The organism is Streptomyces sp. PA03-5A, from assembly GCF_033792725.1.
Classification (GTDB): Bacteria; Actinomycetota; Actinomycetes; order Streptomycetales; family Streptomycetaceae; genus Actinacidiphila.
The window spans coordinates 92,410-149,867 of sequence record NZ_JARAVL010000012.1 but is presented as its reverse complement, the minus strand read 5'-3'; the positions used below and the strand labels follow the sequence as shown (position 1 = coordinate 149,867).

At 70.4% G+C, this 57,458-nt stretch carries 52 protein-coding genes and 2 pseudogenes (2 of these 54 only partly in view); 37 read left to right on the top strand and 17 right to left on the bottom strand.

Going from position 1 to position 57,458, the window contains the following annotated elements:
• The 19 genes from PV410_RS17285 to PV410_RS17195 form a co-directional block, all read left to right on the top strand.
• A protein-coding gene (locus PV410_RS17285; protein WP_500325460.1) for an ATP-grasp domain-containing protein crosses the window boundary here: on the top strand, positions 1-1,149 show its 3' portion. 105 nt of this gene lie to the left of the window's left edge; the window shows 1,149 of its 1,254 coding nt (coding positions 106-1,254); its start codon lies beyond the left edge, outside the window; it ends in the stop codon at positions 1,147-1,149.
• Positions 1,146-2,495 (top strand): amidohydrolase family protein, encoded by a 1,350-nt coding sequence (locus PV410_RS17280; RefSeq protein WP_500325458.1) that lies wholly within the window; start codon positions 1,146-1,148, stop codon positions 2,493-2,495. The genes PV410_RS17285 and PV410_RS17280 overlap by 4 nt, the downstream gene beginning before the upstream one ends.
• Entirely contained in the window at positions 2,492-3,721 is a 1,230-nt protein-coding gene (locus tag PV410_RS17275) for an MFS transporter (RefSeq protein ID WP_500325456.1), read from the top strand. The genes PV410_RS17280 and PV410_RS17275 overlap by 4 nt, the downstream gene beginning before the upstream one ends.
• A 224-nt stretch (positions 3,722-3,945) precedes the next feature.
• Positions 3,946-4,635, top strand: coding sequence for an RNA polymerase sigma factor (locus PV410_RS17270; protein WP_500325454.1), 690 nt, complete (start codon positions 3,946-3,948; stop codon positions 4,633-4,635).
• Positions 4,635-5,051, top strand: coding sequence for an acyl carrier protein (locus PV410_RS17265; protein WP_500325452.1), 417 nt, complete (start codon positions 4,635-4,637; stop codon positions 5,049-5,051). The genes PV410_RS17270 and PV410_RS17265 overlap by 1 nt, the downstream gene beginning before the upstream one ends.
• Positions 5,044-5,466, top strand: coding sequence for a hypothetical protein (locus PV410_RS17260; protein ID WP_500325450.1), 423 nt, complete (start codon positions 5,044-5,046; stop codon positions 5,464-5,466). Before PV410_RS17265 ends, PV410_RS17260 begins: the two co-directional genes overlap by 8 nt.
• On the top strand, positions 5,463-6,875 hold the full coding sequence (locus PV410_RS17255) for an aldehyde dehydrogenase family protein (protein ID WP_500325448.1): 1,413 nt from the start codon (positions 5,463-5,465) through the stop codon (positions 6,873-6,875). Before PV410_RS17260 ends, PV410_RS17255 begins: the two co-directional genes overlap by 4 nt.
• 48 nt (positions 6,876-6,923) lie before the next feature.
• Positions 6,924-7,388 (top strand): DUF4188 domain-containing protein, encoded by a 465-nt coding sequence (locus tag PV410_RS17250; RefSeq protein WP_500325446.1) that lies wholly within the window; start codon positions 6,924-6,926, stop codon positions 7,386-7,388.
• A gap of 17 nt (positions 7,389-7,405) precedes the next feature.
• Positions 7,406-9,118 carry an acetyl-CoA carboxylase carboxyltransferase subunit alpha gene (locus PV410_RS17245; RefSeq protein ID WP_500325444.1) on the top strand — a complete coding sequence of 571 codons (1,713 nt, stop codon included), beginning with the start codon at positions 7,406-7,408 and terminating at the stop codon, positions 9,116-9,118.
• Complete coding sequence (locus tag PV410_RS17240; RefSeq protein ID WP_500325442.1) at positions 9,102-9,650, top strand: acetyl-CoA carboxylase biotin carboxyl carrier protein; 549 nt, start codon at positions 9,102-9,104, stop codon at positions 9,648-9,650. The genes PV410_RS17245 and PV410_RS17240 overlap by 17 nt, the downstream gene beginning before the upstream one ends.
• Positions 9,651-9,662: 12 nt before the next feature.
• On the top strand, positions 9,663-11,048 hold the full coding sequence (locus tag PV410_RS17235; protein WP_500325440.1) for an acetyl-CoA carboxylase biotin carboxylase subunit: 1,386 nt from the start codon (positions 9,663-9,665) through the stop codon (positions 11,046-11,048).
• 28 nt (positions 11,049-11,076) lie between these two features.
• A complete protein-coding gene (locus PV410_RS17230; RefSeq protein ID WP_500325438.1) occupies positions 11,077-12,063 on the top strand; it encodes a helix-turn-helix transcriptional regulator in 987 nt (328 codons plus the stop codon).
• A gap of 119 nt (positions 12,064-12,182) precedes the next feature.
• On the top strand, positions 12,183-12,641 hold the full coding sequence (locus tag PV410_RS17225; protein WP_500325436.1) for a cobalamin B12-binding domain-containing protein: 459 nt from the start codon (positions 12,183-12,185) through the stop codon (positions 12,639-12,641).
• Positions 12,641-13,942: a methylaspartate mutase gene (locus PV410_RS17220; protein ID WP_500325435.1), complete on the top strand. Its 1,302-nt coding sequence runs from the start codon at positions 12,641-12,643 to the stop codon at positions 13,940-13,942. Before PV410_RS17225 ends, PV410_RS17220 begins: the two co-directional genes overlap by 1 nt.
• The gene (locus PV410_RS17215) at positions 13,939-14,865 is read left to right on the top strand and encodes an amino acid ABC transporter substrate-binding protein (protein ID WP_500325433.1); all 927 of its coding nucleotides are present in this window, start codon (positions 13,939-13,941) and stop codon (positions 14,863-14,865) included. Before PV410_RS17220 ends, PV410_RS17215 begins: the two co-directional genes overlap by 4 nt.
• A 32-nt stretch (positions 14,866-14,897) precedes the next feature.
• The gene (locus PV410_RS17210; protein WP_500325431.1) at positions 14,898-15,878 is read left to right on the top strand and encodes a DMT family transporter; all 981 of its coding nucleotides are present in this window, start codon (positions 14,898-14,900) and stop codon (positions 15,876-15,878) included.
• Positions 15,875-16,933 (top strand): aspartate-semialdehyde dehydrogenase, encoded by a 1,059-nt coding sequence (locus tag PV410_RS17205; protein ID WP_500325430.1) that lies wholly within the window; start codon positions 15,875-15,877, stop codon positions 16,931-16,933. Before PV410_RS17210 ends, PV410_RS17205 begins: the two co-directional genes overlap by 4 nt.
• Positions 16,930-18,033 carry an amino acid kinase family protein gene (locus PV410_RS17200; RefSeq protein WP_500325428.1) on the top strand — a complete coding sequence of 368 codons (1,104 nt, stop codon included), beginning with the start codon at positions 16,930-16,932 and terminating at the stop codon, positions 18,031-18,033. Before PV410_RS17205 ends, PV410_RS17200 begins: the two co-directional genes overlap by 4 nt.
• Before the next feature lie 3 nt (positions 18,034-18,036).
• A complete protein-coding gene (locus PV410_RS17195; protein ID WP_500325426.1) occupies positions 18,037-19,032 on the top strand; it encodes a TauD/TfdA family dioxygenase in 996 nt (331 codons plus the stop codon).
• 161 nt (positions 19,033-19,193) lie between these two features.
• On the opposite strand, the gene PV410_RS17190 is transcribed toward PV410_RS17195, so the two are convergent.
• Complete coding sequence (locus PV410_RS17190) at positions 19,194-19,397, bottom strand: hypothetical protein (protein WP_500325425.1); 204 nt, start codon at positions 19,395-19,397, stop codon at positions 19,194-19,196.
• Between the two features lie 153 nt (positions 19,398-19,550).
• On the opposite strand from PV410_RS17190, the gene PV410_RS17185 reads away from it, so the two are divergent.
• Together PV410_RS17185 and PV410_RS17180 are read left to right on the top strand one after the other, a co-directional pair.
• On the top strand, positions 19,551-20,594 hold the full coding sequence (locus PV410_RS17185; RefSeq protein ID WP_500325423.1) for a helix-turn-helix transcriptional regulator: 1,044 nt from the start codon (positions 19,551-19,553) through the stop codon (positions 20,592-20,594).
• A gap of 111 nt (positions 20,595-20,705) precedes the next feature.
• Positions 20,706-21,602 carry a LysR family transcriptional regulator gene (locus tag PV410_RS17180; protein WP_500325421.1) on the top strand — a complete coding sequence of 299 codons (897 nt, stop codon included), beginning with the start codon at positions 20,706-20,708 and terminating at the stop codon, positions 21,600-21,602.
• A gap of 158 nt (positions 21,603-21,760) precedes the next feature.
• On the opposite strand, the gene PV410_RS17175 is transcribed toward PV410_RS17180, so the two are convergent.
• Positions 21,761-22,483 carry a 4'-phosphopantetheinyl transferase family protein gene (locus tag PV410_RS17175; protein ID WP_500325419.1) on the bottom strand — a complete coding sequence of 241 codons (723 nt, stop codon included), beginning with the start codon at positions 22,481-22,483 and terminating at the stop codon, positions 21,761-21,763.
• Positions 22,480-22,905, bottom strand: a complete 426-nt coding sequence (locus PV410_RS17170) for a RidA family protein (RefSeq protein WP_500325572.1) — start codon at positions 22,903-22,905, stop codon at positions 22,480-22,482. Before PV410_RS17170 ends, PV410_RS17175 begins: the two co-directional genes overlap by 4 nt.
• A gap of 143 nt (positions 22,906-23,048) precedes the next feature.
• Here PV410_RS17170 and PV410_RS17165 point away from each other — a divergent pair, with 143 nt between their 5' ends.
• On the top strand, positions 23,049-23,264 hold the full coding sequence (locus tag PV410_RS17165) for a DUF6296 family protein (protein WP_499514004.1): 216 nt from the start codon (positions 23,049-23,051) through the stop codon (positions 23,262-23,264).
• A gap of 162 nt (positions 23,265-23,426) precedes the next feature.
• Positions 23,427-24,110, top strand: coding sequence for an acyl-CoA thioesterase (locus tag PV410_RS17160; protein ID WP_500325417.1), 684 nt, complete (start codon positions 23,427-23,429; stop codon positions 24,108-24,110).
• A gap of 116 nt (positions 24,111-24,226) precedes the next feature.
• Here PV410_RS17160 and PV410_RS17155 read toward each other — a convergent pair whose 3' ends face one another.
• The 7 genes from PV410_RS17155 to PV410_RS17125 form a co-directional block, all read right to left on the bottom strand.
• Complete coding sequence (locus PV410_RS17155) at positions 24,227-25,315, bottom strand: S1 family peptidase (protein WP_500325415.1); 1,089 nt, start codon at positions 25,313-25,315, stop codon at positions 24,227-24,229.
• A 355-nt stretch (positions 25,316-25,670) separates the two neighbouring features.
• The gene (locus PV410_RS17150; protein WP_500325413.1) at positions 25,671-26,609 is read right to left on the bottom strand and encodes a serine hydrolase; all 939 of its coding nucleotides are present in this window, start codon (positions 26,607-26,609) and stop codon (positions 25,671-25,673) included.
• Between the two features lie 108 nt (positions 26,610-26,717).
• Entirely contained in the window at positions 26,718-27,347 is a 630-nt protein-coding gene (locus PV410_RS17145) for an alpha-ketoglutarate-dependent dioxygenase AlkB (RefSeq protein ID WP_500325411.1), read from the bottom strand.
• Between the two features lie 34 nt (positions 27,348-27,381).
• On the bottom strand, positions 27,382-28,272 hold the full coding sequence (locus PV410_RS17140) for a sigma-70 family RNA polymerase sigma factor (RefSeq protein ID WP_500325409.1): 891 nt from the start codon (positions 28,270-28,272) through the stop codon (positions 27,382-27,384).
• A 127-nt stretch (positions 28,273-28,399) separates the two neighbouring features.
• Positions 28,400-29,110, bottom strand: a complete 711-nt coding sequence (locus tag PV410_RS17135; protein ID WP_500325407.1) for a DUF2470 domain-containing protein — start codon at positions 29,108-29,110, stop codon at positions 28,400-28,402.
• Positions 29,111-29,471: 361 nt separating this feature from the next.
• Positions 29,472-31,652 carry a phosphate ABC transporter substrate-binding protein PstS gene (gene pstS, locus PV410_RS17130; protein WP_500325405.1) on the bottom strand — a complete coding sequence of 727 codons (2,181 nt, stop codon included), beginning with the start codon at positions 31,650-31,652 and terminating at the stop codon, positions 29,472-29,474.
• Positions 31,653-31,738: 86 nt separating this feature from the next.
• Positions 31,739-31,882 (bottom strand): hypothetical protein, encoded by a 144-nt coding sequence (locus PV410_RS17125; RefSeq protein ID WP_500325403.1) that lies wholly within the window; start codon positions 31,880-31,882, stop codon positions 31,739-31,741.
• Between the two features lie 97 nt (positions 31,883-31,979).
• On the opposite strand from PV410_RS17125, the gene PV410_RS17120 reads away from it, so the two are divergent.
• Entirely contained in the window at positions 31,980-33,926 is a 1,947-nt protein-coding gene (locus PV410_RS17120) for an alpha/beta hydrolase family protein (protein ID WP_500325401.1), read from the top strand.
• 13 nt (positions 33,927-33,939) lie between these two features.
• Here the strand turns inward: PV410_RS17120 and PV410_RS17115 are convergent, their stop codons facing one another.
• Entirely contained in the window at positions 33,940-34,590 is a 651-nt protein-coding gene (locus tag PV410_RS17115; RefSeq protein WP_500325399.1) for a cysteine hydrolase family protein, read from the bottom strand.
• A 447-nt stretch (positions 34,591-35,037) separates the two neighbouring features.
• On the opposite strand from PV410_RS17115, the gene PV410_RS17110 reads away from it, so the two are divergent.
• The 4 genes from PV410_RS17110 (at position 35,038) to PV410_RS17095 (ending at position 40,405) form a co-directional block, all read left to right on the top strand.
• On the top strand, positions 35,038-36,234 hold the full coding sequence (locus tag PV410_RS17110; RefSeq protein ID WP_500325397.1) for a DUF6777 domain-containing protein: 1,197 nt from the start codon (positions 35,038-35,040) through the stop codon (positions 36,232-36,234).
• A 248-nt stretch (positions 36,235-36,482) separates the two neighbouring features.
• Positions 36,483-38,519, top strand: a complete 2,037-nt coding sequence (locus tag PV410_RS17105) for a TPM domain-containing protein (RefSeq protein ID WP_500325570.1) — start codon at positions 36,483-36,485, stop codon at positions 38,517-38,519.
• A 44-nt stretch (positions 38,520-38,563) separates the two neighbouring features.
• Positions 38,564-39,277 (top strand): PspA/IM30 family protein, encoded by a 714-nt coding sequence (locus PV410_RS17100; protein WP_500325395.1) that lies wholly within the window; start codon positions 38,564-38,566, stop codon positions 39,275-39,277.
• A gap of 399 nt (positions 39,278-39,676) precedes the next feature.
• Entirely contained in the window at positions 39,677-40,405 is a 729-nt protein-coding gene (locus PV410_RS17095; protein WP_500325394.1) for an LAVTG motif-containing sortase-dependent surface protein, read from the top strand.
• A 155-nt stretch (positions 40,406-40,560) separates the two neighbouring features.
• Here the strand turns inward: PV410_RS17095 and PV410_RS17090 are convergent, their stop codons facing one another.
• On the bottom strand, positions 40,561-40,791 hold the full coding sequence (locus tag PV410_RS17090) for a DUF397 domain-containing protein (protein ID WP_500325393.1): 231 nt from the start codon (positions 40,789-40,791) through the stop codon (positions 40,561-40,563).
• 223 nt (positions 40,792-41,014) lie between these two features.
• Between PV410_RS17090 and PV410_RS17085 the strand changes: the two genes are divergently transcribed.
• Positions 41,015-41,806, top strand: a complete 792-nt coding sequence (locus PV410_RS17085) for a bestrophin-like domain (protein ID WP_500325391.1) — start codon at positions 41,015-41,017, stop codon at positions 41,804-41,806.
• A gap of 175 nt (positions 41,807-41,981) precedes the next feature.
• On the opposite strand, the gene PV410_RS17080 is transcribed toward PV410_RS17085, so the two are convergent.
• A complete protein-coding gene (locus tag PV410_RS17080; protein WP_500325389.1) occupies positions 41,982-42,728 on the bottom strand; it encodes a hypothetical protein in 747 nt (248 codons plus the stop codon).
• A gap of 694 nt (positions 42,729-43,422) precedes the next feature.
• On the opposite strand from PV410_RS17080, the gene PV410_RS17075 reads away from it, so the two are divergent.
• The 4 genes from PV410_RS17075 to PV410_RS17060 all read left to right on the top strand — a co-directional run bounded on the left by PV410_RS17075 (position 43,423) and on the right by PV410_RS17060 (position 51,194).
• On the top strand, positions 43,423-44,937 hold the full coding sequence (locus PV410_RS17075) for a type I restriction-modification system subunit M (RefSeq protein ID WP_500325387.1): 1,515 nt from the start codon (positions 43,423-43,425) through the stop codon (positions 44,935-44,937).
• A complete protein-coding gene (locus PV410_RS17070) occupies positions 44,930-46,141 on the top strand; it encodes a restriction endonuclease subunit S (RefSeq protein ID WP_500325385.1) in 1,212 nt (403 codons plus the stop codon). Before PV410_RS17075 ends, PV410_RS17070 begins: the two co-directional genes overlap by 8 nt.
• 1 nt (position 46,142) lies before the next feature.
• Positions 46,143-49,217: a type I restriction endonuclease subunit R gene (locus tag PV410_RS17065; RefSeq protein ID WP_500325383.1), complete on the top strand. Its 3,075-nt coding sequence runs from the start codon at positions 46,143-46,145 to the stop codon at positions 49,215-49,217.
• Between the two features lie 765 nt (positions 49,218-49,982).
• The gene (locus PV410_RS17060; RefSeq protein WP_500325381.1) at positions 49,983-51,194 is read left to right on the top strand and encodes an IS110 family RNA-guided transposase; all 1,212 of its coding nucleotides are present in this window, start codon (positions 49,983-49,985) and stop codon (positions 51,192-51,194) included.
• 100 nt (positions 51,195-51,294) lie between these two features.
• On the opposite strand, the pseudogene PV410_RS17055 reads toward PV410_RS17060, so the two are convergent.
• Positions 51,295-51,510: pseudogene (locus PV410_RS17055) on the bottom strand (IS1380 family transposase); the annotation flags it as partial.
• A 281-nt stretch (positions 51,511-51,791) separates the two neighbouring features.
• Here PV410_RS17055 and PV410_RS17050 point away from each other — a divergent pair.
• Positions 51,792-52,319, top strand: coding sequence for a hypothetical protein (locus PV410_RS17050; RefSeq protein WP_500325379.1), 528 nt, complete (start codon positions 51,792-51,794; stop codon positions 52,317-52,319).
• A 77-nt stretch (positions 52,320-52,396) separates the two neighbouring features.
• On the opposite strand, the gene PV410_RS17045 is transcribed toward PV410_RS17050, so the two are convergent.
• Positions 52,397-52,669 carry a hypothetical protein gene (locus PV410_RS17045; protein WP_500325377.1) on the bottom strand — a complete coding sequence of 91 codons (273 nt, stop codon included), beginning with the start codon at positions 52,667-52,669 and terminating at the stop codon, positions 52,397-52,399.
• Positions 52,670-52,764: 95 nt separating this feature from the next.
• Between PV410_RS17045 and PV410_RS17040 the strand changes: the two genes are divergently transcribed.
• Both PV410_RS17040 and PV410_RS17035 read left to right on the top strand, forming a co-directional pair.
• On the top strand, positions 52,765-53,421 hold the full coding sequence (locus tag PV410_RS17040) for a hypothetical protein (RefSeq protein ID WP_500325375.1): 657 nt from the start codon (positions 52,765-52,767) through the stop codon (positions 53,419-53,421).
• A 666-nt stretch (positions 53,422-54,087) separates the two neighbouring features.
• Positions 54,088-54,936: a hypothetical protein gene (locus tag PV410_RS17035; protein ID WP_500325374.1), complete on the top strand. Its 849-nt coding sequence runs from the start codon at positions 54,088-54,090 to the stop codon at positions 54,934-54,936.
• A gap of 189 nt (positions 54,937-55,125) precedes the next feature.
• Here the strand turns inward: PV410_RS17035 and PV410_RS17030 are convergent, their stop codons facing one another.
• Positions 55,126-55,686, bottom strand: a complete 561-nt coding sequence (locus PV410_RS17030) for a DUF2326 domain-containing protein (RefSeq protein ID WP_500325372.1) — start codon at positions 55,684-55,686, stop codon at positions 55,126-55,128.
• 118 nt (positions 55,687-55,804) lie between these two features.
• On the opposite strand from PV410_RS17030, the pseudogene PV410_RS17025 reads away from it, so the two are divergent.
• A pseudogene (locus PV410_RS17025) lies at positions 55,805-56,104 on the top strand (tyrosine-type recombinase/integrase); the annotation flags it as partial.
• Between the two features lie 128 nt (positions 56,105-56,232).
• Here the strand turns inward: PV410_RS17025 and PV410_RS17020 are convergent.
• Positions 56,233-57,458: the 3' portion of a DUF8426 domain-containing protein gene (locus tag PV410_RS17020; RefSeq protein ID WP_500325569.1), read on the bottom strand. 343 nt of this gene lie beyond the right edge of the window; 1,226 of the gene's 1,569 nt are visible here — the last part of the coding sequence; the start codon falls outside the window, past its right edge — the gene reads right to left on this strand; the stop codon is at positions 56,233-56,235.

Here is a 57,458-nt window from a genome sequence, read left to right as displayed (position 1 = left end):
TACGTCGCCGCGTCACCGCTCGCCGAGCCGGCCTTCGCCCACCCCCGCTGCCGGGTGATCACCAGCGAGTCCGCGTTCTCCATCGACGCGCTGGAGCAGCTGGCGAAGGAGGTGCACGCGAGCAGCCCGGTCCACGGCGTGACGACCTACAGCGAGTACCACACCGTCCACACCGCCTCCGTCGCCCGCGCCCTCGGCCTGCCCGGGATGAGCGTGGAGGGCGCCCTCAACGCCCGCCACAAGCACCGCACCCGGCTCACCCTCGCCGGCACCGACGTGCGCCAGCCGCGCTTCGCGCACGCCCGCGCCCTGGACGAGGTGGAGGCCGCGATCCGCGAGGTGGGCTTCCCGTGCGTGGTCAAGCCCTCCGACGGCACGGCGAGCCTGCACGTCCTGCACCTCACCGGCGAGGAGGACCTGGCGGCCTACCTCGCCGACCTGGCGGAGGTCGCCGACTACGGGCGCGGCGTCACCCGCATCCCGGACGTCGTCGTCGAGGAGTTCGTCGAGGGCGAGCTGGTCTCCGTCGAGGCCGTGGTGCTGGACGGCGGGGAGATCGTCAACCTCGGCATCACCGACCGCTGCCTGAGCGGCTTCCCGTACTTCATCGAGATGGGCGCGACGTACTTCCGCGGCCACCCGCTGCAGGACGAGCTGTTCGAGATGAACGAGAAGGCGCTGCGCGCCCTCGGCATCGACTTCGGCTTCATCCACGCCGAGTACCTGCTGTCCGCCGACGGCCCGGTGCTGTGCGAGGTCAACGGCCGGCTCATCGGCGGCATCGTGCCGCAGCTGATGAAGATCTCCAGCGGGGTGGACCCCTACCTGGAGGTCATCCGCCAGGCGCTCGGTCAGACGCCGGACCTGCCCTTCCCCGGCACGGTCACCGCGAGCGGCCGCTGGTTCGGCTCGCCGGTCGAGGGCACCCTGCGCGCGGTGGACTTCACCGCGCTCAACGAGCAGCCGGGCTTCGTCGAGGCCCTCAGCTACCGCGCCCCCGGCACCGGTGTCGCGCGGCTGTCGAAGAGCAACTTCGACTGGCTCGGCCACGTGATCTTCACCGGCAACGGCCGCGCGGAGGCCGGGGGCCGCTGCGAGGCGGCGCTGGACCGGATCGCCGTCGACCTGTCCGTCCAGGTCGCCCGGTGAGCGCGCTCCGGCGCGTCGCCGTCCCCCTCCTCGACCCGCAGACGCTGTACGACGTGGAGGTCGGCGAGGGGGTCTTCACCCGGATCGAGGCGGTCGCCGACCGGGACGTCCGGGCCGGCGGCGAGCCGGAGCTGTGGCCGGGCTTCGTCGAGGCGCACGCCCACCTCGCGCTGCCCGCCAACTTCGACGACTCCCTCGACGACGCGCGGATCTCCGCCCTGTCGTACCTCTTCCACGGCGTCACGCACGTCGTCGACATGTTCGGCTTCCCGCTGGTCGCCGACGCCTGGGAGGCCGGCCGCGCCACGTCCCCGGTGCCGTACCCGCGGCTGGCGCACTGCGGCTACGCGGCCACCTCCATGCGCGACGGCGAGGGACTGACCGGGCACGGCGTGGAGTTCCCCGCTCCGGTCTTCATGCTCGGGGTCGGCGACGACCTGGAGCCGCTGATCACCGCCAACCGCGCGCGCGGCGCGACCTTCCTCAAGGTCATGTTCACCGACGGCACCGAGCAGCCCGGCACGGCCCGGCGCTTCTCGCGGCTGCCCGCGCCCGTGCTGGAGCACGTCGCGCGGGTGGTCCACGCGCACGGGCTGCCCGCGATCCTCGACTGCAACACCCGCGAGGAGGTCCTGCAGGCGTACGCGTACGGCTTCCGGCTCTTCGCCCACCCCGTCCGCGACCTGGAGCTGACGGCGCAGGACTGGCACGCCCTGGAGGGGGCGCGCTTCGTCTCCACCCTCGGCGGGCTGTACCCGATGGTCATGGAGCGGGAGGACTTCCGGCGCGAGTACGGCAGGCCCGGCTTCCGCGAGACCCAGGACCCGGCCAACCTCGACTTCGTCGCGGGCGTCGAGGAGCCCTTCGGCATCCGCTTCGGCTGCCAGGACACCCGCACCGCCGCGCTCGCCACCATGCGGGCCAACAGCCTCCGGGCCCTGTCCCGCCGCGGCATGCTGGTCGGCACCGACTGCGGCAACACCGGCGCCTTCCACGGCTACAGCCTGCTCGGGGAGCTCGACCGGCTCGCCGGCGACGACCCGCGCGAGCGCGCCGCCCTGCGGCACGGCCTGCTGCGCGCCGCCACCTTGGACAACCGGCTCTTCTTCGACGAGGTGTCCGGGTCGGCACCCTCGCCGGATCTTCTTCACGAAGGCGCCCCCGCGACCTTCAACCTGCTCCCGGCGGCCGCCAAGGAAGAACCGCTGTCCACCCTGCCCGAACTCACCGTCGCGGCAGGCGTGGTGGTCGACCGCCAGGCCGTCGCGCAGGAGATCAGGTCCCTGCGGGCGACCCCCTCGGGAGGGAAGGTCGGCCTGCACCACGACGAGAGGTCGGACTCGTGAACGCAACGGCGAAAAGGACGCTCGCCGGTGTCTGCGTCGGCATCGCGCTGGCGCACGTCGGCAACTACATCTACTTCCCGCACCTCGTCTCCACCCTGGGCGTCGAGTACAGCGGTTTCTGGGCCGGGTTCGTGATGTTCCTGACCTACGTGGGCCGGCTGTCCTCCACCTTCTTCTACGAGGGGCTGGGCGCCCGCCTCGGCACCCGCGGCAGCGTCATCGCCGGCATCGCCCTGGAGGCCGTCGCCCTCGGCCTGATGGGCTTCGCGGACGGGCTCGTTGCGTACGGTCTGTGCGCCTTCTTCGTCGGTTTCGGGTCGGGCATGTCCTTCCCGGGGCTGAAGAACATCCTGGGCGCGCTGCCGGAGGAGCACCGCGCGAAGGCCTTCTCGTACTTCCAGATGGCCTGCCAGACCGGCGTCATCGCCGGTGCGGTCGTCGGCGGGCTCTTCCTGTGGGCCGACATGCGCGTGCTGTTCGGGGTGGTCTTCGCGCTCTTCGCGGGCTACTGCCTGGCCGCGGTCTTCGTCATCCCGCGCGACGAGGAGCAGGACCGGGCGGCCGCCGCAGCGACCCCGCTGGTCAACTTCGCGGTCCTGAAGGGCCTGAAGGCGGGTGCGGGCACGCGCTACTTCTTCCTGTCCAGCCTGTTCTGGATCATGTCGATCAGCTTCCTGGTCGGCATGCCGCTGTTCATGGAGGAGTACGTCAAGGGGCTGCCGGTCTCGGCGCCCTTCTGGATCAGCGGCATCACTCTGATGGCGCTGCAGTACCCGGCCTTCCGGTTCATGATCAAGCACTTCCGTCCCGGGCAGGTCATGGCGGTCGCGTTCGGTGCGATGGCGCTGGCGTTCGTCCTGTTCGGCGCGGGGCGGAACGTGCTGTGGGTGGTGGTCGGCTGCTTCGTGGTGGTCTTCGGGGACATCCTCTTCACGCCCTCGTTCGACCTGTGGGTCACCCGGCGGATCCCGGCGGACCGGCTGGCGCGCGCGATGGGCGCCATGCACTTCTTCCGCAGCTTCGGCAACATGGCCGGCACGCTGGTCGCGGGCGCCCTGTTCGACCTGGCCCACAACACCGGGATCCCGGGGCTCAACTGGTACCTCACCGCCGCCCTCGCGGCCGCCTGCGCCCTGGTCAGCCTCGGCGTCTCCGCCCGCGAGCGCACGGCCGAACCCGGCCCCGACCCCGAGACGACCCCCGCCCCCGCGCCTTCGGCGGCCTAGGGAGGGTCGGGTGCACCCGCGGCACCGCACCCGTGCGGTGCCGCCGTGGGGCGCGCCCAGGCGTGCGCCACCGTGACCCGGTCCGCGCACCGGACGCACCGCTGTCCAGGTGCGGCCAGGCCGCTTGCTGACAGCGGGCACCGCTTGCCCGCAAACCCCCGCGCCGGGTTGCATGGAATACGCACCCGTCGAAAGTCCGGTAATTTCCAGACGGAGGAATCCCAATGACCCGGAAGGGGAATGCGGAGCTTCTGGCGGGGTGTGCGCGAGGGGAACAAACGGCCTGGGACGAGATGGTCGAGCGATTCGGCCGGCTCGTCTGGTCCGTCATCCGGAGCCACCGGATGAACGACGTGGACGCCGAGGACGTACGGCAGTTGACCTGGTTCCGGCTGGTGCAGAATGTGGACCGCATTCGCGACCCGGACCGGATCGGTGACTGGCTCGCCACCGTGGCGAGGCGTGAATCCCTCAAAGTGGTGACACGGGGAAAGCGACTCGTCATGGTGGGGGACAGCCAGACCCTCGAGGTCCTGTCCGGCCACCACGAGAGCCCCGAGCAGATCACCCTGCGGGCGCACCGCAAGGAAGAGGTCCTGCGGGCCATCCACGGCCTGTCGGACCAGTGCCGCGGCGTGCTGCGGATGGCGCTGGAGGACCCGCCGGCCTCGTACGAGGAGATCTCTTCGGCGCTGTCGATGTCGCTGGGCTCGGTCGGCCCCATCCGCACCCGCTGCCTGCGCAGACTGCGCCGCGCGCTGGCGGCCGCGGAGGAGGGCGAGCCCGTGCCGCCGTCCGGGCCGGCGCCCTGCGGGCGGTGCCCGGGGGGCGAGGTGTCCGGTCCGGGGCGGTCGGCGGATCTGGTGGGGGAAGGCCCCGAAGCCGCGGCCGGCCGAGCTGCCGGATGGGAGTGATGCGCATGCCTCGCTATGACGTCGAGGAATTGGTGCGGTCCGTCGTCGTGGAGGCGATGGGAATCGACCCGGAGAAATACCATCCCGATCTCGCCTTCGCCTCCGACCTCGGCCTGGAATCGCTCGACCTGCTCGACGTGTTCTTCCGGATCGAATGCTGCGTCCCGGTGGTCCTCTCCGTCGAACGGTGCGGCCGCTATCTCCAGGGCGAGGTCCCGGACGAGGAATTCTGCGACGCGAACGGAATCATCAGCCGGCGCGGTCTGGAAAGGCTGGCGGTCGTCATGCCGCAACTCGACCCCGAAGTCTGGGCGGGGAGACTCACCCTCGACCGGATGCTGGAGCGGCTGACCGTCGGGAACCTCGTCGCGATGGTCGAGCACATGCTGGCCGAAGGGCGGCCGGTCCATGCCTGAGGAATCGGCGCGGGCGTCCGCGGAGGGCAGGACCGTGGTGCGGGTGGGCAGTTGCGACGTCCACGTGGACTCCTTCCGGAGGCTGGTGGCCTGGCACGGCCCCGAGGCGCTGCGGCTGCCGGCCGGCGGCGCCTCGGCGGTCGGCTGGTCGCTGCGGCAGGCCGCGCTGCGAGCCCTGGCCGCGCCGCCCCGGGTGGGCGGCCGCTGGGGCGACATCGACGTACGGGGCCCCGAAGGAGGGCCCTGGACCCTGCTGTTCAAGGGAGAGCTGGCGCGCTTCGCCGACACGGTGCTCAGCGGTGACGTCAACGTGACCGTCACCGCCGACGCCGGCCGGGTCACCGCCTTCGCCGTGCTGACCCGCCGCGAGCGCCCCGCCACCCCCACCGACGACGAGACCGAGGTACGCAGGTGAGCACAGCGACCGAGACCGGGCTGCTGGTCAGCCGCGAGATCATCACCGGCGAGGAGCTGGGTGGCGTCCCGCTCGCCGGACCCGGTGCCGTGGCCTCGGCCGCCCGCCGGGCGGCCGCCGCCGCGCCGGGCTGGGCGGCGCTGCCGGCCACCGACCGGGCCGAGGTGCTGGAGCGCGCCGCCGGGCTGCTCCTGGAACGCGCCCAGGAGGTCCAGGACCTGCTGGTCCGCGAGGGCGGGTCGATCCCCGGCAAGGCCTTCTACGAGGTCCACGCCGGCGCCGGGGAGTTACGGCACGCCGCCGAACTGGTGCGGGAGCCCGAGGCCCCGCACGGCCCCGGCTCCGACCCCGGCAGGCAGACCGAGGTGCGGCGGGTGCCGCTGGGCGTCGTCGGGGTGATCGTCCCCTGGAACTTCCCGCTGCTGCTGGCCCTGCGCTCGGTCGCCCCGGCCCTCGCGCTGGGCAACACCGTGCTGCTGAAGCCCGATCCGCACACCCCGCTGTCCGGCGGCCGCGTCCTGGCCGGGATCCTCGCCGACGCCGGGCTGCCGGGGGGCGTGCTGGAGGTGGTGCACGGCGGCGCCGACACCGGCCGGGCCCTGGTGCAGGCACCGGACGTGGCCATGGTGTCGTTCACCGGCTCCACCGAGGCCGGGCGGGAGATCGGCGCGACCTGCGGCCGCCTGCTGAAGCGGGTGGTCCTCGAACTCGGCGGGCAGAACGCCTTCGTCGTCCTGCCGGACGCCGACCTCGAACAGGCCGCCTCCGCCGGTTCCTGGGGGTCCTTCCTGCACCAGGGCCAGATCTGCATGGCCGCCCGCCGGCACCTCGTCCAGCGCGAGGTGGCCGCGGAGTACACCGCCGCGCTCGCCCGGCACGCCGGGGCACTGCGGATCGGCGACCCGTACCGCGAGGACGCGCAGATCGGGCCGGTCATCGACCAGCGGCAGCTCACCTCGATCGCCGCCGCCGTGGAGAACGCCATCGCCCAGGGCGCCCGGCTGGTCACCGGCGGCCGGGCCCGCGGACCGTACTTCCCGCCGACCGTCCTGGCCGACGTCACCCCGCTGATGGACATCTTCAGGACCGAGGTCTTCGGCCCGGTGGCCACGATCACCGCCTTCGCCGACGACGGCGAGGCGGTGGCCCTGGCCAACGCCTCCGACCACGGACTGACCGCCGCCGTCTACACCTCCGACGCCGAACGCGGCCGGGCGCTGGCCCGCAGGATCCGCTGCGGCGTCGTCCACGTCGGCGACCAGACCGTGGGCCACGACCCCCGGCTGCCCTTCGGGGGCGTCGGTGCGTCGGGCAACGCCTCCGGCTTCGGCGGCCGGGCCGCCCTGGAGGCCTTCACCCGCTGGCACACGCTCACCAGCAGCGTCCCGCCCCGCGGCTACCCGTTCTGAGCCTGTACCCACCGTTCCGAGCCGAGCAGATCCGAGAGGAGCGCCCCCGTGGCAGGCAAGGTCGAGACCGTACCCCAGGTGGCGGACCCGCCCGAGGGCACCGTCCTCTTCCTCATCGGGATGAGGATCAACAGCTTCTGGAAGGTGCACCGCTGGCTGCCGTCCTTCCTGGCCATGTTCCCGATGCTGATCGAGCTCAACAAGCAGAAGGACCACGGCTTCCTGGGCTCGCGCACCTGGCTCAACCGCACCGTGATCATGGTCCAGTACTGGCGCAGCATGGACGAGCTGATGGCGTACTCGCGCAACACCGAGGCCGCCCACCGTCCCGCCTGGGCCCGCTTCAACCGCACGGTCGGCAACGATGGCGCCGTCGGGATCTTCCACGAGGCCTACGTCGTCGACCCCGCCCGGACGCACACCGTCTACCGCAACATGCCGCCGTTCGGCATCGCCAGGGCCACCGCCGGCCGGCCGCAACGGCCGCTCGCGCAGGTCCCGGACCACGGATAGGGGAGGGGGACACCGCCGTGACACAGCAGCAGGGGCCGGTACGGGCCGGCCAGGACGTCCAGTGGCGCAGGTGCGGGGCGTGCGGCGCCTTCATCTACGGCAAGCGGCTGGACCGCAACCGCAAGGTCTGCCCCGAGTGCCGGTTCCACTTCCGCATACCGCCGGACACCCGGATCGAGCAGCTCGCCGACCCGGGCAGCTTCCGCGCCTTCCCCGACGACCACCGGCCGCGCGACCTGCTCGGCTTCACCGACAGCAAGCCGTACCGGGACCGGCTGCGCGACGCCCAGGCCAGGACCGGACGCAACGACGCCGTGCTCGCCGGGCGCCTGACGATCGAGGGCCGCCCGCTGGTCGCCGCCGTGCTCGACTTCAGCTTCATGGGCGGCAGCATGGGCTCGGTGGTCGGCGAGACCATCGCGGCCGCGGCCCGCCAGGCCCTCGCCGAACGGCTGCCGCTGCTGCTGGTCGCCGCCTCCGGAGGGGCCCGCATGCAGGAGGGCGCGCTCTCCCTGATGCAGATGGCCAAGACCTCGCAGTGGATCGCCGCCCTGCGCGAGGCGGCGCTGCCGGTGATCAACCTCAACACCGACCCGACCTTCGGCGGCGCCAGCGCCTCCTTCGCCATGCTCGGCGACGTCATCCTCGCCGAGCCGGGCAGCCTGATCGGCTTCGCCGGACCGCAGGTCATCCGCAACACCATCCGCGAGGAGCTGCCGCCGGGCTTCCAGAGCGCGGAGTTCCTGCTGGAGCACGGCATGATCGACGCGGTCGTGCCGCGCGAGAACCAGCGCGAGCACCTGGCCCGGCTGCTGACCCTGCTCGGTCCCTCGGTGCCCGAACTGCCGGACCCGGCGGGCGCCGAGCCGCTCACCACGCCCGTCCCAGCCGTGCGCAGCACCCGCGACACGGTGGCGCTGGCGCGCACGATCCAGCGGCCCACCGCGCGCGAGTACATCGGCTACGTCTTCGACGACTTCGTCGCCCTGCACGGCGACCGGGCCTTCGCCGACGACCGGGCGCTCGTCGGTGGCATCGCCCGGCTCGGCGGCCAGAGCGTGGTCGTCCTCGGCCACCAGAAGGGCCACGACACCGCGGAGCTGGTGAGCAGCAACTTCGGGATGCCCAACCCCGAGGGCTACCGCAAGGCGCTGCGGCTGATGCGGCTGGCGGACCGGTTCGGCCTGCCGATCGTCGCCCTCGTCGACACCCCCGGAGCCTTCCCCGGCATCGGCGCGGAGGAGCGGGGCCAGAGCCTGGCCATCGCCGAGTGCATCCTCGAACTCTCCCGGGTCCGCGTGCCCGTGGTCTCCGTCGTCACCGGCGAGGGCGGCAGCGGCGGGGCTCTGGCCCTGGGCGTCGCCAACACGGTGCTGATGCTGCAGAACGCGTACTACTCGGTGATCAGCCCGGAGGGCTGCTCGACCATCCTGTTCGGCACCGCCGAGCAGGCCGGCCGGGCCGCGGACGCGCTCCGGCTCACGGCCTCGGACCTGCTGCGCCTCGGCGTGGTGGACGCCATCGTGCCCGAGCCGCCGGACGGCGCGCACACCGCGCCGTACGCCACCGCGCTCAATGTCAAGACCGCCCTGGTACGGGCCCTGGCCCCGCTGCTCGACCTGCCGGGGGACCGGCTCGTCGAGGTGCGCCGGGACAGGTTCGACCGCTTCGGGCACCCCGACCGTCAGCCGGTAGTGGACTGGGAGAAGCGTGATGAGCACGAGCACTGAGGAGACCACCGAGGCGGCGGGCGGGAGCGCCGACGGCGCGATGACCGTGGAGGAGCTGCGGGCGCAGACCCGGCTGCTGGCCGGCGAACTGCCCGGCACCCTGCGGCGGATCACCCTGCGGGCCGGCGGGATCAGCGTGGACGTGGAGTGGGAGTCCGCCCCGGTCGCGGCCGCCCCCACGCCCGCCCCCGCCGTCGCCGCACCGGGCACCGCCGCCCCCGCGCAGCCGGCGGCGCCCGCCGCCCCGGCCGCCCCCGCCGTGCCCGACGGGGACGCCCCGCCCGCCGGGCTGGTCAGCGTCACGGCACCGCTGGTCGGCACGTACTACCGGGCGTCCTCGCCCGGCGCGGAGCCCTTCGTGCAGGTCGGCGACGTCGTCGAGCCCGGCCGGCAACTGGCGATCATCGAGGCGATGAAGCTGCTCAACTCGATCACCGCCGAGACCCGCGGCCGGGTGCACGCGATCCACGTCCAGGACGGCGAGGTCGTCGAGTACGCCCAGCCGCTGATCGACCTCGTCCCCGTCGACTGAGAGGGCACAGCCGTGTTCGACAAGGTGCTCGTCGCCAACCGCGGGGAGATCGCGCTGCGCATCATCCGCTCCTGCCGCGACCTGGGCGTGCGCACGGTGGCGGTGTACTCCACCCCGGACGCCGACGCCCGGTTCGTCAAGGCCGCGGACGAGGCCGTGCACATCGGCCCGGGCGCGCCCGCGCGCAGTTACCTCAACATCCCCAACATCATCGGCGCCGCCGTCAAGACCGGTGCCGAGGCCATCCACCCCGGTTACGGGTTCCTCTCCGAGGACCCGTACTTCGCGGAGATCTGCGCCGACGACGGCATCACCTTCGTCGGCCCGCCCCCGGACGTCATGGAGAACGTCGGCGACAAGGCCACCGCCCGCCGGCTGATGACCGAGGCCGGACTGCCGCTGCTGCCGGGCACCATCGAGCCGGTCGACTCGGTGGAGGCCGCCGAGGCCGTCGCCGCCGCGATCGGCTACCCGGTCATCATCAAGGCCGCGGCGGGCGGGGGCGGCCGCGGCATCACGGTGGTACGGCGCCCGCAGGACCTGAGGGACGCCTACACCGCCACCCGGGCCAGCGCGCAGGCCGTCTTCAAGAACAGCGCGGTCTACATGGAGCGCTACCTGGAGAAGACCCGGCACATCGAGATCCAGGTCGTCTGCGACGACTTCGACGGCGCCGTGCACCTGGGCGAGCGCGACTGCTCGGTGCAGCGCCGTCACCAGAAGCTCGTCGAGGAGTCCCCCTCGGCCGGCGTCTCCCCGCAGTTGCGGGAGCGGCTGGGCGCGGCGGCCCTGGCCGGTGCCCGCGCGGTGGGCTACCGGGGCGCGGGCACGGTGGAGTTCCTGCTGGAGGCCGGCGACGGGGAGGGCGGCGGGGACGGCGCCCGCGGCGAGGACGTCTTCTGGTTCATGGAGATGAACGCCCGGATCCAGGTCGAGCACCCGGTCACCGAGCTGGTCACCGGCGTCGACCTGGTCGGCGAGCAGTTGCGGGTCGCCTCCGGCAGCCCGCTGTCGGTCAAGCAGGAGGACGTGGAGATCCGCGGGCACGCCATCGAGTGCCGCATCAACGCCGAGGACCCGGCCCGGGCCTTCGCCCCCACGCCCGGACTCCTGGAGCGCTACCGCGTCCCCGGCGGGCCGTGGGTCCGGGTGGACACCGACTACGACCCGGGCTCACGCGTCAGCCCGTACTACGACTCCATGATCGGGAAGCTGATCGTCTGGGGCCCGGACCGCGGCAGCTGCATCGAGCGCACCCTGCGGGCGCTGGCGGAGTTCGAGGTCTCCGGGCCCGGCGTGCACACCACGATCCCGCTGCACCAGGAGATCCTCGGCCACCCCGAGTTCCGCCGGGGCGACGTGGCCACCGACTTCCTGGAGCGCCACTTCGCCATGTGAGCAGCACGACCAGCCGAGGGGAGCCGCCGTGTCGGACCAGGAGCTCACATCCCAGGACATCGGCGTCTACCGGCACCTGCTGCAGGTGTCGCCGGACGCCGACCGGTGCGCGTCGGAACTCGGACTGGTTCCGGACGACTTCGACGAGTCGGTCAAGCGGCTGATGGCGCACCGGCTGCTGCACCCGGACGGCCCCTGCCGCTACGAGGTCGTCTCGCCCGGCCTGGCCGCGGCCGAACTCACCGCCTCCCTCAGCCTCCAGGCGCACCAGCTGCTGCGCCAGATCGACACCACCCGGCGTGACCTCGGCCCGCTCGGCGCCCTGTACGACGCCCACCAGCGGCAGCGGCTGGCCGGCACCACCACCGAACTGCTCACCGACGGCGACGCGGTACGGCACCGGCTCGCCGACCTGTCGTCGCAGGTCCGCGACCGCGTGCTCACCGCCCACCCCACCCTCGGCGGCCCGCAGACCCTGCGGGCCGCCCTCGACCTGGACCGCGACCTGCTCGACCGGGGCGTGCGGTACCGGACGGTGGTCCCGCACACCGCGCGCCGGCAGCGGGAGGCGCTGCGGCACATGACCCGACTGGGCGACCTCGGTGCCCAGTTGCGCACCGCGGCGGTCATACCCGGCCGGATGATCCTGCTGGACGGGGTCGTGGCCCTGGTGTCCACGGGAAAGGGCGGCGGCGCCGCGCTCTTCCGCGACCCGACCGTGGTCTCCTTTCTCGAAGTGATATTCGACCACATCTGGGAGCACGCGAAACCGGTAGACGGCGATTTCGACGGCGACGTCTTCGAGGACGTCGAGGTGGCCATTTTGCGCCAGCTGGAACTCGGCAGGTCGGATGAATTCATTTCCCGGCGGCTGGGTATCTCCACCCGTACGCTCCGCCGCTACCTGTCGGGGATGTGCGAGAAGCTCGGTGTGGAGACCCGCTTCCAACTGGGCATGGCCGCAACCAGGCTGGACCTGTTCGGGAACGGGGACGATCCGGACAGTGCGGGATAGAAATTCCTGATCGCGACGTTCGGGTATTTCCACCCGGCCCCGCTGGACCCTCCGGCGGCGCGCCGCGGATGATTTCCCCGGCCCACTCCACATTCCTACCGAGGGAATCAATGACTGGCATGGCTGCTGCCTCCCGGAGGCGGATCATTGTTTCCGGTGTCTCCTCCGACGCGCACATGTGGAACCTGGTGTTCCTGCAGTTGCTGCTGGAGGAGCACGGCCACGAGGTGTCCAACCTCGGCAGCCTCACCCCCGACGCGGAGATCGCCGGCGCCTGCCGCGCGCTCCGCCCGGACCTGCTGGTCATCGGCACCGTCAACGGGCACGGTCACCTCGACGGCCTGCGTCTGATCCGCGCCCTGCGCGCCGATCCCGCACTCGCGGCCCTCCCCGTCGTGATCGGCGGCAAGCTCGGCGTCCACGGACGCGACGACGCCCGCCTCGCCGCCCGTCTGGCCGCCGCCGGCTACGACGCCGTCTTCGCCGACGGCGACGACACCGGCGGCGGCGCGCTGGCCCGCTTCGGCGCCTACCTGCGGGCGCTGCGCACCCCGCCCGCCCTGGCGGAGGTGGCCTGATGCCGTACAGCCCCGACCGCTTCTCCGCGTTCGTCCGCCGGGCCCGCGCGGCCGGGCGACTGGTCGTCCAGCCCCGCATGGGTTTCGGCGAACTCGACCGGATGCGGGCCGGGTTGCGCGCCGTGCGCGAGGCCCGCGCCACCTCGGTCGGCACCATCACCCTCGACAGCTACACCCGCTGCCACGACTACGCCGCCGCCCGCCGCGCCCTGCGCGACCGCGCCGCCGACCTCAACGGCTTCCCGCTGATCGCCCACGGGCCCGTGGCCGTGAAGGAGCTGCTGGCCGGAACGGCCGCGCGGGACTTCCCCGTGCAGGTACGGCACGGCACCGCCCTGCCGCTGCGCCTGTTCCGGGTCATGGCCGAGGCCGGGATCGACGCCACCGAGGGCGGCCCCGTCTCGTACTGCCTGCCCTACAGCCGCACCCCGCTCGCCGCGGCGGTCCGCGAGTGGCGGGAGGCCTGCGAACTCCTGGCCGGGCTGCCCGTGCCCCCGCACCTGGAGACCTTCGGCGGCTGCATGCTCGGCCAGCTGTGCCCGCCGTCGCTGCTGGTGGCGCTCAGCGTGCTGGAGGGGATGTTCTTCCGCGAGCACGGGCTGACCGGCATCTCGCTCAGCTACGCCCAGCAGGTCCACCCCGGCCAGGACCTGGAGGCCCTGGCCGCGCTGCGCCGGCTGGCCGCGGAACGGCTGGCGGACACCGACCGGCACCTCGTGCTCTACACCTTCATGGGCGTCTTCCCGCGCACCCCGATCGGCTCCTACCGGCTGCTGGAGCACAGCGTCCGGCTCGCGGTGCGCGGCGGCGCGGAGCGGCTGGTGGTCAAGACCCCCGCCGAGTCCCACCGCATCCCCACCGTCGAGGAGAACGTCGAGGCACTGGAGTTCGCGCACGCCGTGGCGGAATCGGCCGCCGCCGACGCCTGCGCCGGGCCGGGGCCCACCGCCACCGGCCTGTACGAGGAGGCCAGGACGCTCGTCGACGCCGCCCTCGGCCTCGGGGACACCGTCGGCGACGCCCTCGTGGCGGCCTTCGCCCGCGGCGTTCTCGACGTGCCGTACTGCCTGCACCCGGACAACGCCGACCGCGCCCGCGCCGCCGTCGACCCCTACGGCGTGCTCCGCTGGACCGAGGCCGGCGCGATGCCGGTGACCGCCGGCCGGACGGACGGCCCGGCGGCGCCCGTTCCCCCGGTCACCGCACGCGGCCTGGGCGAGATGCTCTCCTTCAACGAACGCCACTACGACCGTGAGGACCTCACCGGCGCCTCCCGCCCGCTCCCCGGGTACGCCTCGTGACCGCCCCCGCGCGCGCGAGGACCGGCACCCTGGACGCCGTCCGCGCCCGGGGCGCCCTGCGCGCCGCCGTCTCCCAGGGCATCCGCGGGCTGTCCCTGCGCACCGGCGACGGCCGCTGGACGGGGCTGGACACCGACATCGCCCGCGCCGTGGCGGCGGCCGTCCTCCACGACCCGGAGGCCGTCGACTGGCGCCCGGTGCGCGCCGCCGACCGGCTCCGCGTGCTCGCGGCGGACGAGGCCGACCTGACGGTGTGCAACCTGACCTGGACGCTGGGGCGGGAGGCCGCCCACCCGGTGCTCTTCGCCGGGATCACCGCCTACGACGGCGAGGGCTTCCTGGTGCGGGCCGCCGACGGCATCGACGGCCCGGCCCGCCTCGCGGGGCGGCGGCTCGCCGTCCACACCGGCTGCACCACCCCGGTCAACCTGGCCGCGTGGTACGGCCCGCGGGGCCTGACCACCGTCCCCGTCGGCTTCCACGACCCGGCCGAGGCGCTGGCCGCGTACGCCTCCGGCGACTGCGCCGCGTACGTCCTGGACCGCATCGCCCTGGCCGGCGCCCGCGCCGGGCTGCCGGACCCCGCAGCACACCGCCTCCTGCCGGTCTCGATCTCCCGGGAGCCGATGGCCGCCGCCGTCCGCGACACCGACCCGCACTGGTTCCGGCTGGTCCGCTGGGTCCTGCAGCTGCTGCCCGCCGCCGAGCACGAGGGCGCGGCGCAGGCCGCCGCGCAGGCCGGGCCGCACGGCCCCGCGGTCGGGCTCGACGAGCGGTGGGCCGCCCGCGTGCTGGCCGCCGTCGGCAGCTACGCCGACGTGTACGAACGCAACCTGGGCGCCGCCTCCGGCCTCGACGTGCCGCGCGGCCCCAACGAACTGTGGACCCGGGGAGGGCTGCACTACGCCGTCCCCCTGCACTGACCCCCGTCCGCCGCGGAAGGAGCCGAGGGCGCATGACCAGTGACACCACACCCGCAGCACACGGGCGCGCAGGCGCCCTCGAACTCACCGCGGCCATGGGGCTCTCCGGCACCCTGGGCGTCTTCGTTCTGGAGTCCGGGGTCTCCTCCTCCACCGTGGTGCTCTTCCGCTGCGTCTTCGGGGCGGTGGCGCTGGCCGCCTACTGCCTGCTGCGGGGCCACCTGAGGAACACCGGGCTGACCCGCCGCAGCTTCGCGCTCGCCGCGCTCGGCGGGGTGTTCATCGTCCTCAACTGGGTGCTGCTCTTCGACGCGTACCACCGCACCTCGATCTCGGTGGCCACCGTCGTCTACCACACCCAGCCCTTCTACGTGGTGCTGCTGGGCGTCGCTCTGTTCCGCGAACGGCTCGACCGGCACCGCGCCGGCTGGATCCTGCTGGCCTTCGCCGGGGTGCTGCTCGTCGCCGGACTGCCCGGCGCCGGTCCCGGCGGGCACGGGTACCCGCTCGGCGTCGCCGAGGCGCTGCTCGCGGCCCTGCTGTACGCCTTCGCCACGGTGATCGCCAAGCGCCTCACCACCGTCCGCCCGCAACTGACCGCGCTGATCCAGGTGCTGGTGGGCATCCCGCTGCTGCTGCCCTTCGCCCGGCTCGGCGAGACCGCGGGCCTCGGGGCGCGCTGGGGCTGGCTGGTGGGACTCGGCGTGATCCACACCTGCCTGATGTACGTCCTGCTCTACTCCTCGTACCGGAAGCTGTCCACCGACCGCATCGCGGTGCTGTCGTTCGTCTACCCGGCCGTGGCGATCCTGGTGGACCTCGCCGTCTACGGCCACCGCGTCGGGCCGCTGCAGGCCCTCGGAGTGCCGCTGATCGCCGCCGCCGGACTCGGCGTCAACCTCGGCTGGCCGCTGCTGCCGTGGCGGGGCCGCCGCCCCGCCACGGCCGACGGCACCGAACCGGAAGCCACGGCACCCGCAGCCGGGCTCGTCCAGATCGGAGATCCCCGATGACCCTCGTTACCGATCCCGCCGCCCCGCGCATCGCCATCGTCGGCGCGACGGGGGCCGTGGGCAGCACCCTCATCGAGCTGATCGAGGAGCGCGGACTGCGCTACCGCGAGATCCACCTCGTCGCCTCGGCGCGCAGCGCGGGCCGCCACGTGGCGGTCGACGGGCGCGCGTGCGAGGTCTCCGCCCTGGAGGACTTCGACTTCGCCCGGGCCGACATCGCGTTCTTCTCGGCCGGCACGTCGGTCAGCGACAAGTGGGCCAAGACCGCCGTCGCCCAGGGCACGCTGGTGATCGACAACACCAACGCCTTCCGCATGGACCCCGACACCCCGCTCGTGGTGCCGCAGGTCAACGCCGACGAGCTGCACCGGCGGCCGGCCGGCGGGATCGTCGCCAACCCCAACTGCTCCACCATCCCGCTGGTCCGCACGCTGCTGCCGGTGCAGCGGCGCTGGGGGGTCCGGCAGGTGGTGGTCAGCACGTACCAGGCCGCCTCCGGCCAGGGCCACCAGGGCATCGAGGAGCTGCTGGAGGGCAGCGAGGTCGCGCTGCGCGACCCGGACGCGGACCTGCCCTCCGAGCGCTTCCGGCCCGCCCTCGCCTTCAACGTCGTCCCCTCCATCGACCGGCTGCTGGAGGGCGGCTTCACCCTGGAGGAGCAGAAGATGCTCCAGGAGTCCCGCAAGATCCTCGGGCTCCCGCACCTGGACCTGACCGCCACCTGCGTACGGGTGCCGGTGGTCAACTCCCACTCCGAGGCGGTGTGGGTCGAGGCGGGGGCACCGGTGGACCGCGAGGAACTCGTCGCGCTGCTGGCCGCGCTGCCCGAGGTCACCGTCCACGACCGGGAGCACCCGGGCGGCTTCCCCACCCCGCTCACCGCCGGGCACCCCGACCACGTCCACGTGGGGCGGATCCGGGTCGCCCCGCACAACCCGCGGGGCTTTTGGATGTGGCTGGTCTCGGACAACCTGCGGGTGGGCGCGGCCCTGAACGCCGTCCAGATCGCCGAGTACGCGCTGACCCGCGGCTTCCTGGGCGGAGGCGCACGATGAAGGCCCCGGCGGTGCTGAAGTTCGGCGGTTCCACCTTCCGCACGCACGCCGCCTACCACGACCTCGCCGCCGGGCTGGACGAGCGCATCCGCCGCGAGGGGCGGCCGCTGGCAGTCGTGGTCAGCGCGATGCAGGGCGAGACCGAGGGGCTGCGCGGCCGGCTGCACGAGGTCAACCTGCGCCCCGAGGACGCCACCGCCGCGGGCATGCTCGCCACCGGGGACCTGGTCAGCGCCCATCTGCTGGCCAGCGCCCTGCACAAGGCGGGCCGCAGCGCCACCGTGCTCGCCGGGCACCAGGTCGGCCTGGTCACCAACTCCTCCTTCCTGTGGGCCCGGGTGGTGAGCACCGACCCCGGCCCCCTGAGGAGGGCGCTCGACCGGCACGAGGTCGTGGTCGTCCCCGGCGGCCAGGCCGTGGACGCCCAGGGGCGGCCCACCTGGCTGGGCAAGAACAGCTCCGACCTGTCGGCGCTGGCGGTCGCCCGCGCCGTGGAGAGCCACGTCTGCGAGATCCACTCCGACGTCGACGGCATCTACACCTCCGACCCGCACCTGGTCACCGGGGCCCGGATGCTGCCGCAGGTCTCGTACAACATGGCCGCCCTGATGTCGCTGTACGGGGCGAAGGTGCTGCACCGCCGCGCCGTCCAGCTCGCGCTGCGGCACCGCATCGAGATCGTGCTGCGCTACAACCGGGCCCCGTACTCCTCGGGCACCCGGATCAGCGCGGTCGGCAACCAGCTGGCCGCCGTCGTCCTCAACCGGCGCTCGGTGGTGCTGGACTTCCCCGACGACGCCCGCGCCGACGCCGCGCACAACGCCTTCCACGTCGCCGGCATCGACACCGTACGGCTCACCCAGGAGTCCCGGGTGGCCGTCATCGGCGGCTACGTCGACCTGGAGGCCGTCCAGCTGCGGCAGGGCGTCACCCCGGGCCGGCACGTGGGGGTGCCGGTCGCGGAGGTGCGCGGCAGCAAGGTCACCACCCACATCGCCGACAGCGGCGAGGACGCCCTGCACCTCGCGCAGCGGCTGCACGACCGGCTGGACTTCCCGGCCGCCTCCGGTGCCCCCGACGCCCGCCTTGTAGGAGTGTGAGCCGTGAAGGCAACCTTCGCCGAGTTGGAACTGCCCGACGCGGTACGGGACGACATCGGGGCGCGGCTCGCGGCGCTCCCCGACCCGGCGCCGGACATCGACCGCGCCATGACCCGCTACCACCGGGTCTTCGCCGCGCTGCCCACGGAACTGCTGCAGCAGGTGCTGGACTTCGGCCGGCACATCGACACCCCGGGCGTCGCGCTGGTGCGCAACCTGCCCGTGGACCGGGACCTGCCGCCCACCCCGGTGGACGGCGGGCCCAGCACCGCCAAGCGCGGCTTCGTCGCCGAGGGCGTGCTGCTGGGCCTGTCCGGGCTGCTGGGCGAGCCCGTCGGCGTGCTCACCGAGAAGGAGGGGCGGCTGATCCACGACGTGGTCCCCGTCCCCGGCGGGGAGAGCACCCAGACCAACCAGGGCTCGGCCGTCTTCCTCAACTTCCACAGCGACATCACCCACGACCCGGCCGGGCGCTGGGACGTCGCCAACCCGGACTTCCTGGTCCTCAACTGCCTGCGCGGCGACCCCTCCGGGACGGCGGCCACCTATTACGCGGACGCCCGCGACATCTGCGGGCAGCTGGCGGACGGGGCGCTGGAGGCGCTGCGCAGTCCGCTGTTCCGGCTCAACGCGCCGGGCAGCTACACCCGCGATGTCGCGGGCGGTGCGGAGGTCCTGTCGGACCCGGTGCCGATCGTCAGCGGCTCCCGGGACTTCCCCGGGATCGCCGTCTCCGCCAACGGCGTGCGCCCCCTGACCCGGGGGGCCGCCGCGGCCCTGGAACTGCTGCACGAGGCCTGCCGCGCGACGGCGCACGCCGTACGGCTGGAGCCGGGCACGGCCCTGCTGGTCAACAACCGCAAGGGCGTGCACGCCCGCTCGGAGTTCACCGCCCGCTACGACGGCCGGGACCGCTGGCTCCAGCGCACGTACGTACGGCGCAACCTGTGGGACATCAGGTACCGGGTGACCCCGGGCGACCGCCGCGTGCACCACTGAGCCGCGGGCCCCGGGGCGGGCCGGACGCCGCGGGCGGCGGGCGGCTAGCGGTGCCGCCCCGGCCAGTGCAGAGTGCCGGATTCCTCTTCCGGGGCACCGGTAGGTGCGGTCATGGGGTCATTCGACGACATGATTTCTCCTTCAACCAATTCCGTGACGAATCAGGCGTGGTGGCCGTCGGTCGAATGCGTGTCGGCGCCACCGATCGGAGCCACGTCCCACTTGTCATCCGCCAGCGTGACGTTCCGCGGCCCGTTGCCGCCGGAAACGACCGGGGCCACCGGAGTGGTGGCGGAGTAAACAACTCCGGCCGCCAGGACGATCACCGAGAAGCCCCGGGCAAGTAAATGACGAGTGTTCACCATCGTGGATCCCCCCACATCGCTTGTCCGTCGCGCCCTTTGTGGGCACGAGAACAAGGTGTCAGTCCCGGAGATCGAGTTCGAGCCGCCGGAAGTGTCCTATGATGGAGCGGCAACAAGTGGATAGCGGCAAATCGGGCATGGGGTGGGTGATCGGTGGACGAGCATCGCCTGTTGGACGACCTTGCTGTTGATGCGTACGAATGCGCTTTGCGAGACGGTGCCTTCAGGGATGAGGAGATCGCCGCCGAGCTGGGCGTCGGCGTCGACCTGGTCGCCGAGGCCCGCAAGACCCTGGAGGAGCTGCGGCTGCTGGGCCGCATCGGCTCCGGCCGCTCCGTCGTGGCGCTCGACCCTGACGTCGCGGAAGCGGAACTGGTGACACCGCTGGAGCTGTCCATCGCCCACCGCCGGCAGGAGATCGCCGCGATCCACCGCCAGTTACGGGCGCTGTCCGCCGTCTACCGCACGAGCGACCGGGCCGCCCCCGACGACGTGCCGGTCAGGGTGCTGGACGACTTCGAGGAAGTGCGCAGGGAGATCGACCTGGCGCGGCGCCGCTGCACCGAGGAGCGGATGAGCCTGCAGCCCGGCGGCGGCCGCAGCGCGGAACTGCTCGAACAGGACCTGGTGCAGACCCTGGAGATGCGGCGCCGCGGAATCCGCATCCGCACGCTCTACCAGCACACCGCCCGCACCAGCCTCGCCACCCGCACCTATGTGCGGCAGATCTGCGAGGGCGGCGCCGAGGTCCGTACCGCCGAGGAGCTCTCCGAGCGGCTGATCATCTACGACCGCAGACTGGCGTTCATTCCGAAGGAACGGAAGGGAAAGGAACCGCCGGGTGCGGCGATTGTCTCCGATCCCACGCTCGTCGCCTATCTCTGCCGCTCGTTCGAGTCCATATGGCAGGGGAGCCAGCCCTTCGACGTCGGCCGGACCGCCGAATACCAGCAGGTCACGGAGGACCTGCGGTTGTCAATTCTGCGGCTGATGGCCATGGGATTGAAGGACGAGGTGATCGCCCGCCGCCTCGGGATGGCGACCCGTACATGCCGCCGCCACATATCCGTAATCATGGAGGAACTCGGCGCCACCAGCAGATTCCAGGCGGGATTGCTGATCGGCCGCCAGGGATTGATCCCCGACGGCGATGCCGTTCCCCCCGATCCCGCCGGAGGCGATGTGTCCGAATGCTGACGGGCGTTGTCCTCGATCAGACAACCCGGAGTTCTGGCGCCCGGCACCGGCGGCTTGATTTCCTGTGGAGGGAGTATTGATCCGGCGCGAGCCGAACCACGGGAGGGGTCAATGGACATTCGGCAGCTGGCGACGTTCCACAAGGTGGCGACGCTGCTCAGCTTCACCCGGGCGGCGACGGAACTGAAGTACGCGCAATCCAGCGTCACGGCCCAGATCAAGGGCCTGGAGATGTCGCTCGGCGTCGACCTCTTCGACCGTCTCGGGGGCCGTATCCAGCTCACCGATGCCGGCCAGCGGTTGCTGCCGTACGCCGAGCAGATGCTCTCCCTCGCCGGCGAGGCGCGCGGTGCGACGCTGGGCTCCGAGGAGCCCTCGGGAGTGCTGACGATCGGTTCGATGGAGAGCATCACCTCCTACCGGATGCCCCCGTTACTGGAGTTCTTCCACCACCGATACCCGGCCCTGCACATCGTGCTGCGGCCCAGCCTGTGCGCCGAGACCTGCCACGCGCTGCGCCAGGGCATGTTCGACATGGGCTTCCTGATGGAGGCCGAGACCCAGCACCCCGGCGTCCAGACCGAGGTCCTGGGCTCCGAGCCGCTCACCGTGGTCGCCGCACCCGACCATCCGCTCACCCGGGCACACAAGATCACCACTGATGACCTGCGGCAGGTCCAGGTGATCTCCGCCGAGGCCGGCTGCGCCTACCGTGAGCTGTTCGAGGCCGAACTCAACGACGGTACGGGCGAGTCGCTGCCCTTCCTGGAGTTCGGGACCATCGAATCCATCAAGCGCGGGGTCGCGGCGGGGCTCGGCATCAGCCTGCTGCCGACGGCCACCGTCGCCGACGCCCTGGAGGCCGGCACGCTGGTGACCCTCCCGTGGCCGGTGCCCTTCGAGGTGCACACCCAGATCGCCTGGCGGCGGGGCAAGAACCTCTCCCGCGAGATGCGGGTCTTCGTCGACCAGACCATGCGCTTCCTCGCCGAGGAGTACGCGCGCTAGGGCCATTCGTCAAAGTCCTGCCTGCCCCGCGCTGCGTTGTGGAATCGTCCGAGTAGCCCACTACGAGGGCGACTCTCCGCCTTGCGGTGCACCGCACTTGGGGGTACCTCCCAGCGGAGCTGGGGGAACCGCGGGGCCCGCCCTCCGGGCGGCCGGCACTACTTGGACGACCGGCCCTGGGCCAGCCGTACGGCGACGGCCGCGCGGTGGCCGTCCCCGACGGCGACGTCGGAGAGCGACCAGCCCTCGGGGCCCGTGGCGGGGGCGGGTCCAGAGCCCACGTAGTCCTCGGACGGGTCCCTGGCCAGGCCCGTCCCCAGGCCCTTCAGGTACGCCTCCTTGCGTGCCCACGCCCGCGCGAAGGCCTCGCGGCGCTCCACCGGCGGCAGCCCGCCCAGCTCGTCCACCTCCGCCGGGTGCAGCGAGCGCCACACGCCGTCGACGGCCTCCTGGCCGGGCAGCGCCTCCACGTCCACTCCCACCGGGGTCGCGGCGAAGGCCAGCAGCGTCAGCTCCCGGGAGTGCGAGAGCGAGAAGTGCGGCGCGCCGCCCTCGACCGCGGGCCGGCCGTGCGGGCCGCCGCAGGACGGGCAGGTCTCCCGGGTCAGCGGCACCTTGCCGGGCGGGGTCCCCAGATACGCCGCCAGCAGCAGGCGCAGCGCCACGTGCGCGGTGACGTAGCTGGTGCGGTCGCGGTCGAAGCGGAAGGCCGTGGCCCGCTCGCGCTCCTCGCGGTCCAGCAGCCCGGGCGCGAGGTGGACGGCGGCGGCCGCGTTCGCCGCCGTGTCCACCAGGCACAGCCGCGGCGGTTCGCCGGGCCCCGGCGGGGGCAGGCGCCGGGCCGCCGCCGCCACGCTGAACCGCTCCGGGACCAGTGTCACGGCCGGGCCGCCGGGGCCGTGGACGCGGCCGGGACGATCGCGAACGCCTCGACCTCCAGGAGCAGTTCGGGCCGGATGAGCGCGGCCACCTGCACCGCCGAGCTGGCCGGGGGACGCTCGGTGTCGACGTACACGTCGCGCGCCTCGCGGACCGCGGGCAGGAAGGCGACGTCGGTGACGAAGAAGGTCAGCTTGACCACGTCGCCCCAGTCCGCCCCGGCGGCCGTGAGGCAGCGGTCGAGGTTGCCGAAGACCTGGCGCGCCTGCGCCGCCGGGTCGCCCGGCCCGACGAGCTCACCCCGCTCGTCCACCGCGATCTGGCCCGAGACGGCGACGAACCGGCCCTCGCCCCACACGACGTGGCTGTAACCGGTGCCTGGCGGGACACCCTCCGGAGCGGCGAGGTGGGTGAGGTGCGCCATGCGTTCCCCCTTGATGATCGACACCGCTCCATGCTCTCCCAGGGGGTCGGCCCGGCGCCACAGCGGACGTCATGACCGGTGTCATTGGCCAGGGATTCTCTGGGCATAAATCGTCATATGGGCGGAGACAGGAGGTTCCCCTCATGAGTCATGCCGAAACCTACGATCTGACCTTCCCCGTCTCCGGCGACACCGTGGTCGTCAAGCGCACCGAGCGCAAGGGTGCCGGGGGGCACCCGGTGTACAGCGACGACACCGGCATCGTCCAGGCGGAGATCAGCGACCGGGGGGAGGTCCGCATGCTCGCGACGGGCGGGCACCAGCACCACGACGTCCCCTCGCGGGCGACGCCGCACTGAACGCCCTGTCGCCACCGGCGTCCCGGAACCGGCCACGTGCCCGCCGTCGGACGCCGCTGTGGGCCACCCATCCCCGGTCGCCTTCCGTGACCGTGCGGACCGCCCCCGTCACCCCGCCGGGATTCCTGTCGAGTTGATTTGAATATCCAACTCACTGGATTAATGCGCGACGACCTGGCCGCGCGGACGGGGGAGCGCCTCCCGGTCCGCACGCTCGGCGCCCACTTCCTGGCCCCCGTCGACGAGCGCCCGCTGCGCCTGGCGGCGACCACCCTGCGCGAGGGGCACCGCACGTCCGTGTCATCGGTCACCGCCCTGCAGGACGGTGCCGCCGCGCTCACCGGCACCGCCGTGTTCGGACGGAGCGAACCCGGCCCAGCCCGCACCGGCACGCCCGTGCCCGACGTCCCCGCGCCCGGCGCCTGCCCGCCGCTCACCCTGCCGCGCTCGCTGGCGGCGTTCGCCGCCCACCTGGAGATCCGCCCGGCCGGCGACGCGCGCCCCCTGGCCGGCGGGGAGCGCGCCGAACTCCTCGCCTGGATGTGGTTCGCCGACGGGCGGCCGGTGGACGCCGAGGCGCTGGTCGTCCTCGCCGACGCCCTGCCGCCCGCGCTGTTCGCGGTGTGGACCGAGCCCCGCCCCGTGCCGACGGCCGAGCTGACCGTGCACTTCACCGACGTCCTCGACGCCGCGCCCGCGCAGGGCCTGGTCCGCAGCCGCACCGAGCACGCAGGCGGCGGCTGGGCCGTGGAGGACAGCGCCGTGTGGACCGAGGACGGCCTGCTGCTCGCCCTCGCCCGTCAGGCGCGCGCCGTACGCGAGTTCCGCCCCGGCCGGCAGGGCTGACCGGCCCGTTCCCGCCCGTTCCCGCCCCGTCCCCACGGCGACGGCGGCGGCGCCGGACCCCCTCCCGGTCCCGGGGAGGGGTGTCCGGCGCCGCCGCTGCGTGGCGCCGCGAGGGGTCAGCCGATCTCGGCCCCGTACACCTCGAGCGCGTCCGTCACCGGCTGGAAGAACGTCTCCCCGCCGCCGGTGCAGTCGCCGCTGCCGCCGGAGGTCAGGCCGAGCGCGGTGCTGCCGGAGAAGAGGGCGCCGCCGCTGTCGCCGGGCTCGGCGCAGACGTCGGTCTGGATCAGTCCGGAGACCGAGCCCTCCTGGTAGTTGACGGTCGCGTCGAGCCCGGTGACCGTGCCGTCGTGCACCTGGGTGGTGCTGCCGCTGCGCTGCACGGCCTGGCCGACGGTCGGCGTGGCCGCCGACGTGATCTCCTGCGTCGAGCCGTTGTAGAGGTCGACCGCGCTGGGGTGGTCGACACCGGTGCCGGTGTACTTCACCAGCGCGTAGTCGTGGCCGGGGAACGTCGCGGCCTCGACCGAGCCGATCTCCTGTCCGCCGGAGCTGTCCGACCAGCTCTTGATGCCCACGCCGCAGTGACCCGCGGTGAGGAAGTACGGCTGCCCGTCCTTGACGACGTTGAAGCCGAGCGAACAGCGCGCGCCGGAGCCGAAGATGGCGTCGCCGCCGGCGATGAAGGGCTGGAACTCACCCTTCGACTTGTGAATCCGGGCGGTCCCGGCGCCGAGCCCGTCGACCGCCTTGCCGAGCCGTGCCATCCCGGCCGCCGACACGGTCCGGTCGGCCGTCACGACCACCTGGTTGGTCCGCGGGTCGACGGACCAGGCCGTGCCGGGGATGCGGGCCTCCAGGCCCAGGGTGCGCGTGGCGGAGCGCAGTTCGGCCATGGTGTTGGCGACCGTCTTCGGCACGGCGCCCGCCGCGCGGACGGTGTCGGCGGCCGCGGCGTCGAGCACGTTGACGACGAGCCGGTCGCTCGCGGCGTCGTAGTACGACCCCGCGGTGTCCTCGGTGCCGAGCTGCGAGGTGAGGTGCGCGGCCAGGGTCACCGCGGCGGCGGGCGTGAGGCTCTTGGGGGCGGGCGCCGGGCTCGGCGCCGCGTTGGCCTGCGGCAGCACGATCAGTGCCGCCAGCACGGCCGCAGCCCCGCTGCCCGCGAGCACGGCCTTCCGCCCGGATATTCGACGATGCTTCAAGTCCTGTACCTCCACGTGGGGGGATGGGCCGGCTCAACTACCGCCAACCCGGAGGAATTTGCGGTGCAAGGCGTCACATCCCGAAAAGAATGCGTGTCCACGCCAAGCAACGCCGTCGAGTATTCCGAGGCCGTTCCGTGACCGGCAAGGCAGGATTCCGGTCTCCACAGCCGTCTCACAAGACATCCCGATTCCCGGTGTGGAACCTTTCATTCCGCTGTGCGGGAGGGCTCCCGCCGCGCTGCGCGACGGGCCGCACACGTCAGGTGAGGACTACACCTGTCCGGTAACCGCCCACGCGAACGCCGACAGGCGCCCCCGCGGGGGCGCCTGTCGTGCCGTCGGTTCCGGTCCGCTACGTGCCCGGCGGGACGGCGGGGATCGCCTCCTGCGGCGTACGCGTCGTCGACTGCGTCCCCGCGGCGGTGGCCGCCGGGTCGAGGTCCCGGTGGACGACGCGGGCGACCGCCTCGATCGTGGCGACCCCGGTGTTCATGGTGCGGTTGTCCTGCGTCAGCACCGTGAGGGAGTAGTCGTGCCCCGAGCCGGTGAACGCGCCGAGGCTGTGCACCCGCCAGCCGTGGGTGGCGCGCGGCAGCCAGCCGTTCTTCACGTGGACCGTCACCCCGCGCGGGGCGCCGGCGGGGGTGCCCCAGCGCTGTGTGCCGACCACCTTGTTCATCAGCTTCAGGATGTACGCCCGGGAGTTGTCGCTCAGCACCGCGTTCTTCGCCGTCACCAGGTCGAGCAGCCGCTGCTCGTCCTTCGCCGTGATCTGCGTGAGCCCCCAGTAGCCGTTGCTCCCCGGCACGGTGCGGGTCATGCCCGCGGCCTTCAGGAAGCCCTTCACCTTGGCCACCCCCAGCTGCCGCCACAGCTGCGTGGTCGCGGCGTTGTCCGACTTGGTGATCATCGCCGTGGCCAGCTTCACCTCACGCGCCGTCAGGTAGCGGTTGCGCTTCTTGTTGTCCCACAGCAGGGTGGCCAGCACCGTCACCTTCACCGTGCTCGCCGAGTCGAACCGCTGGTCCGCGCGGAGCGTGCACACCGTCTTCGTCCTGCGGTCCCGCAGCGACAGGGCCACCGTCGCCGTCCTGCCGCGCAGCGCACCGGTGATGTCGGCGCTCAGCTTCGCCGCGAGCCCCGCCTTGCCCGAGGTGCACACCACGGCCGGTGCCGCCGCCGCGGCGCTCCCCGCACCCGTCCCCACGACGGCCGTCGGCACGACCGCGCCCACCACGACCGCGGCCGCCACCGCTCTCCCGGCGCGCCGCGCCGTCCGTCCCCGCCCCATGGCCCCTCCCCGTCATCCCCTGGACCCCGCTCCCGGGCCTCGCAGACGTTGACCCACGGCCGCGGGCGAAAGGTTGTACGGATGCGGCACCGGGGTGCGGGGCGGGGGTCAGCGGACGCCGCGCGTGCGGAACTGGACGCTGATCCGCGGCCCCACGGCGCGCGTGCTCTTGGGGATCGCGTGCTCCCACGTCCGCTGGCAGGAGCCGCCCATCACCACGAGGTCGCCGTGCCCGAGCGGCAGCCGCATCGAGGCCGCGCCCCCGCCGCGGGGCCGCAGCGCCAGGTCGCGCGGGTCGCCGACGGACAGGATCGCCACCATCGTGTCCTGGGTCGCCGACCGTCCGGTCCGGTCCCCGTGCCAGGCGACGCTGTCCCGGCCGTCCCGGTAGAAGCAGAGCCCCGCCGTGACGAAGGGCTCGCCGAGCTCGTCCGCGTAATGGGCGTCGAGCGCGGCCCGGGCCTCGTCGAGGACGGGGTGCGGCAGCCCGTCGCCCTCCCCGTAGAAGGCCAGCAGCCGGGGCACGTCGACCTCCCGCTCGTACATCTGCCGCCGTTCGGCCCGCCACGGGACCGAGCCGGCCAGTTCCTCGAACAGGGCGTCGGCCCCCTGCAGCCATCCGGGCAGCAGGTCGAGCCATGCGCCGCTGCCGAGCCCGGTCCGCCGGAGGCCGTCCAGCGGACCGAGCAGCAACTCGTCGCTCTGGTCGAAGAGCGATCCCTGGAGCGGTGCGGTCATGCGTCCAGGGTAACCCCTCAATCGAACAAGTGAGCTATTCGCCGAACGCGGCCAGGTCGAGCCCTGCCAGCCGCTCGGGATCGGCCAGGATGTCCAGCTCGACGACGAGCCCGTCCACGATCGTGAAGCCCATGACCGACACCACCCGGCCCTCCGCCACGGCGACCACCCCCGGCGCCCCGTTGACCAGTGCCGGCCGTGCGTGCAGGGCCGCCCGCCGGAAGGAGAGCGCCTGGCTCGCGACCGTCCGCGCGCCGCGCAGCTCCCGGGCCGCCCCCGGGAAGGCGGCGCCGGTGTCCGCGCGCAGCACGACGTCCGGGTGCAGCACCGCCACCAGGGCCTCGAAGTCGCCCGCGCGCGACGCCGCCAGGAACGCGCCGACCACCTCCCGCTGCCGGCCCAGGTCCGCGTCCGGCACCGGCGCTGCCCCCTGCACCCGGCGCCGCGCCCGGCTGGCCAGCTGCCGCGCCGCCGCCGGCGTGCGCCCGACCATCGGGGCGATCTCCTCGAAGGGCACCGCGAACATGTCGTGCAGCACGAAGGCGAGCCGCTCGGCGGGCGACAGCGTCTCCAGCACGACCAGCAGCGCCAGCCCCACCGAGTCCGCCAGCAGCGCCGCCTGCTCCGGGTCGCCGGCCGCGTCCTCCCGGCTCACCACCGGGTCGGGCACCCGTACGTCGTCCAGCGACGACTCGCCCCGCGAGGTCCGCGAGCGCAGCATGTCCAGGCACACCCGGCCCACCACGGTCGTCAGCCAGCCGCCCAGGTTCCCGATCCCGTCCGCCCCGGCCCGGTTCAGCCGCAGCCACGCCTCCTGCACGGCGTCGTCCGCCTCGGCCAGCGACCCCAGCATGCGGTACGCCACCGCCCGCAGGTGCGCCCGGTTCTCCTCGAACCGCTCCGCCAGGAACTCCTTGTCGTCCATCGGTCCCATTCCCTCGTCGCGTTCCCCCGGCTTCCCTCGGCGCACTGACGAACCGGTCGCGTCCAATGTGACAGAGGGGTGTGACAGGGGGCCGGGGTCGCGGAGGGGCGGCGTCCGCGGCCCCTGGTCACCAGCCGGCGAACAGCCGTCCCCGGTGCGACGCGCGGCGGGCGCTGCTGAGCAGCGCCTGGAACTGGCTCCCCGCCTGGTCCGCGTTCTGCAGGCGGGACGGGAAGGGCAGGCGGGCGTCGGTGTGGCCGTTCGCGTACTCCACGCGCAGCGTGATCCCGTAACGGTCCACGGCCACGGGCAGGACCTGCCGCGCGCCGGGGGCGGGGGCCGGCTGCACCAGCCGCAGCAGCAGCGGCACCAGCTCCGCGTGGTCGTCCACCAGGTGCGTCAGCATCCCTGCCTCGGCCGTCGCCAGCGGGTCCGCCTCCGCCGTCGTCAGCTCGGCCAGGCCTACGGAGTCGGTGCCCTCCGCCGTCTCCAGCCTCGCGTGCACGAACTGCATGCACTGGCTGTCCGGGGCGTCCGCCCGGTACGGCGCGGCCGTCCAGCCGGTGACGGTCACCCGGGCCCGCACCCGGTCGCGTACGGGGGTGGGGGCGACGTCGGTGAACTCCAGCGTGATCGGGGTGCTCTCGGGGCCGAAGGCCGTCTCGAGGGGGTGCAGATGGACGTGACCGGCGAGCGCCCGCGCCGTCAGCCGGGTCACCTCCGTGCGCTCCCGGTCGTTGACCACGGTCATGGAGTGGGCCGAGGCGAGGACGGACCGGATGCGTTCGGCGTGCGTCGGCCGGGCGGGAGCGAGGGGGGCGGTGGTCTTGCTGCGCATCCGGATCTCCGCGAGACGTAGGTTAGGTTTGCCTAACCTAGCCATATGCGCCCGGGTGTCGCCATCCCCCACGGGCCCGCACGTCCGCGCGCGGCACGCGGGCGCGTTCCCTCCTCTCGTCGCGGACCACGGCGCGGCCGACCGGGCCGGCGTGAGACCGCGGCCCAGGCCGCTCACGGAATGGGCACCGAGCACGCTGTGCATCGCCGCCGCGCGGTCCCCGAAGCCCGCTGTGAACAACCGCTGAGCCCGTGGTCGACACGGCCGGAGCCGAGCCCCGACAGCGGTGCCGCACCCGGCGCGAAGGCGCCGACGCCAACCGCCACCAGCGCCTACGACAACCCCGGCGGCCTCCGGCTGCTCAGCCCAGCCCTCGTACCGCGCCCCGCACCTTCGCGGCGAGCGCCGCCGGCAGCCGGGCGTGGCCCTGGCGCTCGGCGGCGGTCTGCCCCGGACCGCTGACCGCGTACAGCAGGAACGCCTTCAGCGTCTCCAGGGGGCGGGGCTCGTTGCCCTTGTCGCAGACCACGGCGTAGCCGACCCGGGTGATCGGGTAGGCGCCGGGGGCCGGGCCCGTGCCGGCCAGGTCGAGCGCCAGGCCGCCGCCGCTCCCCGCCGTCCGCGCGGTGGCCAGGGCGCGCGTGGCGGTGGTGACGGCGGCCGCCACCGGCTCGGCCGCCCCGGTGTCCAGCCGTACCGCGTCGAGCCCTCCGGCCGAGGCGAAGTCCAGGTAGGCGATCGCCCCCGGTTCCTGCGCGACCCGCGCGGCCACACCGTCCGCGCGGGCCACGCCCTCTCCGCCGCTCCCCGGCCAGTCGGACGTCGCCTCGTAGGCCCACGCGTCCGGCGCCGCTTCCCGCAGGTACCCGGTGAACGTCCTCGTGCTGGTGGTGGCGTCGGCCCGGTGGACGGCCGTGATCGCCCGGGACGGCAGGGCGACGTCCGGGTTGAGCGCGGCGATCGCCGGGTCGTTCCAGCGGGTGATCCGCCCGTCGAAGACCTTCGCCAGCGTCGGCGGGTCCAGCACGAGCCCGTCCACCCCCGGCAGGTGGTAGACGACCGCCACCGGTGTGGCCAGCAACGGCAGGTCGACGGCCTTGCCGCCGCCCGTGCAGCGCTTCCCGGACTGCAGGACCTCCCCGGTCGCCAGCGGCACGTCGGAGAGCGCGAAATCCGCCGTCCCCTGCAGGAACGCCGTCGTTCCCGCGCCCGAGCCCGTCGGCTGGTACGAGACCGTGGAACGGGGGCAGGCCGCCTGGAAGCCGGCGGTCCACGCCTCCACGGCCTCCCTCACGGCGCTCGCCCCGCCGCCCACCAGGGCGCCCCGGGCCCCCGGGCAGGAGAAGGACGCTTCCCCGGAGGACGCTCCCCGCTTCCCCGAAGGGCCCTGCGCCGCCGCGCCGTCCCCGTCCTTGCCGCCCGAGCCGTCGAGGTCGACGAGGAGGGGGACGCCCACCGCGAGCGACGCGGCGACCAGCACGGCGCCGGCCGCCAGGGCCACCCGTCTGCCGCGGGCCCGCCCGCGCGGTGCCGGAACCGGACCGGTGGGCCCCGCCCGGTCCACCGGCGGCGGCCCGAACGCCCCGGGGCGCGGCACCGGGCGGATGACCCGTGTGGCGGTGTCCCGGGGGCGGTCGGCCAGGGTCGGGGAGTGCTCCGGGCCGGGCCCGGACCCGGGCTCGTCGGCCTCCGGCTCGTCGGGCTCCGGCGGGGCGGGTTCCGGGTCCGGCACGGATCCCCCGGCGCGCGCCAGCGTCAGGAAGGCCAGCAGCTCCTCCACCGAGGGGCGCTCCTGCGCGACCTTGGCCAGGCACGGCGCCACGAACGCGTGCAGTTCCTCCGGCAGCCCGGTCAGGTCCGGCTCCTCGTACACCACACGGAACCCGATCGCGTGCGAGCTGTCGCCGTCGAACGGGCCGTGGCCGGTCGCCGCGTACACCAGGACGGCACCCAGGGCGAAGACGTCGCACGCCGGGCCGACGGCGCCCGCGCGGAACTGCTCGGGGGCCATGAAGGCGGGCGTGCCGACCACCGTCCCGGTCCTGGTCAGCCGCTCGGTGCCGGCGGCCCGGGCGATCCCGAAGTCGATGACGCGCGGCCCGTCCTCCGCCAGCAGCACATTGCCCGGCTTCAGGTCGCGGTGGACCAGCCCGGCCCGGTGGATGTCGCGCAGCGCCTCCACCAGACCCGCGCTCAGCCCCAGGACCTCCTCCGCCGGCAGCGGCCCCCGCTCCGCGACCCGCCGCGACAGCGCCGGTCCCGGTACGAACAGGGTGGCCAGCCACGGCTGTTCCGCGTCGGCGTCGGCGTCGACCACGGGCGCCGTGAACGCCCCGCTGACCCGCCGCGCGGCCGCCACCTCGCGCCGGAACCGGTCCCGGAAGCCGGCGTCCTCGGCGAACTCGGGACGGACCACCTTGACCGCCAGCGCCCTCCCCGACACCGACCTGGCCAGGTAGACGACCCCCATCCCGCCCGTGCCCAGCCTGCCCTCCAGCAGGTACCCGCCGACGGACCGCGGATCCCCCTCCACCAGCGTCACCCGGTCGCTCCCTCCCCGCGCCCAGCAGCAGCACACAGCATAGGGAGCGACCCCTCACCAGGGGCCCGTACCGGGCAGCCCGGACCTCACCGCCCGAGCGCGAACTCCTTGCGCTCCAGCGCGATCACCCGCGTGTGCAGCACCCCGGGGAGCAGGTCACGCCCAGCCGCGGGCAGGGCGCCGAGGCAGCCGTTCGCGAGGCGGTCCGGCGCCGTCGGCGACAGCTCCATGATCCTTCGAGCCTATCCACGGGTCGCGGGCTACGGCAGGATGTGCGCGGTTCCCAGAAGGAAGGCGTAGACCCAAGTGGACGCTACGGAGGGCACATTGACGGTACAGAGCGACATCGTGGCACGGACGGTCCTGGACAGCGTCATACCGGTGTTCCCGGCCCTCTCCCCGGACGGCCGCACGGTCGTCCACACGGCGCGGCCCCTCGCCATCGCGGACCGCCTGGCCAGTGCCCTGTGGGCGGTGCCCGCCGACGGCGGCGCCCCGGCGCGGCAGCTGACCGACGGCACGAGCTGGATCGGCGCCCCGCGCTGGACCCCGGACTCGGCGGCGGTCCTCTTCGTCACCGCCGGGCAACTGCACCGCGTACGCCTCGCCGCCGACGGCGGACCCGACGGCCCCGCCGAGGCCCTCACTGCCTGGCCCGGCGGCATCGCGAACCACCTGCCGCTCGCCGACGGCCGCACCGTCGCCCTGATCGCCGCCGACGAACCCGACGAGGCCGAGGACGACGACGTGATGGTGTGGACCGAGCGGACGGGCCCCGAGCCCTCCGCCCGTCTGCGCCTCCTCGACCTCGACAGCGGCGCCGTCCGCACCGTCGGCACCCTCGGCGACCGGCACGTCGTAGAGGTGGCCGAGCGCCCCGACGGCGGCATGCTGGCCGTGCTCACCTGGGAGTGCGCGGAGGAGGACCCCGGCTCGCTCACCGCGGAGCTCCACCTCGTCGACACCGCCACCTTCACCGTCCACGACCTCGGCCCCGCCGGGCACGCGGCGCAGCGCCCCGTCTGGTGGCGGGCCGAGGACGGCTGGCACCTCGCCCACCTGGCCACCACCCCGCCCGGCCTGGTCGGCTCCCCGGCCGTCCTGGACCGCGCGATCCCGGCCGACCCGGAGCAGCGGCCCCGGCCGGAGGCACGCGACCTGACCGCCGGCATGACCGTCTGCCCCACCGAACTCCTCCAGGTCGCCGACGGCCCGCCCCTGGCCGTCTTCGCCGACGGCCTGGACACCGCGCTGTTCCGGCTGGACCCCGGCGAGCGGCGCTTCCGCCGCCTGCACACCCGCCCGGGCATCGTCCACGCGCTCACCGCGAGCCGTACGGGCGGGACGGTCGCCGTGCTCGCGGGCACCGCGTACGAGCCCAAGGACGTCCACGCAGGACCGCCCGACGGCCCGCTCACCCGGATCAGCGACACCCGCCCCGAGATCCGCGACATCCCCTGGGGCAGCCAGGAACGCCTCTCCTACAAGGCTTCCGACGGGCTCGCCCTCGACGGCCTGCTCCTCCTGCCGCCCGGCCGCACCCGCGAGGACGGCCCCTTCCCGTTGATCACCCTCGCGCACGGCGGCCCGTACGGGCGCTACAGCGACTCATGGCAGTTCCACATCGACCTGCCCCCGGGCCAGCTCCTCGCCACCGCCGGCTACGCCGTCTTCCTCCCCAACCCCCGCGGCGGCGAGGGCCACGGCCACGCCTTCGCCGCCACCGCGACGGACGGCGCCGTCGGTGGCGCCGAGTGGACCGACATCACCGAGGGCATCGACCTCCTCGTCGCCCAGGGCGTCGCCGACCCCGACCGCCTCGGCATCGGCGGCTGGAGCCACGGCGGCTACCTGGCCGCGTGGGCCGTCACGCAGACCGACCGCTTCAAGGCCGCGATCGTGGGCGCCGGCATCAGCGACTGGGGCATGCTGGCCGCGACCGGCGAGCAGGGGGCCGTCCGCGAGTCGGCGGGCAGCGGCAGCATCGGCTGGGAGGGCCCAGGGCCCCACGCCCACGACCGCGTCAGCCCCGTCTCGTACGCCTCCCGTGTCCGTACCCCGGTCCTGATCCTCCACGGCGAGGACGACACCAATGTGCCGGTCAGCCAGGGCCACTTCCTCCACCGCGCCCTGCGCCACCACGGCGTCCCCCACGAGTTCGTCGTCTACCCCGGCGAGGGCCACATGATCGGTGGACGCGGCCACCTGCTGGACCTGCTGCGCCGCAGCGTGGCCTGGTACGACCGCTGGCTCACCGCCCCGCGGCAGCCCTGACCCGCACCCGTCGCTACCGCCCTGCCCCGTACTCCTCGGGGCAGGGCGGCAGCACGTCGAGGAACTCCTCCGTGGTGAGGATGGCGTGCGCGTAGACCGGCGCGTTCACCTCGAAGGTCGCCTCCATCTCCGCCGGGCTGAAGGCGGCGATCGCGTCCCGCACCAGGGTGACGTGGTAGCCCAGTTCCTGGCCGAAGCGCGCCGTGGTGTCGACACAGGTGTTGGCCCGCATCCCGATCAGCACGATGCGCGACAGCCGGTGCTGCTTCAGCTGGAAGTCCAGGTCCGTGTTGGCGAAGCCACTCGACGACCAGTGCTCGTGCACCTGGATCTCGCCGTCGACGGGCTGGAAGTCGTGGTGGAACTCGCCGCCCCAGGAGCCCTGGGCGAAGACCTGCCCCTTGACGGTCGCCTCCTGGGCGGGGGAGAGGTGCTCCCACTCCTGGTAGTCCCCGGGGGCGGTGCGGCGGTGCGCGACGAAGAACGTCCGGATACCGCGGGCCCGGGTGGCCGCGAGCACCTCACGCATGTGGTCGAGCAGCCCCACCTGCTCGGCCACCGCCTTCGCGCGGGGCCACAGTTTCCCGCCGTCGGACAGGAAGTCGTTGTACGGGTCGATCAGCAAGAGACCGGTGTTCGCGCTGGTGTATCCCACTGCTTCCATGTACCGATTCTCGTCCCCGACCCGCACGGCCACCTGCGCAGCAGGTCACGCCACGGAAGCCGGCGCGGCGGCAACAGCTTCACGGATGCCCCGCTGCCGCCTTTCCGGAAGGGTGCACATAATGGAATCGGAGGGCGCACGGGAATTGACCTCAATTCCCGCTGCCCCACGTCTGGGGAGAGTGCCGTGAGTTCCATACCTCCTCCGCCCGAACGCCCCACCGGCCCTCCGTCCGGACCCCTGTCCGGCCGGCCGTCGGGTGAGCACCCACCGGTGACACCGGGCCCCCCGCCCCCACCGGCGGCGCCACCCCCCGGCCCGCCGCCACCACCAAGGCCACCGGGCCCACCGGGTCCACCGGGCGGAGAACCCGGCCGCCACCGCGGACCCCCCGCCCCGTGGTGGCGGGCCCGCCGGACCCTCGTCACCGCGGGCACCGCGATGGTCGTGGCGGTCGCGGTGATCTTCGCCTTCTCCTTCCTGGGCGGCACCAAGGGCGGCGGCGAGATCTTCCTCCAGAACGCCTCCGCGGCGGGCCCGGACCCCTTCACCCCCTCCACGGCGGGCGAATCGGGCACCGCGGTCACCCCCACCATCACCCCCAACGAGTCCTCGGCCCCGGGCGGCACCCTCAAGGTCAGCGGTGCCCACCCGGGGCTTTACAGCGGCAAGCAGAACGAGTCCGCCTGCGACGTCGAGAAGCAGATCACGTACCTCACCAAGGACCCGGCCCGCACCGCGGCCTTCGCCGACACCCTGAAGGTCGAGCCGCAGGACCTCCCCTCCCACCTGCGCGCGCTGACGCCCGTTCAGCTCAACTGGGACACCCGTGTCACCAGCCACGGCTTCAAGGACGGCAAGGCCACCGACTACCAGGCGATCCTCCAGGCCGGCACCCCCGTCATGGTCGACGACCACGGCGTCCCGGTGGTCCGCTGCACCTGCGGCAACCCGCTGAGTTCGCCCGAAGCCGTCAACGGCACGCCGACGTACAGCGGCCGCCAGTGGGACACCTTCCGTGCGGCCGGCCTGGTGGCGGTCGTCCCGTCCGACAAGCCGATGAAGACGCTCACGCTCTACGACCAGGACAGCAAGCGCTGGTTCGAGCGCCCCAGCGGCAAGGTCGAGGGCAAGAAGGACCACAAGGTCGAACCCCCCAAGGGCCAGCCGTCCGGCTCCCCGGTGCCGGTCCTGCCGTCGCCGTCCACGGGCTCGCAGTTGGAACCGCCGGGGAAGACGGCGCCGCCGCCGAGCGAGGAGAAGAAGCAGGAGGAGCCCAAGTCGCCGGGCACGGAGGAGCAGTCGCCGGAGAAGGGCAAGGAGGAGTCGCCGAAGAGCGAGGAGCAGAAGAAGGAGGAAGGGGAATCCCCGAAGAAGGAAGAATCCCCGAAGAGCGAGGAGCAGTCGCCGAAGGAGGAACCGAAGTCCCCGAAGACCCCGGGCACGCAGGAGCAACCCAAGCCCCCGGACACTCCCGGCACCCCGGAACAGCCTCAGAAGCCCCCCTCCCAGCCCCAGCAGTCCGAACAGCCCGAACAGCCCCCGGCCCCGCCCAAGTCCTCCGGCGGAGGCGGCGGCACGGGCGATCAACCGCAGCAACAGCAACCCCCCACCCAGCCCAAGTCCCCCGTCAAACCCAGCTGAGGCACCGCACGGTCACTGGCTCGCGGAAGCAGTGACGTGAACGCCGTGATGCCCCTCGTATGGCGATGTCCGACGGTCAAGCCCCCACAAGCGGACGTCCCCAGCCCGGGGCGTTCTCGGTCGCGGTGGGCCAGAAGGGGTAATACGCTCACAAAGTGAGGCCGCACCGGAGCCGGGAACCGTCGCACGGAGGCGTTCGCACCTCGCACACCCTGCGTACCGCGTACGCCTTGATCAGCGCACTGGCAATGCTGTGCTGGCTGGTTCTGCCCGCCGCAGTTGCCCGCGCCGACGATCCGATCGTGCTGTCGCGGACCGGCCAGATCACGGACAGGGTGGACGCGCTCGGCGACCGCAAGGGCGCCGTCGGGACGGCACTGAGGAATCTCGACGACGTGCACCGCGTCCAGCTCTACGTCGCCTACGTACGTGACTTCTCCGGCCGCTCAGCCCAGAACTGGGCCGACGCGACCGCCGAGCGCAACGGCCTCGGCCTGAACGACGTACTGCTGGCCGTCGCCACGCACGACCGGCAGTACGCGTACTCCGTGGACCAGGACTCGCAGCTGACCGATGCCCAGTTGCAAGACGTCGCGCAGACCGCGGTCGAACCGGCGCTGCGGCAGAACGACTGGGCGGGGGCGGCCATCGGCGCGGCGGACGGCATGGGCGCGGTCCTCGCAGGCATGCCCGTGCCCACCCCGGCGATCACCCCGGGCGAGGCCGACCCCGGTGGCGCCGGCAGCGACAGGGGCGCGGGTGATCTCGTTCTGCCGGTCGCGGTGATCGCAGCCGCGCTCGCCTTCGCCTGGTACGTGTACGCCCGGCGCAGGAAGCGTTCCGGGCCCCGTACCACCCAGGGCTGGGGGTCCCCCGGCCCGAGCGGAAAGCAGGCCGTCCCCCTGCCCGAACTCGACCAGCGGGCCAGGGAGCTGCTCGTCGAGACGGACGACGCGGTGCGCACCAGCACCGAGGAACTCGGCTTCGCCACCGCCCAGTTCGGCGAAGAGACGGCCGCGCCCTACAGCGAGGCGCTCGGATATGCGCAGTCGCAGCTCACGGCGGCCTTTCGGCTGCGGCAGCAGCTCGACGACGCGATGCCTGAGGACGACGCGGCCAAGCGCCGCATGCTGGACGAGATCATCGCGCGGTGCACCGAGGCCAATCGCCGGCTCGACGCGGAGGCGGAGGGCTTCGACCGGCTGCGCGCGCTGGAGCAGAACGCGCACCAGGCGCTGGAGCACGCCGAGGCGGAGCTGCGGGACATCACCGGCCGCACCGACACCGCGCAGGCCACGCTCACCGCGCTCGGCACGCGGTACGCCCCCACCGCGGTCCAGCCCGTCACGGGCCACGTCGAGCAGGCCAGGGACCGGCTCGTGTTCGCCGGGACCCAGCTCGGCCAGGCCCGCGAGGCCATCGTGGCGGACGCGGGCGGCACGGCCGCGGTGCATCTGCGGGCGGCCGAGGGCGCCATCGACCAGGCGGGCACGTTCGTGGACGCCGTCGGCCGCCTGGCCAAGGAGCTCGCGGAGGCGGCGGGCAAGCTGCCCGGCGCGCTGACGGAGACCGGGACCGACCTCGCGGAGGCGCGGGGCATGCTCGCCGGCACGCCCGAGGGCATCCCCACAGCCGACCTGCACGGCCGGATCGCCCGCGCCGAATCGGTCGTCGGCGAGGTGCGGACGCGGATCGCCGCGGGACCGTACGACCCGATCGACGTGCTGCGCCGCGTGGAGGAGGCCGACGCGGCCCTCGAGGAGGCCCTCACGGGAGCGCGCGAACACGAGGCCGGCAACCAGAGGGCCCGCTCCCTGCTCGACCAGGCCCTGCTCACCGCCCGCAGCGCCGTGGGCGCCGCTTCGGACTTCATCACGACCCACCGTGCGGCGGTGGGCAGCGAGGCCAGGACGCGTCTCGCCGAGGCGCAGCGGCACCTCGAACTGGCGCTGGACTCCGCAGCCGGGGCGCCCGCCGATCCCGCTGCCGCGCTCGCCGAGGCCCAGCGGGCGGATGCGCTGGCCCGCGCGGCGCAGCAGCAGGCCGAGCAGGAGGTGCGCATGTACGGCAGTCCGTACGGCGGCGCCATGGGCGGCCGCCGCGGGGGCAGCGGCATGGGCGGCGCGGTGCTCGGCGGCATCCTGCTCGGGGAGATCTTCGGCGGTATGGGCCGCGGGGCCGGCGGGGGCATGTTCGGCGGCCGCGGTGGTGGCTTCGGCGGCGGCCCCGGCAGCTTCGGCGGCGGAGGGACGCGCGGGCGGAGGGGCGGTGGCGGCAGGTTCTGAGCCACGGCGTACGCAGACGGCAACCCAAGGAAGGGGTCGGTCCCATGACCAAGCAGACGATCTTCGGCCGCGTCGCACAGTTGGCGAAGGCGAACATCAATGCCCTGCTGGACCAGGCGGAAGACCCGCAGAAGATGCTCGACCAGCTGATCCGCGACTACAGCAACAACATCGACGAGGCCAAGCAGGCGGTCGCCACCACCATCGGCAATCTGCGCCTCCTGGAGCAGGACCACCAGGAGGACGTGGAGGCGGGCACCGAGTGGGGCACCAAGGCGCTTGCTGCCAGCCGAAAGGCGGACGAGCTGCGGGCCGCCGGTTCCGGAGCCGAGGCCGACGCGTACGACCGCCTCGCCAAGGTGGCCCTGCAGCGCCAGCTCCAGGCCGGGCGCGAGGCGAAGGACGCCGAGCCGACGATCGCCATGCAGCGGGAGGTCGTCGACAAACTGAAGTCCGGCCTCGCCCAGATGGAGGTCAAGCTGACGGAGCTCCACTCCAAGCGTGACCAGTTGGTGGCCCGCGCCAAGACCGCCCAGGCCCAGAGCCAGATGCTGGACGCCGCCGAGAACATCAACGTGCTCGATCCCACGTCCGAGTTGAGCCGCTTCGAGGAGATAGTCCGCCGCGAAGAGGCAAGGGCACTCGGCCAGCAGGAACTCGCCGACTCCTCACTCGACGCCCAGTTCGAGCGCCTCGACACCATGGGCGACGCGGCAGAGATCGAAGCCCGCCTGGCCGCCCTCAAAGCCCACGCCTGACCGCCTCGCTGACCACCAGCTCCGCCGTGGGCATGCAGCGACCGAGGTTGCCGAGCGGGCGGGCAACAGCGTGGAGGTGCTGCTGAGCCGGCACGCGAAGTGCATCGACGGGCGGCAGGAGGTCGCCAATCGCCGTATCGAGGACCTGCTGCGCGAGTACGAGTGACCGACGGCGGGCTCCTGCCGTACCCAGGTACGCACGATCGCGTACCGCCCGCCGTGCTGCTATGCGCTTCTCCAGAGGTGAACGGTGTGGCGTAATTGTTATGTCGGACCTATGGGGCGGTTGTGACGTAGTCTGACTAATGAGGTCAACCATTCCTTGACGTGCTGGTCGGCGAGGTGGAGCCTGGTCGCCTCCCCCCGCATTCCGTTTCACACCCCACAGGTGGTACGCCCATGCGCGCCCTTTCTACGGCAGGCGCGGCGACGGCGGCCCTGGCAGCATCCCTGCTGTTTGCGCCCGCCGCCCTCGCCCACAACGCCCCCGGCGACAACGGCAATGTGAAGATCCACGACGCGAAGACCGGCGAGGAACTGCACAACAACGAGCCGCACGTCTGCACCTTCTACCTCGACGGCTTCCAGTTCGACGGTGCCCAGAAGGCCGACTGGTCCATCGAGCGCTGGTCGCCGACCGACGGCCAGAAGGGCGAGACGGTGAAGTCCGGCTCGCTGACCCTCGACGGCTCCGGCCACGAGCGCACCGAAAACCTCGCGCTCGCGGACGGCCACTACAAGCTCTTCTGGAACTTCGACGGAGAGCACGGCCGCGCCAAGCACAAGGTCTTCTGGGTCGACTGCAAGGACGAGGGCAACGGCGGCGGGACCGAGCCCTCCGGCTCCGCGTCGCCGACCGCCTCCGCTCCGGAAGACGGTGAGCAGCCGAGCGGCTCACCCTCGGGCTCCGCGTCGCCGTCGGCCTCCGGCTCGGCGGGCGGTGAGCAGCCGAACGGCTCGCCCTCCGCGACCGTCGCCCCGTCCGCTTCCGACTCCTCCGGCACGGAGAGCGGCGGGCTCGCCGAGACCGGCGCCCAGGTCGGTGGCATCGCCTTCGCCGCGCTGCTGCTGCTGGGCGCGGGTGCCGTGCTGGTGCTGCGCCGCCGCAAGGGCGCCGCACAGCACTGATCGACCGCACATTGCCGCCACGCGGCGCCGGCCCCGGGAAGGGTCCGGCGCCGCCGTCGTCTCAGGACGCCTTGGACTTCAGGAACTTGAGGCGGTTGCCGAAGGGGCTCTTGGGTGGAACCGACGGTCCTGGCTGCGGCAAACACTCAAGGTCTCTAGCCGAATTCGCCGTCACGCACGCCCAGTCGAAACGCGGCCCACTCCTCTGCGGTGAATCGCAGCGGCGGCAACTCCCTGTTTTGCGAATCGCGGACCGCAACCGCGCCGCCGCCGAGGTCTGCGACCTCCACACACGTCTTGTCCCACCTGTTGCTGTAGCTGCTCGTAACCCACTCCGCATCCGTCAGGTCTATTGCGTACAGCTCAGTCTTGGCTGCGTCCATCATGGGATCTCCTGTTGCAATCGGATGGACGTTCTCCTTTCAGCATCACCCTGATGGTCCTGATGTGCATCTCGCCTGAAGGCGCGGGCCGCACGACCTGCGGCACGAGGTGCCTTCTGCGACCGTCGAGGCCGGCGCGGGCAGTACTTCGACTACCTCGGTGATAGCGGTAGGCGTTGGTCGTGCCGACCCTGAACGCGGCCGCGAGCTGGTTAGAGTCGCCTGCGTGGGACTTTGGCTACTCAACAACCTGGACACGGCCAGCCTCGCGATCCTCATCGTTGGCGGCGTTGTTGTTTTGTCGCTCGCCGCTTGCCTGGTGGCGCGCCGCGTTTTTCCTGAGTTGAGCAATGGCGTGACCAATGATGTGTCGCGCACGGTACTTGAACTGTTCGGGGCCATCTACGGAATCGTCCTTGCTTTCGTCATCGTGACCTTGTGGACCGACCTTGAGCAAGTTCAAGCAGTGGTGACTTCGGAGGCTACGGATCTCGCTGTGATTTCCCGCAACGCGCACGGGTTTCCAGACGATGTGCAGCAAAAATTGGACCGTGCGATCGGGGATTACGTCCACGCTATCGTGGAGGATGCATGGCCGCTGATGCGCGAGGGAAAGAATAGCCTCAGCGCGACATCAGGCAAGGTTGAGGCGTTGTATACAGCCCTCCAGGACTACGATCCTAAAAACGCATCCGAAGAGGCCTTCTACAGTGCATCGGTGGAGCGGCTGAACGATGTGACCGCACAGCGTAGAACCCGCATCCTGGCCGCAACGCAACATTTGCCCCCTCTCCTGGAGGTCCTCACCTACGGGGGAGCGCTGATCGTCATGCTGATCACCTTGCTTTACGGGGTGGAGAGCCTCAAGGTGCAGCTGCTTTTCGTAGGGTCGATCGCGTTGCTGGTAGGCCTGAGCCTCACCCTCGTCCTCGTACTTGAACACCCCTTCGCCGGCGAAGTGAGCGCGAGCCCGCATCCCTTCATGGAAGGTCAGCTGAGCAAGTACTGGGGCAAGTGACGTGGTGAGGTCCGGCGAGATACGTCGAGCGCATCGACGGTGGCAGGAGGTTGCGAACCGCCGGATCGTGGAGCTGTTGCGCGAGTACGCGTGATGCGGCCGCTCTCTGCCGAGGGCCCCTGGTGTCATGCCTGGGGTCCTCGCTGCTTCCGGCTTGCCCCGTCGGGCGCAGTCCTCACCCCCAATGCGCAACGATGGCTTCGTCGACGCTGAAGACCGCATCACAGTCGGCGCACTGCGCGGTGCCGAAGACGTAGGTCAGCTTGTGAGCGATATCGGGATGACCGTCCGCCATGGCGCGGGCGTACAGCCTTTGCGCCAGCCCCTCCAGGGTTGAGGGGGCCTGCGGCCGTAGCGGCAGCCTTCGTGCCGTGGTCTGATTCATGTACATGCTGTCCGTGGTCGAAAAATACCCGTACTCCCCGAACACGATGAAGTTCTCGGATTCGCAGGTGGGACAGGGAACCTCGTACTCCCCATCATTCAACCCATCGAGTTGTTCGCTCCAGACTTCGACACCTTCGAAGCTGAGGAGGGCCGCCAGCAGGTAGACGTATTCCGAGGGAGCCTCGGCGAGTCCGGGGTCTTGAAGGGCTTCTTGCGTTAGTTCCACGAGGTCGGATATCTCCGAGGCGTGGGTCGCTCGCGGATCTTCGTCGCCGTATGGCTGATCCGTGCTGGCCGTGATGGCGCCGGCCAGGATGAGCGGCATCCGCCGGTCCGCGGCCGACCACTCGCGCGCAAGCCGGGTCAGAGTCGGCAGTGCTGCATAGCTGGCCGAGTAGACAGTGCCCTGATGGCACAGCCGGGACCAGAGATCGTTCCAGCCGGCGTGTTGTGGGTCCGGGGTGACCGTGGCGAGTAGGCCCGGGATGTCTTCTGCGGTGCCGTAGGCGTGGTGGAGCCGAGACCAGTCCGTCATGCGGATGATCCAAGCATCAGCAAGGCCGCAACTCCGCAGCGACCGGGGGAGATCAGGACTCGTCTCCATGTCGAGCGGGACAGCCTGTGCTCGAAAGCCCCCGATGACCTGGGCCGATGGCCCGAGATCCTATCCACGTACTGTCCACAGACCCCGTCCTACGGCCACTTGCGGCGGCACACGGCTGCGCATACGCGAAGACCCCGCATCCAGCGTTCTGGCTGGTGGCGGGGCCTTTTGGCACCTCGTACAAGGTGCCCCCGGCAGGATTCGAACCTGCGCACACGGCTCCGGAGGCCGCTTGGAGCTTATCCGTTGCTGCTGGTCAACGGGCTCTGCGACCTAGCAAGGGTCTACTGAGTCCACAAATGGTCCATGGCCGCAGGCCGGTCATGAGGCGAGGCGTGCGACCGCCTGCATGGGCGCTGCTATCACCCGCCCAGGAGTCGGACGCTGGACTAGCCATCCTCTTCGCTGGCCTCGGCTTCTAGCAGAGTTTGTCCGGTGGCGCGTTCCAGAAGCTCCAGTACGGCGGCCAATCGTTCATCCGAGTGTGTCCGCGATCACGCTCGGTTCGGAGCGTGGGTGCTGGTCATCGTCTGCAGGTCGCTGCTGCCTGCCGTATCGGACTCCCGAAATGTCAGTGTCCTCATCCATAATCGGGGCACCGTCTTCAACGAAGGACCCCATCTCTGTGACGATCACCCAGCACGAGCTCGAATCCCGGCTGTGGGACGCCGCGAACGCGCTCCGCGGCCCCGTCGACCCGGCTGACTTCAAGACCTACGTCTTCCCGATGCTGTTCTGGAAGTGGATCAGCGACACGTGGGTCCACGAGCACGACGCGGCATTCGATGAGTACGGCGACGACCTCGACGACGAGATCGAGGCCGACTTCCACCGGTTCGAGCTGCCCGAGGGCACGCTCTGGAGCGAGGTCACCGAGAAGGCCACCAACCTCGGTGCGGAGATCGCGAAGGCCTTCCAGCGAATCGAAATGGCCAACCCCCGCTCGCTCGCCGGCGTCTTCGGCGACGCCTCGTGGGGCAACAAGGAGCGCATCCCGGAGTCGGCTCTGCTGGGGCTCATTCAAGCGTTCAACAAGATCAGGCTCGACCCGTCGACGGTCTCGCACGACCTGCTCGGCGCGGGCTACGAGTACTTGCTGAAGAACTTCGCCGACGAGTCGGGCAAGAAGGCTGGCGAGTTCTTCACACCCCGTGAGGTCGTGAACCTGCTCGTCGGGATCCTCCAGCCTGAGCCGGGCGAGTCCGTCTACGACCCGTCCTGCGGCTCCGGCGGGATGCTTGTCGCGACGATCAACCAGCTGCGCGAGTCCGGCAAGGACCACCGCACGCTCAGGGTGTACGGCCAGGAGATCAACCTGACGACGGCCTCGATCGCCCGGATGAACCTGTTCCTGCACGAGATCGAGGACTTCGACATCAAGCGCGGAGACACCCTCCGCGCTCCGGCGTTCAAGGCCCAGAGCGGTGCGGTCCGCCAGTTCGACGCCGTGATCGCCAACCCGCCCTTCTCGCTGGCGAATTGGGGAGCGGACCGCTGGTCCTCGGATCCGCGAGCCATCTACGGCGTGCCGCCGGCGAAGAACGGCGACTACGCCTTCGTCCAGCACATGGTCTCGTCGATGAAGCCTGGATCCGGTCGTGTCGGAGTGGTGATGCCCCACGGCGTGCTGTTCCGCGGAGGCGCGGAGGCGAAGATCCGCCGGGGCCTTATTGGGAAGGACGTTCTGGAAGCCGTCGTAGGGCTGCCGCCCAAGCTGTTTTACTCGACAGAAATCCCGGCATGCCTGTTGATCTTCCGCGACCAGAAGCCAGCTGAGCGCAAGGATCACGTGCTCTTCATTGACGGCTCGGCGCGGTTTATCAAGGGCAAGAAGCAGAACCTGATGTCCGAGGATGACGTCAGAGCTGTCATCGAGGCGTACCGGACAGGTAGTGACTCAGCGGGTGAGGTCGGTGCGAACGTCCGGCTAGTGCCGCTCGAGGAGATCGAGCAGAACGGCTTCGACCTGAACATCGGCCGCTACATCAAGGTCGCTGCAGAAGAGACCGCCGATCTGGGCACCGCGCTCGTGGCGTATGCCGACGCCCGGCAGCATCGCATCGACACCGAGACTGTCATGTTCGAGCGGCTCGCAGCGGCAGGCGTCGACCTGAGCGTGTTCGGGGTGTCCAGTGAGTGAGTGGGAGCGGGTCCGGCTCGACGAGGTCATCGCGCTGGACGTCGACGCGATCCCGATCACGGCGACGGCCTTCTACGACATCGTCGGTGTCTTGAACCGCGGTCGGGGCCTGTTGCTCCGGGAACCGATTGCTGGCGATGAGACCTCGTACAAGACGCTGAATCGCATCCGGCCGAACCAGATCGTCTACAGCCGCTTGAAGGCGTTCGAAGGAGCGATCACCGTTGCTCCGAACGATCTGGGCGAGGTCTACGCGTCGCAAGAGTTTCCGACGTTCACGTGTGGCGAACGAATGCTTCCCGAATACTTCCGACTCCTTACGACCACAAAACGACTGTGGGAGCAACTGCAGGCGTTGTCGACCGGCATGGGCGGCAGACGCGAACGGGTCAAGCCCGCCGACTTCTTGACCATTGAAGTTGCTCTCCCGTCCTTGTCGGAGCAGTGCCGCGTCGTCGACATCATGGCAGCGGTGGACGCGCAGATCGAGGCGTTGAAGGCGGAGTTTGAGTATTGTTCTGCTTTGCTGGCGGGGCTACAGGCTGATTTGCTCCGCGAGGGTGAGGGGATGCGGTTGGCGAGGCTCGATGAGATTGCGCAGATTGATGTCGGGTACGCGTACAAGAGCGCGCAATTTTCTGATGTACCGGAGGGTATCCGGCTACTGCGAGGCGATAATATTGCGCCAGGTCGTCTTCAGTGGGAGGGTGCGAAATACTGGCCGACCCAGATCCCGGACGATGACCGCTACCGCCTGCAAGCGGGGGACGTGGTTGTCGGTATGGATCGCACTTGGATCAAAGCTGGTCTAAGAGTGGCTACTGTGCGGGAGCAAGACCTGCCTTGCCTCCTTGTGCAACGAGTCGCGAGAATGCGGGCGAAGGCCGGAAATAATCAGCGCCTGATTGAGTTTCTAGTCAACTCACCCGCATTCAAGCAAATGATTCTGAGTCATCAGACAGGGACTTCCGTCCCGCACATCAGCGGTAAGCAGATCGCCTCCTTTGAGGTCTGGGTACCCACGGACGAACCTAGTCAGGGGCGCCTGGGCAATGTCCTGTCGCAAGTGCGGGAGTCTGAAGACTCAGTACTGGCCGAACTCTCTCGCCTCCGCGTCTTCCGCTCCGCGCTGCTCGCCTCCCTCCTCAACCAGGAAATCAAGATCCCGGAGGCGTACGACGCTCTGCTCGAGGAGGTGTCCTGACATGGGGTGGACGGAAGCGAGCACGATCCAACGTTCACTGCTCGAGTGGGCGGAGGAGGCTGGCTGGGAGCGTCTCCAAGGGGACGAGTTGCCGCGCGATGAGCATGACGTCATCGTCGAGGAGTGGGCACGCGAAGCATTGCTCGCGCTGAACCCGGAGCTGGTCGACGACCCTGAGTCGGCGGACCTCGTTCTGCATGAGCTCAATCAGGCTGTCCTCGATGCGCACAACGGTCTCGTTGCGGCCAACGAGCGGCTGACCGTGATGCTTCGTGGCGACCACTCGTTCACGACGATCGACGGTAGGCATGTGCCTCGCCGGCTGATCGACTTCAAAGACCTCAACAGCAACCGCTTCACCGTCGCTGACGAGATCACCGTCAACGGGGCGGCCAAACCGCGCCGGTTCGACGTCGTGTACTACGTCAACGGGTTCCCGCTGGTCGTTGCCGAGACCAAGACGCCTGTGAAGCATCAGGTCTCGTGGGTCAACGCCGCGAAAGACCTTCACGACGTGTACGAGGAGGAGTACCCGAACTTCTTCGCGACGAACGTCTTCAACGTCGCGACCGAGGGCCTGGAGTTCCGCATGGCTCCGATCCGTGCGGTCCCGGACCCCGACTCCGAGATCTGGGCCCCGTGGGGGTCCACTGAGGACGACCCAAAAACGGTCACGGGCCCGGCTCGAGTCGAGCGGGCCGCGCGCTTGCTGCTGCGGCCGGAGACGATCCTGCCGATCCTCAAGGACCTGGTGATGTTCCGTCACGCTCGGGACGCCTCCGAAGTCGACATCAAGTTCTTGCCTCGTTACCCGCAGTTCGGGGCGGCTCTGGCGATCCACGCCAAGGTGCTCGCAGGCCGTCCTGGCGGACTGATCTGGCATCATCAGGGATCGGGCAAGACCGAACTCATGGCGTTCGCCGCCGCCCGTTTGCTGCGCGATAACGCGGTGACGGGGAAGTTCGGGAGCGCGCCGACGGTCATCGTGATCGCCGACCGTAAGGATCTGGTCCGGCAGACGGCGGAGATGTTCGAGACTGCCGGCATGCCGCGGATGTCGGTGCCTCGCAACCGGCGGGAGCTGCACGCTCTGCTGCGTAGCGGTGAGTCCGGTGTGGTCATCACGACGGTGCACAAGTTCGCTGAGGCCGGCCATCTCAACAACCGGTCGAACATCGTGGTCCTCGTTGACGAGGCGCATCGCTCGCAGGAGGGGAAGTTCGGCGATGCGTGGCGCGAGGCGGTGCCGAACGCGAAGTTCTTCGGTGCGACGGGTACTGCGGTCGAGGACAAGGACCGTTCGACGTTCAAGCTGTTCGGCGACCCTGACGACCCGGACTTTGTGATGTCGCGGTACACACCGGAGCAATCCATCGCCGATGGGTTCACCAAGCCAGTGATCGTAGAGGGCCGATCTGTCGGGTTCAACCTCGACAAGGAAGCCTTGGACGAGGCCTTCGACGAGCTGGCCACGGAGGAGGGCCTGGACGGTGAGGAGAAGGTCTTCCTGTCGGGGAAGGCTTCTCACATCGAGACGATCCTCTCCAACCCCGACCGCGTGGCTGCAGTGTGTGCCGACATCGTCGACCACTTCCTTACCTATGTCGCGCCTCTGGGGCAGAAGGCTCAGGTCGTGGCCTACAACCAGCGCCTTGTGATCGCGTACACCAGGGCCATCGAGGCCGAGCTGGAGTGCCGTGCTGCAGTTATGCCGGACGGACGACTCCGTGAGGTCGGTGTGGTGATGCACGTCGCCGACAGCAAGGAGACCCCCAAGGAGCACAAGAAGCACCTGCTCACTCCGGAGCAGGAGGAGGCGCTCAAGCGCCGCTTCAAGAAGGTCGATGACCCGATGTCGTTCATCGTCGTCACCGCGAAGTGGATGACTGGCTTCAACGCGCCCATCGAGGGCGTGCTGTATCTCGACAAGCCCGCCAAGGACACGAACCTGTTCCAGACGATCACGCGGCCCAACCGTCCGTGGAAGAACCCTGTCACCGGCCAGCGCAAGGACTTCGGGCGGGTCGTCGACTACATCGGGCTCGCGAAGGCCATCGGCAAGGCAGTCGCCGGCCCGAAAGTGAAGGTCGACGAAGAGGACGAGCTCAACGTCACCGACGCCTCCAAGCTGGCGGGGAAGTTCGTTGCCGACCTCACGCGTATGCTGCATCTGTTCGACGGCATCGACACCAGCGACCCGTCGTTCGAGTCGCTCGCTGAGGCCCACGAGCGGATCCCCGAGGGCGGCGCGCAGCGCACCGAGTTCATCGAGACCTACGTCGCGTTGCAGACAGTGTGGGAGTTCCTCGACCCGCACCCAATGCTCCGGCCATTCAAGGGGCAGTACTTCTGGCTCGCGAAGGTGTACGAGTCGATCCGGCCCAAGGACGTCTCCAAGACGTTCCTCTGGGCACGTCTCGGCGCGAAGACCACTGACCTGATTCACAATCACATGACTGATGTGGGCGTGAAGTCGATGTCGGCGAAGACAGTCATGCTTGACGCTGCCGGCCTGGCGCTGGTGAAGAAGATCGCCGAGCAGCTGAAACTCTCCGAGCAGCGGAACCCTGAGTCGAAAGCCGGTGACGTGTACCAGGAGGTCCTCGACTCCATCGATGCGCGCCTCAGGCGTCGGCTCGCCGATACCGAGAGCCCGGCGTACCGGTCGCTGGCGGAGCGGATCGAGAAGCTCCGCGCCAAGGCGATCGAGAACGTCGAGGACTCCCTGGCGTTCCTCGAGGAAGCGTTGAAGATCGCTCAGGACGTGGTCGCCGCGGACCGGGCAGCGGAACAGGACGACCAGGGAGCGCTCGACCGGCTGGCCGATCCGAAGCGTGGGGCGCTCACTCAGATCGTCGCGGAGAACACACCCCCCGGGCTGCACAAGATTGTCCCCGACATAGCCTCGCGGATCGACTCGATCGTCGTCGAGGTCGCTTATGCCGGTTGGAGCGCGAGCGACGCGGGCGACAAACGCGTCCGTCGCGAGCTGCGTTCTGTCCTGAAGGAGTACAGCTTGCCGATCAAAGGCGAGCTGTTCGACCGAACGTACGAGTACGTGCGGGAGAACTATTGAACGACGTCACGACCGGGACCATCGCAAAGATTGCCCAAGTGTTGGGGCCGAAACTGGAGTTGGAGTGACTATGCTTGGAACATGTGAGGCAATCACCGAGCCTCAGATCGCGCCAGCATCATGAGAGACGCCCATCCGGCGGTTTGATAGGTGAATGCTGCCTGACCTGGCGAAAGGTGACCCATACCTTCCTGGTTTGGCCGCCGTGATTCCCTGCTGTTCCCGCGTCTCAATGGGCGAGTTTGGAGCTGTCTTCTTGCCCTGCGTCTTGCCGGGGATCTTGGCGACCTGCGGTTTCGCTGCTCAGAGGCGGTGGGCACGTGCGCCTGGGTGGTCGTTGTTGGTCGTCATTGGCCACTGCCGAGCGGCCTCGGACGGCCCCCCAGAGACGGCCCAGCTTCGGCGCGCTCGACTGACGGCCAGCGCCCTCGACGCGTCTCGTCTGAAGCTCAGCTGACGACAGTCAGCTATGACGGCGGGGGCGCCAGCCGGCCACGCGCGCGTGTTCCTCGCTGTGCTCCCACTGGCCTCGCCACGCTGCCGGTGCCGCCGACCAGAGCGAGCCAGTCGGGATCATGGAGTGGTTGTTCCGGCCGAAACCGTTGCCTCTGTGATGCTGCGCAGCTCGTAGTTCAGCGTGGTGCCGAGGGCCGTCCACGGGGACCGTGGAGTGTTGCTGCGAAGCACGTGCGTCAGAATTCCTGATTCACCCTGGCCCTCCCGGAACGGCGCCCCTTTGGCCTTCATGTCGGGGAGGAGCCGGCCGTGGACGTGCTGCACGAACGCTGCGCGGGGATGGACATCAGCAAGCGCGACGCCAAGGTGTGCGTCCGGATGCCAAGTACCCGGCGACGAGGGTCCTTTACGACCGCCACCACGACGTGGGGCGCCACAATGAACGCGGTACTCGCCCTGCGGGATCACCTGCTGGCCGCCGACGTCACGCTCGTGGTGATCGAGGCGACCTCGGACTACTGGAAGCCCTACTACTACGTGCTGGCCGAGGACTTGAACGTTGTCCTGGTCAACGCGCGGCAGGTCAAGAACCTGCCCGGGCGCAAGACGGATGTCTCGGACGCGGCCTGGCTGGCCCAGCTGGGCGCGCACGGCCTGGTCCGGCCCTCCTTCGTGCCACCGCAGCCGGTGCGGGAGCTACGCGACCTCACCCGCGGCGCCCGCACCACTGTCACCCGGGAACGCGGCCGGGTGGTCCAGCGACTGGAGAAGCTGCTGGAAGACACCGGGATCAAGCTCTCCACAGTCGCTTCCGAGATCATGGGGGTCTCCGGCCGGGCCATGCTCGAAGCCCTGATCGCCGGCGAACGCGACCCGCAGATTCTCCCCGAGCTGGCCAAACGCATGCTCCGCAACAAGATCTCCGAGCTCACCGAGGCCCTGACCGGACGCTTCCGCGAGCACCACGCGTTCCTGACCCGGCTGCATCTGGACCACTACGACCAGCTCACCGGCATGATCGACCAGCTCACCGAGCAGATCGAGGAGGCGATGGCCCCCTTTCGCCCCGCACTGGACCTGCTCGACACCATCCCCGGGATCAACCGGGGAGTCGCCGACGTGATCATCGCGGAGACCGGCGGCGACATGGCCCGGTTCGCCACCGCCAAACACCTCGCGTCCTGGGCCGGGGTCTGCCCCGGCCACCACGAATCCGCCGGCCGCACCAAGAACACCAAGGTCCGGCCCGGCAACCCCTACCTCAAAGGCGCCCTCGGACTCGCCGCGTTCGGCGCGGCCAGAACCAAGGACACCTATCTGCAGGCCCGCTACAAGCGGCTGGCTGCCCGCCGCGGACCGATGAAAGCCCTGGTCGCCATCGAACACTCGATCATCACCGCGATCTGGCACATGCTCACCGACAACAAGCCCTACCACGACCTCGGCGGCGCCTACTTCACCCAGCGCGACCCCGAACGCGCCACCCGCCGAGCCATCACCCAACTCAACCAGCTCGGCTAGATGGTGGGCAGGCCGGCGTCCCGGCTGTCGGGTCGGTGGGCGCCAGGTTCCACTGTCCGGGGGAGGTGATGTTGTCGTCGGGACGATGGACAGTTGCTAGTTAGCCAGGGTTGGGCAGAAGCGCGAGCCGTTCGAGGGCGGTAGTGATCTCGCTGGTCCAGGGCCAGTGGCGGGCGAGGCGGAAAATCCTGCGCCGACCGGTGGTGATGGGCTGGGCGGCTGCAGGGAACAGGGCGGGCCCCCGAAGGCGGCGGGGTTCGCAGAACCAGTCCTTGCCGGGCAGGGCGAGCATGGGCATCTCGAGCCAGACCAACACCAGGAAGCCCGCGACATCTGCCGGAGGCTTCTTGTCACACGGCACTTCCGAGGGCGCTTTAACTCGACGTAACAGCGCTGGTCAAAGCCTCATAGATGCGCGGTCGAGTGTGGCCTGTCCATAGATAATCCACAGCGCACCGGCGTACCCGCGGCACCCGCCATTGACTCAATGCTTCGTCCCGCAGGGACTGCGGCATACAACGCAGTACCAGGAGTCGGCGTCCATCATGCCCCGCGAAACCGCAACGGGCCCCTTCGCGGCTCCTTAGACTTCCGAGCATGGAGGGGTGGAAGTTCTGGTGGGGCATCGCGGCCTTCTTCCTCGGAGGTCTGGCGACACAGCTCAGCGGATGGATCACGTACCGGCGGCAACGCGCAGACAAGCAAGCCGATGCCCACGACGCCCTTAGACAGCGTCGCGAAGATTTCGAGCTACAGCACCTGATCGAGACCAACCAGAAGCTGCACGTCTACAGGGAACGCTTCTGGGAGTTCATCGCGGCAAATCGCCGCGAGCGCTTGGCAACCCCGGAGCACGCGGCCCGCCTGCACAGCGAACTGAACGTAGCGAGCGATGCCTTGCGTGAGGCCGAAGGGGCGCTTCACGGCAACGTTGGCTTCATCCTCGACGACAACATCCGCACTCAGGTCCGAGAGGCGATGCAGAACATAGATGCGGCCGCAGGAGAAGCCCTCTACGAAGGAGAAGACATTCCGTCTCCGGTGGTGACGCGATCCTTGGGTGTTGCATTCGATGCACTGAGCGAGCGTGTCCGCGTCATCTACGCTGGCCGCCCCAGCCGATAACCACGCAAGGGCCCGAAGCACCCGCTACCGTGCAGCCCGTGGACGCTGGAGACGTTGCAACCTGGGTCAGGTCGGGCTCAGCCATCCTCGCCGTCCCTCGGCGCTGCCCTGAGAGCGATCCGGTACTTGTAGCTGTCGCCGATCTCCCGCCCGTCCTCCTCGACCGCGGCTTGCAGCGCCTCGGCCGCCTGGCGCCAAGCGTCCTGCAGCCGGATGCCGTCGGCTCGCGTCTCCGCGTCCCAGCCCAGCACCGGCCCGCACGCACGGTGACGCTCACGGACAGCGGCCCGCGCCGCATCCACGGCACGCTGCAGGGCGACGAGGTTCTGCGGGATCGTGATCTCAGGCATGCCGGGGACGCTATGGCAAGGCACTGACATTGGGGCTCGGCCATCGTTAGGGTTCGTGACCACCGACCGCACCACCGGGCAGCGAGGACAGAGGAATGGTTGCAAAGCTCTCCGAGGAAGAGCGGGCCGCTCAGCGGCGGATCATCGGGACCGTGCGGGCCTGCGGCAGGCTCGGCGGCGGCGGACTGGGAATGTGGCGCGAGCGCGACTGCGGCGAGTGGAAGGCCACCGCCGCTGAGATCGCCGACGATCTGTCCCTTCTGGAGATCCCTCACCAGATGGTCACGGCCTTCCGCCCGCCCCTGGCCAACTCGCCTACTCAGAAGCCCCGGCAGGGCGAGGAGGTCCGCGTCGCTACGGCGGACCTCCGGCACCTGGTACGGCGGATGCCATCGTTCCAGAAGTGGATCGACCAGGTTCCCGACGATGCGCCGGGATTTGAGTTCGTCTACTGCCAGCCCCGTGCCGACGGCATGACGTTCGTGGCGGTATCCGCATACGCGGCTGACTGGCCGGCCTGGACCGTCAAGCAGGCTGGCCCGATGGGCCTGCTGTGCGCCGAGTGTGGCCATGACCTACGAAGCCGGGGCGACGGGAGCCGCCTACCCTTCAACATTCCTGCCCCGAAGCAGCCCAAGCGGCGCCGCCTAGTGTGCGGGGTGTGCTGCAACCATGGCCTGGACGAGCTGAACCGGCTTGCCGGACTCGGCGGGCAAACGTCTTCCGTCGACACTATGGCGAAGAAGGATTGAGCGCACGATGCCCCCGCCCAAGTCGCGGGGCATCTGCGTGTCAACCTACGCGGCTACCGCGAGCCGTTCCCGGCAGCCCTCCCGCTCTGCTGCGTGGGCGTCCTTCCACTCCCCGAGTAGTCGCTCATCCTCCGCCCGCTTCTTCGGAGCGCTCGCTTACCGTTGGGTCAACCTGAGCGGCGACGAGTACTCGACTACATAGCCTCTGGTCGGACGGTTCCCACGAATGAAGCTCAGTCGAAATAATGATCTGCTCCTGACCTACCGCACTTACGCGCACGACTCGGCTGACACGCGCCTTGTAAGTTCGATCCGAGTCTCGGGGTACCTGCCGAAACCATGTGGCCGCCGACGGAGTCGGGTTCCCAGCAGCCGACCTGATCCGAGGTCGTCCGTGGTCGTTGATGTCAGCATTGGATGTCAGCGGACAGCTACGGCGACGGGCAGAACTCCCATAGTTCGTGCAGCCGGTCAGCCGATTTCCACCAGATGTGCCGGTAGGTGCACTCCCACAGCCATCGGGGCCGTGACCACCTGTTGGAAGAGCATCAGGCTGCCAGCCTTCGTGGACCGGCCAGGATTAGGGGCTGTGGTGGTGGGCGGGTTTGAGTTCGACGGACGGACTTGCGCTAACGTCCCCTCATCACACGGTCGCGAGGGGGAACGATGGCGCAACAGGGACGGATGGCCAGAGCACGCCAGTGGTGGACGAGCACACCTCGCCTGATCCGACGCTTCAGCATCATCCTGATCCTTGTCGGAGCCGCCCTAACCGGCGGAGGCCTCTGGCTCGACCACACCAATTGGTGGGAAGGCCACGGCTTCCTCATCAACCTCGCCTCCAGTCTCACCTCCCTGTGCTTCGGAGTCCCCACCGCTCTGCTCGTCCTCAGCCATCTAGGCAACGCCCAATCAGACGCACGCCAAACACGACGAGCCCGCGAATCTGCCATCCAAGAGATCGCAGACTTCCAGCGCGCCCTACTCGACGCCTTCAACGTGGCGAGCACCGCTGACCTGGCCGACACGCTTCTCCGTATGCAGGTGGAGCTGCGCGAGCTTCGCCTCCAGCCGAACCCCGAGAGAGCCGAGGCCACCGCCGGCTTGATCAACAACTTCACGGACCTGTTGAAGAATGCCGGGCCCAGACCCCGCAGGCCCAGGCCGACCAGCTGGTCAGAGCTGCCCAGTGAGGGGCGGCAATGGGGGCTGATGCGGACATGGCACGTCAGGGTCGTGTCCCAATGGAAGATTCTTAACGACGAGGTACGCCCCCAAGTGACGGGCTGCGGTCTGCCCTGGCTCACGAAAACCCCGGCCACGGAAGCCGAGCAGGCCGCCAGGCTGCTCCTCAGCGAGGACAGGCGCAACCCCTGGAAACTGCCGGCGAACGCCAACGACTCTGCTGGCATTACCGTCATGGGGCACTTTGCCCGCGACCTGTGGAGCCTGTGCAACACGGCTGAAGCCCTGGCCACTCTGTACCCGTCACCAGAGGCCATTCACGCACCATGAGGCACGTCTTTGGAGCTCCTCCTGACACACACATTCCCAAGGTCGCGGGATAGGAAGCTCGATCCAGCGCGGGGAAGGTGCCGAGCTCACCATCACGGAGCCCGGCGGCCATCTACTCATGTTTGGCCCGCGCACCATGGTGACCTCGTGGTCCGGGAGGACGCTCACCAGGTCGCTAGGAAGACATCCTCAGAACGATGTTCCAAGGATTCCACCCTCTTCGGTGTCGAGGACGACTCTCCTCACTCCGTCTAGAAACCCGTCTTCGTTACCAATGGCAACTGGCACGTCGTTGCTATTCATGGTGCAGATGTACTGACTGCCAGTATCCGAGACTGTTTGCTTCACAAGCGACAGAGCCGCTGCAATCTGGCGGGGGTCAACTCCATCAAAGACGACTGAATCGTGAATCAAGAACCCAGGGTGATGGTTGCCGTCTGAGCCTTCTGCCATCAAAGTGAGATCGAAGCAGAGCAGTTGCATGCGAGTCACACCTCCGCTGGCCGAGGTGGACACGCGGATCGTGAACTTGTAGCCGAGATCGTCTACCTCTGCGGTCAAGACCCCGCCGACTCCGTATAGCTCCTGCAACAAGCGGTCGAATCGCGTTGCAATGGAATCGAGCTTTCCTCTATTGACGGCGAGATCTCGCGCCGTCTCCTGGCGGAGCTGGGCTTTTGCAAGCCGAATATCTTCCATGGCTTGCGCCAGGTCGCGTGCGTTTTGAAGTGCCGTTTCCACCTCAGACACGCGAGCCGCAGCCTGGGCACACTCGTTCTGCAGAGCCGCGAGCTCTTCGAGTGCCCCGCCGGCGTCAAGAACCGCGAGAATGGAGTTTCTCGAATTCGTGAGACTCTTGATTTTTTCCCTGTTCTTCAGCGAGAGTGGGGGAGTGGTCTCCTCGTCCTCCTACTACCGGGCCTGGCAGGAGGCTCGCCTGCTGGCGCTGCCGCCGGTGGTGGCCGCATCGCCCCTCGCCCGGCGACCCTACGACCTGCGGCACTCGGCGCTGTCGACGTGGCTGAACGCCGGTGTGGACGCGACCGAGGTTGCCGAACGGGCGGGCAACAGCGTGGAGGTGCTGCTGAGTCGGTACGCGAAGTGCATCGACGGGCGGCAGGAAGTTGCGAACCGGCGCATCGAGGATCTACTTCGCGAGTACGAGTAGCGCACCTCCTCGACTGAGCGGCAACCCCGTCCAGGGGTCTCGTCGTTTCAGTCGCACCCGAGGTACCTGCCGAGCCCCCTCCATGGCTTGTCCGTGGGCTCTTAATATGAGGTGCTCCGCCAGCCGTTCTATGCCTCTGGGTCAAGCGCCCGAAGCATTGTCAACAGGCCGCGAAGGGGGAGCAACTCATCTTCCGCCTCGGCATCCAGGTCAGGATTTAGATGCATGAGATCATTCCGGAAGCTAGCTGCAACGCGAAGGCGATCCACGAATAGGTTCTGATCGATGCCCCAGCCGAGCTGATCCCACGTCGCTCGTGATTCAAGTATCCAGGGATATTCACCGAGCGTGAGGTGTCGCGCTTCGTGGACCCGTGTACGGCGGTTGCCTCGCAACTGATTTCGAATTTGATCAAGCGTAATCCTCTGATGCCGAAGTGCCCGGTCGATGATGCGCCGCAGTCGACGCTCAATCTCGGCAATGAGGAGAAATGGGCGGAGCTGGCTGCCGAGTTGAGACGTGAGGTCTGCAGTGGTGACGATACCGATAATCCTTCGCTCGGCGTCCCGGACGAATATAGATCCCAGGCGATAGATCTCAGGGATCCATTCAAGTAGATCCTCTTCGCCGTCGACTTCGCGCACCTGGCGGGTCGTGGCGTCCGTCAGGGTCGGAGCAGGGTTGGAAAGATAAGCCATTCCAATGGTTTCCCAGCTTACCGCGCCCCGGAGCCGCCTGTCTGCATCCAAAATGGGCAACTGCGAGAAGTTATTGAGACCCATAAGGGTTGTCGCGCGCCTTAGGTCGTCATCTGGCCCCACCCAAGTGAGCGACGAAGCGATATCAGCAGAGGGCAGCTGCCGTATCCGAAATGTCACGGGTTGGTCATCCGTATTCGTTGCCGGAGGCAGCTCTTGAGCCGTGGGGACGTGGATGCCCGCATCGGGTTCCACGCCAACGGGGACAACGTTGACCGTGCTGTTGATGCTGCCCTCGGAGAACGGTGGATTGGTTGACAGGCCGAGGGCGTCGAGACTTGCTCGGATTTCGTCCACGACGGACAGCCTTCGATGGCTGTGGCCCCAGATCGCGAGCAAATTCCGGATCGTGAGACTGACTGGCCTTCCCTCTGCGACTGACTCTCGGACGAACTCCTCCAGGCGCTCTGGAGAGGCAAGCTTCGTCGCGATGAGAGAGGCATCAGACGCTCCTGGGTCCACGCCGTGCTCGGCGACACTGACCATGCGCTCGGCGGCCTCGTTTCGGCTCAGCTCGAACACAGTAAGAAGCGAACCGAGACTGTCACGCAGGTCCGGCTGAACGGTGTCCCGGTCGATGTCGGTGCGGATCCAAT

Coding starts and splice junctions, on each gene's coding strand:
- PV410_RS17145 (WP_500325411.1), bottom strand. CDS start 27,347: ATGACCGCACCGCTCCAGGGATCGCTCTTCGACCAGAGCGACGAGTTG.
- PV410_RS17035 (WP_500325374.1), top strand. CDS start 54,088: ATGGCGCAACAGGGACGGATGGCCAGAGCACGCCAGTGGTGGACGAGC.
- PV410_RS17050 (WP_500325379.1), top strand. CDS start 51,792: ATGGAGGGGTGGAAGTTCTGGTGGGGCATCGCGGCCTTCTTCCTCGGA.
- PV410_RS17160 (WP_500325417.1), top strand. CDS start 23,427: ATGCGCGACGACCTGGCCGCGCGGACGGGGGAGCGCCTCCCGGTCCGC.
- PV410_RS17115 (WP_500325399.1), bottom strand. CDS start 34,590: ATGGAAGCAGTGGGATACACCAGCGCGAACACCGGTCTCTTGCTGATC.
- PV410_RS17135 (WP_500325407.1), bottom strand. CDS start 29,110: ATGCGCAGCAAGACCACCGCCCCCCTCGCTCCCGCCCGGCCGACGCAC.
- PV410_RS17100 (WP_500325395.1), top strand. CDS start 38,564: ATGACCAAGCAGACGATCTTCGGCCGCGTCGCACAGTTGGCGAAGGCG.
- PV410_RS17090 (WP_500325393.1), bottom strand. CDS start 40,791: ATGATGGACGCAGCCAAGACTGAGCTGTACGCAATAGACCTGACGGAT.
- PV410_RS17170 (WP_500325572.1), bottom strand. CDS start 22,905: ATGGCGCACCTCACCCACCTCGCCGCTCCGGAGGGTGTCCCGCCAGGC.
- PV410_RS17210 (WP_500325431.1), top strand. CDS start 14,898: ATGACCAGTGACACCACACCCGCAGCACACGGGCGCGCAGGCGCCCTC.
- PV410_RS17150 (WP_500325413.1), bottom strand. CDS start 26,609: ATGGGGCGGGGACGGACGGCGCGGCGCGCCGGGAGAGCGGTGGCGGCC.
- PV410_RS17205 (WP_500325430.1), top strand. CDS start 15,875: ATGACCCTCGTTACCGATCCCGCCGCCCCGCGCATCGCCATCGTCGGC.
- PV410_RS17260 (WP_500325450.1), top strand. CDS start 5,044: ATGCCTGAGGAATCGGCGCGGGCGTCCGCGGAGGGCAGGACCGTGGTG.
- PV410_RS17225 (WP_500325436.1), top strand. CDS start 12,183: ATGGCTGCTGCCTCCCGGAGGCGGATCATTGTTTCCGGTGTCTCCTCC.
- PV410_RS17270 (WP_500325454.1), top strand. CDS start 3,946: ATGACCCGGAAGGGGAATGCGGAGCTTCTGGCGGGGTGTGCGCGAGGG.
- PV410_RS17065 (WP_500325383.1), top strand. CDS start 46,143: ATGGGGTGGACGGAAGCGAGCACGATCCAACGTTCACTGCTCGAGTGG.
- PV410_RS17200 (WP_500325428.1), top strand. CDS start 16,930: ATGAAGGCCCCGGCGGTGCTGAAGTTCGGCGGTTCCACCTTCCGCACG.
- PV410_RS17080 (WP_500325389.1), bottom strand. CDS start 42,728: ATGACGGACTGGTCTCGGCTCCACCACGCCTACGGCACCGCAGAAGAC.
- PV410_RS17220 (WP_500325435.1), top strand. CDS start 12,641: ATGCCGTACAGCCCCGACCGCTTCTCCGCGTTCGTCCGCCGGGCCCGC.
- PV410_RS17140 (WP_500325409.1), bottom strand. CDS start 28,272: ATGGACGACAAGGAGTTCCTGGCGGAGCGGTTCGAGGAGAACCGGGCG.
- PV410_RS17240 (WP_500325442.1), top strand. CDS start 9,102: ATGAGCACGAGCACTGAGGAGACCACCGAGGCGGCGGGCGGGAGCGCC.
- PV410_RS17045 (WP_500325377.1), bottom strand. CDS start 52,669: ATGCCTGAGATCACGATCCCGCAGAACCTCGTCGCCCTGCAGCGTGCC.
- PV410_RS17165 (WP_499514004.1), top strand. CDS start 23,049: ATGAGTCATGCCGAAACCTACGATCTGACCTTCCCCGTCTCCGGCGAC.
- PV410_RS17180 (WP_500325421.1), top strand. CDS start 20,706: ATGGACATTCGGCAGCTGGCGACGTTCCACAAGGTGGCGACGCTGCTC.
- PV410_RS17105 (WP_500325570.1), top strand. CDS start 36,483: ATGCTGTGCTGGCTGGTTCTGCCCGCCGCAGTTGCCCGCGCCGACGAT.
- PV410_RS17125 (WP_500325403.1), bottom strand. CDS start 31,882: ATGGAGCTGTCGCCGACGGCGCCGGACCGCCTCGCGAACGGCTGCCTC.
- PV410_RS17190 (WP_500325425.1), bottom strand. CDS start 19,397: ATGGTGAACACTCGTCATTTACTTGCCCGGGGCTTCTCGGTGATCGTC.
- PV410_RS17095 (WP_500325394.1), top strand. CDS start 39,677: ATGCGCGCCCTTTCTACGGCAGGCGCGGCGACGGCGGCCCTGGCAGCA.
- PV410_RS17040 (WP_500325375.1), top strand. CDS start 52,765: ATGGTTGCAAAGCTCTCCGAGGAAGAGCGGGCCGCTCAGCGGCGGATC.
- PV410_RS17265 (WP_500325452.1), top strand. CDS start 4,635: ATGCGCATGCCTCGCTATGACGTCGAGGAATTGGTGCGGTCCGTCGTC.